We start from the raw sequence: 56642 nt of genomic DNA on the forward strand, positions 1-56642 counted from the left end.
TTTCGACTCGCCTCCGCTAGCGCTCCGGCGGCTCAACCGGCGGGGGCCGGCACGGCGCACGGCGTTGATCGGGCTCGGACCTCACGCCGCTGGTTGAGCCGGGGCGAGGCGCCAGCCGAGACCCGAGTCGAAACCTGGCGAGTCGTCCGCACGAGTCTCCCCCTACGGCACCGGGTTTCGACTCGCCTCCGCTAGCGCTCCGGCGGCTCAACCGGCGGGGATCAGTCCTGGGGATAGGTGACGACGACGTTGCCGGTGGCGTGGCCTGACTCGACCACCTCGACCGCGCTCGCCGCCTCGGCGAACGGGACGACTCGGGCGATCACCGGCGTCAGCGCGCCGTCCTCGACCAGGCGCGCGACCTCGGAGAACACCTCGGTGGTGCGGCGACGTACGACGCCCGCACCACCGGCCACGGCAGCGGCGGTCGCCGGAGCGGCCGGGCTGAGCACCACCGCGTCCTCGCCCAGGACACCGGACACGTCGCGCAGGACGGGTTCGCCGACGAGGTCCAGGACGGCGTCGACACCGTGCGGTGCCGCGGACCGCACGCGATCCGCCCAGCCCGCACCGGACCGGACGGCCTCGGCTCCCCAGGACCGGATCAGGTCGTGCTTCGCCTCGGATGCGACGCCGAGGACGCGGCTGCCGCGGGCGCGGGCGATCTGGCAGGCAGCGCTTCCGACACCACCGCCGGCGCCGAGCACCAGGAGCGTCGCGCCGGGGCGGAGGCCGAGCTGGTCGCAGGCGTCGTACGCGGTCCCGACCGAGACCGGCAGGCTTGCCGCGGCCTCCGGGCTGACCCGCTCCGTACGCCTCGCCGTACTGGCGCCGTCGAGCAGGACGAGCTGGGCCAGCGCGCCACTCCCGCCGGCGGTGGCGCCGAACACCTCGTCGCCGGGCCGGACGTGCGCGACGTCGTCACCCACCTCGACCACCGTGCCGGCCGCCTCCCGGCCCATGGCCATCGGGAAGACCACCTCGACCTTGCCGACGCGATCACCGCTGCGGACCTTCACGTCGGCGGGATTCACGCCCGCGGCCCGGGTCCGGATCAGCACCTGCCCGGGCGCGACGACCGGGTCCGGGACGTCGAGCTCCCGGGCCACCTCGGGACCGCCGTACTCATCGAAGCCGAAGATGCGCATGCGCCGAGTCTGCCGAGCGACCCCTGGCGTCAGCCGGCGAGGTCCGGACCGCCGTACAGCCGACTGCTGAACGACCGGGACGACAGGTAGCCGTCGACGACTGCCGCGCCGAGCCCTTCCAGCTCCGGGGCGACGACGCGTCCACCGCACCGTCGGGCGAGCTGGTCCAGGAACCGGGCCAGACCGGGGTCCTCGCCGAGCCTGAAGATGGTGGTGGACGCGCCGAGCCGGGTCGAGGCGTCCAGCTCCCGCACGCTGTGGGCGATGGTCAGCGGGTGCGGCGGGTAGGAGAAGAAGACCTCGCCGTCCGGCTCCAGGTGGGCGGTCGGCTCGCCGTCGGTGACCACCAGCAGGACCGGCTGGGCGTTCGGGTAGCGCCGGAAGTGGCGGTTGGCGAGCAGCAGGGCGTGGTGCAGGTTGGTGCCCTTGTCCCACTCGGCGTCCAGGGCGGTGAGCTCCTCGATCTCCATGACGTGGGCGTGCCGGCCGAACCCGATGAGCTGCAGGCGGTCCCCACGGAATCGGGTGCTCACCAGGTGGTGCAGGGCGAGCGCGGTCCGCTTCATCGGGACCCACCGCCCGTCCATCGCCATCGAGAACGAGGTGTCCACCAGCAGGGCCACCGCCGCCTGGGTCCGCGCCTCGGTCTCGCGTATCTCGACGTCGTCCAGGTGCAGCAGCGGACCGTCCGGGTCTGCTGCGCGTCGGACGGCGGCGTTGGTCAGGGAGCGGGTGACGTCCCACGGCTCGGTGTCGCCGAACTCCCAGGCGCGCGTGGAGCCGCTGGCTTCCCCCGCCGCGCCGGCCCGGCGTACGTCGCGCTGACCGGTCCGCCCGGACAGCCGGCGGGCGACGTCCTGCATCAGCGTCTTGCCGATCTGGCGCATCGCGCGCGGGGACAGCCGCAGCTGTCCGTCGGTGTCCCGGTCGAGGTAGCCGCGCTGGCGCAGGGCTCGCTCCAGCTCGGCGAGGGTGCGCGCGTCGACGGCGGCGTCGTCGCCCAGCTGGCGGGCCAGCGCCTCCAGGTCGACGTCGTCCATCCGGGCGCCGGCGTACTGCTGGGACAGCTGCTCGGACAGGGCGTCCAGCTCGCCGAGGTCCTGCAGGACGCCGGTGCCGTCACCGAGACCGAGACCCTGCTCGCCCTCCATCCGCTCCGAGCCGGACCAGTCCTCACCCGGTCGCAGCCCTTGCAGGTTCGCGTCGAGGCGGCTCAGCTGCTGCATCAGCTCTGGTGATCCGAAGGCGTTCTGCGCCAACGCGTCCAGCTCGTCGCGCTGCTCCTGGGTGAGCGAGTTACGCATCCGCTGGGCGGCGGCTGCCCGCTGGGCCAGCGCGTCGAGCAGCTCCTCGATGGACTCGGGCCGCTCGGGGAAGAAGTCGCCGTGCTTGTCCATGAACTGCTGGAAGTCGGCGTGGGTGTCATCGCCGCGGGCGTGCTTCTCCAGCAGCTGGTTGAGGTCCTGCAGCATGTCGTTGACGCGGGCGCGGTCTTCGTCGGTGGCGTTCTCCAGGGCTTGCTTCATCCCGGCGAAGCGCTGGTCGAGCGCTTCGCGGCCGAGCAGGTCCTTGATGCGCTCGTAGTCGGCCCGCGCGTCGCTGCTGCGCCAGTCGTAGTCGCTCAGCTCGTTGACGGCCTGGGCGGGAGAGGTCGGCAGCTGCTCGAGCCGCATCTCGGCGAACCGGGCGTCGTCGTCCAGGTCGCGTGCCAGCTGCTTGCGCTCGGACAGGACAGCGCGGTCCAGCAGCTCCTTGACCTCCTGGAACGTGCCGTCGAGGTTGTGCCGCTGGAGCAGATCGCGCCGGCGCTGCGCGATCTGGGCGGCGAGGTCGTCCAGCCCGCGCTGCTGAGACCCACCGCGGCGCAGGAACTCCTGCAGCGCGTGCTCCGGCGAGTAGCCCGCCATGACGTCCTCGCCGATGGCCCCGAGCGCCTCCCCCAGGTCGACCGGAGGGGCGAGCGGGTCGGGGCCACCGACGTACCGGCCGTAGCGGGAACGGTGAAAAGTGTTGTCCGGCATGGTTTCTCGACTCTCAGCCGTACGTCGTCGTACCGGTCTCGTCGGAGTCCTTGCTGACGCGCTGGGCGAGGTAGAGCCCCTCCAGCGCGAGCTCGACCGCGCCGGCCCGCTCCCCCGTCGTCGAGGCGCCGAGGCGTTCGGCGAGCGTGTCGTACAGGTCGGACTCACCGAGCAGGGGCAGCGATTCGAGCACCTCGGCGGCCGTCACGCGGTCGCCGGTCGTCACGAGACCGCCCTCCTCGAGCGCCGAGACGAGGATGGCCAGGTCGATCCCGCGCAGGCGCCTGCGCACGGTCTCGGCCTTGGCGGTCCGCAGCAGGTGGTCGAGGATCTCGCGCTGGCGGTCCTCCTGACCGGACTCCAGCTCGATCTTGCCGCCGAGGACGTCGACGGCGGTCTCCAGGTCGACGACGCGGGCGACCGCCTCGTCCTCGCCGGTCACGCTCGCCCGGTGCAGGGCGGCCGCGGCCACCGTCTCCGCGCCGGCGATCGCGAACCGAGCCGACACGCCGGAGCGCTGGTCGACGTACGGCGACTCCCGCAGCGCGCGGGTGTACCGGGCCAGGATCTCCAGCAGGTAGTCCGGTACGGCCGCGACCAGCTGGGCCTCCTGCTCGATGACGGCGATCTCGGCCTCGACTTCGAGCGGGTAGTGGGTCCTGATCTCGGCGCCGAAGCGGTCCTTGAGCGGGGTGATGATGCGGCCGCGGTTGGTGTAGTCCTCCGGGTTGGCGCTGGCCACCACGAGGACGTCCAGCGGCAGCCGCAGGATGTAGCCGCGGACCTGGATGTCGCGCTCCTCCATCACGTTGAGCATCGCCACCTGGATGCGCTCGGCGAGGTCGGGCAGCTCGTTGATCGCGACGATGCCACGGTGCGAGCGCGGGATGAGCCCGAAGTGGATCGTCTCCGGGTCGCCCAGGTGCCGGCCCTCGGCGACCTTCATCGGGTCGACGTCGCCGACCAGGTCGGCCACCGAGGTGTCCGGGGTCGCGAGCTTCTCGGCGTACCGCTCGTCGCGGTGCCGCCAGGCCACGGGAAGGTCGTCACCGAGCTCGGCCGCGCGGCGGACGGACTCGGGCGCGATGGGTTCGTACGGGTGCTCGCCGAGCTCGGAGCCCTCGATGACGGGGGTCCACTCGTCGAGCAGCCCGGCGAGCGAGCGGAGCAGGCGGGTCTTGCCCTGGCCGCGCTCACCGAGCAGAACGATGTCGTGGCCCGCCAGCAGCGCGCGCTCCAGCTGCGGGATCACGGTGGTGTCGAAGCCCTGGATGCCGGGCCACGGGTCGTGCCCTTCGGCCAGGGCGCTCACGAGGTTGGACCGGATCTCCTCGCGTACGGTGCGCTGCTCGTGGCCGCTGGCACGCAGCTCGCCGAGGGTCCGGCTGGATGGTTTCGGTGTCGGGAAAGCCGTCACTCCCTCACGCTACGCCTCCGACGGGCGTTCCTGTCACGGTCCGTCTCACCAAGCGGAGGCGGTCTCCGGCCGCGGGACGGTCGCCGGTGTGTCGGCCCCGATCCGTAGCCTGGGCGCATGAGCATCGCGATCGGAGCACACGTCGAGCAGGACGACCCGGTCGCCGAGGCGCAGGCCCGAGGGACGACCCTGGTCCAGCACTTCCTCGGCGATCCGCAGGGCTACAAGGGCCCGGAGGTGCGCTACCCCGGCGGCGCGAAGGCGCTCCGAGCAGCGGCCGAAGAGGCCGGCGTCGACCTGTACGTCCATGCGCCGTACGTCATCAACGTCGCGACGACGAACAACCGGATCCGGATCCCCAGCCGCAAGCTCCTGCAGCAGCACATGGACGCCGCCGCGCAGATCGGCGCCAAGGGCCTCATCGTCCACGGCGGCCACGTGAACGCCGGCGACGACCCGGCGAAGGGCTTCGACAACTGGCGTAAGGCGATCGAGGCGACCGACTGCTCGATCCCGCTGCTGATCGAGAACACCGCCGGCGGCGACAACGCCATGGCCCGCCGCCTCGAGCGCATCGCCGGGGTGTGGGAGGCGATCGGTGCGGCCGACGGCCACGAGAACGTCGGGTTCTGCCTCGACACCTGTCACGCGTGGGCCGGCGGCATCCCCCTCACCGAGGCGGTCGAGCGCATCCACGACATCACCGGACGGATCGACCTGGTCCACGCCAACGACAGCCGGGACGACTTCGACTCCGGCGCCGACCGGCACACCAGCTTCGGCACCGGCCACCTCGACCCCGACGAGCTCGCGTCCGTGGTGCGTGACGCCGGCGCGCCGGTCATCTGCGAGACGCCCGGCGGTGCTGCCGAGCACCGGGCCGACTTCGCCTGGCTGCGCGAGCGCGTGGGCTGAGGACCGACAAATGGGTTGCCCTCAAGGTGGCTTGAACTGACAGCATCGACGACCGTGCGAGAACGACTGGGCATCCCCCCGATCAACGGCCACCGAACCTTCGTCACGGCCGTCGCGGTCGACGCGATCGGGTCCGGGGTGTTCCTGCCGGTTGCGGTCCTGTACTTCGTCGCCACCACTTCGCTGAGCCTGTCCGAGGTCGGGCTGGCCATGTCGGTCGCGGCCCTGGTGGGTCTCCCGGTGGTCCTCGCGATCGGCCAGGTCGTCGACCGCGTCGGTCCGCGCCGCGTGCTGCTGGTGGCGAACATCGCCTCCGCTCTCGGTTTCGTGGGCTTCACGGTCGCCGAGTCCTTCCCGGTCGTGACCGCGCTGCTGTGCCTGGTCGGCATCGGCCAGTCGGCGTTCTGGGCGTCCTACAGCCCGCTGGTCGCGGCCATCTCCCGCGAAGGCGAGCGGGAGCTGTGGTTCGGCTTCCTGGGCGCGCTGCGCAACGTCGGGTTCGCTGTGGGCGGCCTGTCCTCCGGCCTGGCGATCTCGATCGGCACGGACGCCGCGTACCGCGCGCTGGTCCTGGCCAACGCCGTGTCGTACGCCGTCGCCTTCGTGCTCTACCTGCGCGTCGAGGGCGGCGGCCCAGCGGAGAGGTCGGACGAGCAGGCCACGGCGAGCTGGTCGGTGGCGCTGCGCGACCGCCCCTTCTCGCTCGTCGTGCTCGCGAACTTCGTGTACGCGATGTGCTGCGTGGCGCTCAACGTCGCCATGCCGGTGTACGCCTCGCAGGTGCTGCACCTGTCCGGCTGGGTCACGGGGGCGATCTTCACCGTCAACACCGCTCTCATCGGCTTCGGCCAGGGTCTGGTCGTCCGCTCGATGACCGGCCGTGTGCGGTACCGGCTGGTCATCGCGGGCTACCTCGTCTTCGCCGCCGGCTTCCTGCTGCTGGGCGGGGTCAGCGCGTTGTCGGCGACCGTGGCGTCGGTGGCGATCCTCGGCGCCGTCGCGGTCTACACGCTGGGCGAGCTGGTCGCCGGGCCGGTGCTCATCACCATCGCGGTCGAGAGCCGCCCCGAGGAGGTGCGTGGTCGGTACCTCGCGCTGCAGCAGCTGACCTGGCTGGTGACCGGGGTCGTCGCGCCGACCACGTACACCTGGCTGCTCTCCCACGGCAAGGCGACCGTGTGGCTGGCGCTCGCGGGGCTGGCGCTGCTGGGCTGCCTCGTCGCCGCCCTGATGCCGCGTGCTCTCCCGGTCGCCGCAGCGCCGGTCACGAACGAGGCCACCTCGGGTGAGGAGGTGGCCGCCGATGCCCGCACCGCCGTCTGACGCTGCCCTCGTCAGCATCCGGCCCAGGCGACCGGAGGACGTCCCGGTACTCGTCGAGGTGCTCGGCGCCCAGCAGCCGGTGTCGCTCTATCCCCTGGTCTGGCCGCTGCCGTACCCGCCCGAGCAGTTCATCGTCAGGCCCACCGAGGAGCGGGCCTGGGCGGCCGAGGTGGACGGACGGGTCGTCGGCCACGCCTCCATCGCCACGGTCGGCGACGACGAGACCGGGCGGCTGTGGTCGGTCGGTGTCGGGCGACCCGTCGCCGAGCTGGCCTGTCTGTCCGTGCTGTTCGTGGACCACCGCCTCACGGGGAAGGGCGTCGGTGGCGCCCTCATGGACGTTGCCGTCGCGTGGGCGCGGTCGAGGCGCCGTACGCCGGTCCTGGACGTGGTCGTCCGCCACGGGCGGGCGGCGCAGGTCTACCGCCACCGCGGCTGGGAGGTCATCGGCGAGGCGCGCCCGGAGTGGCTGCCGGACTCCGAGCCGCCCGTCCTGCTGATGGCCCTGCTGGACCACAGCGACCAACCTGTGCCGCAACGTGCGCTTTGACGCACCTTCTGTCACGGGTTCGACCGGCAGCGCAAAGTCAGAGGTCGAGGACCCGACGGAGACCTGTGTCGATGGGCTCCATGAGGCTGTGAGGAAGGTCGACGCCGGTGTCGTCGAGGTCGAAGCGGTCGACGGTCATCGGCTGCGAGACGCTGACGACCGAGTCCTTGGGCAAGCCGGACGCCGTCGCTGGCACGAACACGTTGCCGGGGTGTCGTGCCAGCGCCGTGTTGGAGGTGAGCGGCAGGACGACGACGGTGGAGATCCGGGAGGCGTTGTAGCGGTCGGACTGCACGATGACGGCCGGTCGGCGCTTGGCGGGAGCGCTGCCCTTCGGTTCGCCGAAGTCGACCCAGCACACCTGTCCGCGCCGGATCACCAGTCGTCCGACCGCTCGACCAGACGGGCGTTGGCGGTGCGACGCAGCTCGGCATGCTCCTCGCCGGGCTGCCCGACGGCATCGATCGCGTCGTCGATCTGCTCGGTGAGCGCCGCATCGGACAGCTCGTCGGCGTACTGCTCGGCAGCACGCCGGTAGAACTCCGACCGCGTCATCCCATGCCTCTGCGCGATGCGGTCGAAGCGCTCCGCAGCATGGTCCGGCAGGCTGATCGCTGTCTTCATCGCCCGACGGTATAACTTTTCTTACCTTCGGTCCAGGGCGGGCCGCCCGCCGTACGGGCTCATCTCGCGCCCGTCCTGCCGATGGCCAACGACGAGGGCCCCGGCTCGCACCCGGCCGGGGCCTGTCCGCCACTCGATCAGCGGCGTGCTGTCACCAGCCGCGCTCGGCCAGGCGGTGCGGCTGCGGGATCTCATCCACGTTGATGCCGACCATGGCCTCGCCCAGGCCGCGGGAGACCTTGGCGATCGCGTCCGGGTCGTCGAAGAAGGTCGTGGCCTTCACGATCGCCTCGGCGCGCTCGGCCGGGTTGCCGGACTTGAAGATGCCCGAGCCGACGAACACGCCCTCGGCGCCCAGCTGCATCATCATCGCCGCGTCGGCAGGGGTCGCGATGCCGCCGGCGGTGAACAGCACGACCGGCAGCTTGCCCGCCCGGGCGACCTCCTTGACCAGCTCGTACGGCGCCTGCAGCTCCTTGGCGGCGACGTACAGCTCGTCCTCGGGGAGGTTCTGCAGGCGGCGGATCTCCTGGCGGATGGACCGCATGTGCGTGGTGGCGTTGGAGACGTCGCCGGTGCCCGCCTCGCCCTTGGAGCGGATCATCGCCGCGCCCTCGGTGATGCGGCGCAGCGCCTCGCCCAGGTTGGTCGCGCCGCACACGAAGGGAACGGTGAACTCCCACTTGTCGATGTGGTTGGCGTAGTCGGCCGGGGTCAGCACCTCGGACTCGTCGATGTAGTCCACGCCCAGGCTCTGCAGCACCTGTGCCTCGACGAAGTGGCCGATGCGCGCCTTCGCCATGACCGGGATCGAGACGGCCTCGATGATGCCGTCGATCATGTCCGGGTCGCTCATCCGAGAGACGCCGCCCTGGGCGCGGATGTCGGCCGGGACCCGCTCGAGGGCCATGACCGCGACGGCGCCGGCGTCCTCGGCGATCTTGGCCTGATCGGGCGTGACCACGTCCATGATCACGCCACCCTTGAGCATCTCGGCCATGCCGCGCTTCACGCGCGCGGTGCCGGTGGAGGCCGCCGGGCTGGTCTGGGTGGTGCTGTCGGACATCAGGGCTCGCTCTCGTCGACGTTCGGTTCGAGACCAGGGTACGTCGACCGAACGGCAGCAAACGGCCACCAAAGGCGCTATGGCATCAACGGGACATGGCAGCCTCGTGACCGACCCCTCAGCGAGGCACCGCCGGGACGTCGTCGTTGAACTCGATCGACTCCGGCATCGCGGTGTGGCCCGCCAGGCGGAACCATCGGACGAACGTCTTGCTGCGCACCTTGCGCACGTCGCGCGCGGCGTCGTTGTAGAAGCGGCGCGACAGCTGCACCCGCTGCCCGGCCCGGTGCACCATCTCCAGGCAGTCGGCACCCAGTGCACTGTGCGCGCGGATGTCCTCGACCGTCTCCGGCGTGAGCAGCTGCTCCAGCGCCTCGGACAGACCGCTCTCGACGGCGCCGCGGTCCGGGCTGAGGCCGTGGACGCGGACCTCGGAGGTGATCTCCTCGTCGTCCGCGAGCTCCAGGGAGGAGGTGGCGGCTCCCCCGAGGATCAGCGAGCTCGTCGGGTCCAGCGCGCCGCACCGAGCCAGCTCCAGGGCGGCCTCGGCGCGTCGGACGAGCTGGGCGTCCAGGGCCGACATCGTCCCTTCGACGCGGCCGTGCAGGCGGTCCAGCCGGGCAGCGGTGTAGGTCAGCCGCCACGCCACCAGCGACACGACCGCCACGACGAGCCCGACCCAGCCGATGACCTGCACTACCGCGCTCCTCGTCGCCAGCGGGTGCTCTGCTGCGGCGGCGCCCACGCCTCGATGGCCGTCTCGTAGACCATCAGGATGTCCTGGGTGACCACGGACCAGTCGAAGCGCCGCGCGTGCTCGCTGCCGAGCCGGGAGAGCTCCTTGCGGCGGTCCGGGTCGTCCAGCAGGGCCAACGCCTGGTCGGCCAGGTCCGCGGGGTCCTCGTTGCGGAAGGTCTGGCCCACCCGGCCACCGTCGAGCACCCGGGTGAACGCTCCGAGATCGCTCGACAGCACCGGCGCACCGGCGCTCATCGCCTCGATCAGGATGATCCCGAAGCTCTCGCCGCCGGTGTTGGGCGCGACGTAGAGGTCGGCGGAGGCGAAGAGCCGTGCCTTGTCCTCGTCACTGATCGCGCCGAGCATCTCGCACGCCTGGACGACCTCGCGTGGCTGGCCCGCGAGCACCTGCTTGGGGTCGCCCGGGCCGGCGATCAGCACCCGCAGCCCGGGCTTCTCCCGGAGCATCGCAGGGATCGCCTTGAGCAGGACGGGCAGACCCTTGCGGGTCTCCTGCATCCGGCCGAGGAAGCAGATGGTCGGCCGCTCGGACGTGCCCTGCCACTCCGGTCGCGGTGGCGCACCGGCGAACCGGTCGACGAACACGCCGTTGGGGATGATCACGGCGTCTCCGCCCAGGTGCGTCGTCACCGTACGGCGGGCGTCCTCCGAGACCGCGATGCGCGCGGTGAGCTTCTCCAGGCTGGGCTGGAGGAACGAGCCCAGCGTCACCAGCAGGCGCGAGCGGACGTTGGAGGTGTGGAAGGTCGCGACGACCGGGCCCTCCACGGAGAACAGCGCCAGCATCGAGACGCTGGTGGTGATGGGCTCGTGCACGTGGACGACGTCGAACTGCTCGCGCTCGATCCAGCGGCTCACCCGCGCGGCGGTCACCGGACCGAAGGTCAGCCGGGACACCGACCCGTTGTAGGGCACGGGGACGGCCTTGCCGGCCGCGACGACGTACGGCGGCAGCACGGTGTCCTCGTCCGCGGGCGCGAGGACGCTCACCTGGTGGCCGAGGTCGATCAGGTGCTCCGCGAGGTCCTTGACGTGCAGGTTGACCCCGCCGGGGACGTCGAAGGAGTACGGGCTGACGATGCCGATGCGCATCAGGCGCCCCGCTCGTCCAGGTCGTCGGTGAAGACGCGCTGCATCATGTGCCAGTCCTGCGTGTGCTCGCGGATGGTCACGCTCAGCCCGTCGATGCACTGCTGGGTCATCGCGCGGATCTTCTCGGCGCTGCTGCCCACGTCCGGCGCCTCGACGCGGTCGCTGAACGTCGCGACGACGTCGTACCCGCTGCCGTCCGACCGGCGCTCGTAGTGGACCCCGAGCGCGTACAGCGCCGCTCCGGTGGTCAGCGCGATGGCGGCCGGTCCGGCGGCGACCTTCGCCTCATGCCCGCACAGCGTGACGGCCACTCCCCGCTGGGTCAGATCACGGTCACCGAGCAGCGGGATGAACGCACCGTTCTTCGCGGCCCGGACCAGCTCCCGGAACGGGTCGTCCCCGCCGGTCAGCGGGATGATGCGCATGCCGAGGCTCTCCCGGAACTCCAGGAACTCATCGAACAGCTCCTCGGGCTTGAGCCGCTCGGCCACCGTGGTGACGGGTGCGAAGTGGGTCGTGGCCCAGGCGCCGCAGGTGTCCCAGTTGCCCAGATGGCCGAGGAACAGCACCAGCGAGCGGCCCTGCGCCAGCACGGCCCGGGCGTCCTCGTCACCGACCAGCCGGACCCGCGGCGCGAGCTGCTCGGGCGTCAGCGTGCTGAGCCGGAAGGAGTCGCACCAGTAGCGCAGGTAGGAGCGCATCCCCGCCCGGACGAGGTCCTCCAGGTCGTTCTCGCTCAGCTCCGGCCGGACCTTGGCGTAGTTGCTGCGCATCCGGGTCACGTGCTTGCCGCCCCGCATGTACATCGCGTCGGCGATCCGGTCGAACGCCGCGTACGCCAGCCGCTCGGGCAGCCGTCGCACGAGCGCCCAGCCGGTGCGGTAGCCGGCGAGCGTGAGGTTGCCGGCGAGGTCCAGCATCTACTCGGCCGAAGCCGTCAGGGCCTGGCGCCGGACGGTGAAGATCCGCTGGAGGACCGTGACGAGGCTGGCGACCGCCAGCAGGGCGAGCACGACGGTCAGGACGACCTCGGGGAGGCCGAGGCCGACCAGGCCCGTGGTCACCAGCACGGCGACCAGCCGGTCGGCCCGCTCGGCGATGCCGACGTTGGCGGTCATGCCCAGTCCCTCGGCGCGCGCCTTGGAGTAGCTGACGACGCTGCCGAGGATGAGGCACGCCAGGGCCAGCGCGGCCATCAGGGTGTCCTCGCCCTCGCCGGCGTAGTACAGGACCAGGCCGCCGAAGATGGCGCTGTCGCCAACGCGGTCCAGGGTGGAGTCCAGGTAGGCGCCCCACCGGCTGGAGCGGTTCATCATCCGGGCCATGACGCCGTCGATGGTGTCGGAGAAGACGAACGCGGTGATCACGACCGTGCCCCAGAAGAACTCGCCGCGCGGGTAGAAGGCGAGCGCGCCGACGCTGACGCCGAGGGTCCCGACGAGGGTGATCACGTCAGGGCTGATGCCGAGCCGGACGAAGACGGTGGCCAAAGGGGTGAAGAGCCGCGTGAAGAGCGCCCGGGCGAATCGGTTCAGCATGGTGGCGCCAGCGTACTGGTGTGCCGGTCCGCCGCACGCGCGGACCGGCACAGATCAGGCCGTGGGCCAGTGCCGGACCAGCTGCTGGCGGGTGTCCTCCAGCAGCGCGGGCAGCGCCTTGGTCTGCGCGACGATCGGCAGGAAGTTGGAGTCGCCACCCCAGCGCGGCACGACGTGCTGGTGCAGGTGGGCCGCGACGCCGGCGCCGGCGACCTCGCCCTGGTTCATCCCGATGTTGAACCCCATGGGCTGCGAGGCTGCCTGGAGCGCGGCGATCGCCTGCTTGGTGAGGAGCGTGAACTCGGCGGTCTCCTCGTCGGTGAGGTCGACGTACAGGGGCACGTGCCGGTACGGGCAGATCAGCAGGTGGCCCGGGTTGTAGGGGAAGAGGTTCATGACGACGTAGCCGGTGCGGCCGCGGTGCACGATGAGGCCGTCCGCGTCCGAGCGGCCCGGCGCGGTGCAGAACGGGCAGCCGTCCTGCGACTCGTGGCTGGGCTTGTCGCTCTGGATGTAGGCCATGCGGTGCGGGGTCCAGAGCCGCTCGAAGCCGTCGTCGACGCGGGCGAACGTCTCGGGCGACTCGGGGCCGGTGGGCTCGGCCGGCTCACTGCCCCGCTCGTCACGCATGCGCCCGATCCTAGGTGCCGGTCCGGATCGGTCGGATGGCAGAGTGAGGTCATGCCACTTTCAGGTGAGTACGCCGAGGAGAAGACGAGCTGGGTCGCCAAGCAGCTCGCGACCATCGACCAGACCGGGACGACCGAGTCCGTCGACGTCATGGGCCGGCCCGTCACCGTGTTCACGATGCGCGGCGCGAAGTCCGGCAAGCTGCGCCGGGTGCCGTTGATGCGGGTGGAGCACGACGGGGTGTACGCCGTGGTCGCCTCCAAGGGCGGCGCGCCGGAGCACCCGGCCTGGTACCACAACATCAAGGCTCACCCCGAGGTCGAGGTGTTCGACGGCACCGAGCGCCACGACGGGGTCGCCCGCGAGATCAGCGGCGCCGAGCGCGATGAGTGGTGGGAGCGGGCCGTCGCGGCGTACCCGCCGTACGCGGAGTACCAGACCAAGACCGACCGGCTCATCCCGGTGTTCCTGGTCGAGCCCGTCCGCTAACGCGGTCGACGCAGCTCCATCATCCGTGGGTCAGGGGCGCCGAACCCGACGCGTTCGTACAACGTGCGGGCCTCGGGCACGGCGCCGAGATCGACCCGTTCGACGCCCTGCTCGCTCCCCCACTCCAGCACCTGGCGCAGCATCCGCTCGGCGAGGCCGTGGCCGCGCTCCTCGGGGACGACGTAGACGAGGCTGATGTGCATCCAGGCGGTCGTCGGCCGGCGCAGGCTCGGCAGCTTGCGGACGAACACCGTCGACACAATCCCGATCGGCGCGCCGTCGGGCCGGGTGGCGATCCAGGTAGGTCGGTGGGCGCGGTCGGCGAGCCAGGCGTCCGCGTACTCGTCGAGGAACCCGGCGCGACCCTCCGTCCCGTCCTCACGGTCCGCGCGCAGGACGAGCGCAGCGAGCGCAATCGCCTCGTCGGGACGCGCCTGCTCGATCCTGATCGGGCTCACGTCGGGCAGTGAAGCACATCACGCTCCCCACGCCCCGCCTCTCCCCGCGGCAAAAGGTGGCGACCCGCACACGCATGGCTGTGCCGGCGACCACCTTTCGCCGGTGACGCGGCAAAAGGTGGGGCTCAGCACACGCATGGCTGTGCCGGCGACCACCTTTCGCCGGTGAGTGCGGGAGGCTGTCGACGTGGACCGCGCCGCGCCTCGCCCTCAGGGGCCGTTCCGGCCGACCGCCGTCGCCGCAGCGGTCGCCGTCGCGTCGCTGACGCTGCTCGTGGGCGCCGTGCAGCAGCACTGGCTCGGTCCTGACGTCGGCGACGGCAGCAGGTTCTGCGAGGCGGCACGCTCCGGGCTCGTCCGTCAGCCGGCGAACGCCGCGAGCAACCTCGGCTTCGTCCTGGCCGGCCTGCTGATCGCTCGGCACGTCGAGCGCCATTGGTCGTCGCTGGCGCGACCGGTCCTGATGTCCGGGTACGCCTGCCTGGTCGTGCTCCTCGGCCCCGGCAGCATGGCGATGCACGCCACGCAGGCGAGCCTCGGCGGACTGCTCGACCTGACCAGCATGTACCTCGTCGCCGGGTTCGCCTCCGCGTACGCGCTCACCCGGCTGGCCCGCGCAGGCACCGGCGCGTTCGTGGCGCTGTTCGTCGCGGCGGTCGCCGTGGCCGAGGCGGTCGGTCAGGTCCATCTGTCCGTCCCCGTCCTCGGCCACCCGGGCAACGTGATCTTCGCGCTCCTGCTCCTGCTCGCCCTGGGCGTCGAGCTGGCTCTGCGCCGCCGCACCCCGGAGCCGCCCGACCTGTACCGCGGGCTGCTGGCGATCGGCGCGCTGGCGGTGGCCTTCGTGATCTGGAACATGGGCATGACCGGCACTCGCTGGTGCCGGCCGCACTCGTGGTTGCAGGGCCACGCCGTCTGGCACCTGCTGTGCGCGGTCGCCGCGTACCAGCTGTACCGGTACTACGCGTCCGAGCGGCCGACCACAGCGCCCGCCCGGGACCCGAAGGCGGCGACCATCGCTGCGTACGAAGCGGATGCGGAGGCCTACCGTGACGCGACGGCACGGGTGTCCGCGCCCGTACGCGACCGCATCGAGACGTTCGCCGCCGCCGTGGGCGTGGGCGGACACGTGCTGGAGATCGGCAGCGGACCGGGCCACGACGCACTGCTGCTGGAGTCGGCCGGCGTCCGGGTTGACCGCACCGACATCACTCCGGCCTTCGTGCGGATGCTGCGGGACGCCGGGCACGAGGCGCGCACGCTGGACCCGCTCACCGGTGAGCTCGGTGGCCCTTACGACGGGGTGTGGGCCTCCGCCGTGCTGCTGCACGTGGCGCGAGCGGACGTCGGCACGGTGCTGCGACGACTCCGCACGGCCACCCGTGAAGGCGGTCTGCTGCACGCGTCGGTGAAGGAGGGTGAGGGCGAAGGGTGGTCGGCCGGTGGCAACGTCGCCGCGCCGCGCCACTTCACGTACTGGAGCGAGCACGAGTGGCGTACGGCGCTCACCGAGGCCGGGTGGCAGGTCGACGCGCTCGAGGTGATGCCGTCGGTGCGCGGTCGCGGGCGATGGCTGGCCTCGACCGCCACGAACCCGAGAAGCCGGTGAGCATGGTGCAGCCCGCGTGTCACGGACCCGCGGGCTGCACTGCACTCAACGACCGGGCTCCGGCGGAGGTTCCCGACGCTCAGACCTGCTGGCGCGCCCCGATCGCCGCGACGATCTCCTGGATGGCCGCCTCGACCGGCACGTTGTTCTTCTGCGAGCCGTCGCGGTAGCGGAACGACACGGCGCCGGCCGTGCGGTCCTCCTCGCCCGCGATCAGCACGAACGGCACCTTGGACTTCGAGGCGTTGCGGATCTTCTTCGGGAAGCGGTCGTCGCTCGCATCGAGCTCGACGCGAACTCCCTTGACCTTCAGCTGGTTCAGCACGTCCTGCAGGTAGTCGGCGAACTCCTCCGCGACCGGCACGCCGAGCACCTGCACCGGCGACAGCCAGGGCGGGAACGCGCCCGCGTAGTGCTCGACGAGCACCCCGAGGAAACGCTCGATCGAGCCGAACTTCGCCGAGTGGATCATCACCGGCTGCTGACGGGTGCCGTCGGCAGCCTGGAACTCCAGGCCGAACCGCTCCGGCTGGTTGAAGTCGTACTGGATGGTCGACATCTGCCAGGAGCGGCCGATCGCGTCGCGCGCCTGGACCGAGATCTTCGGGCCGTAGTACGCCGCGCCGCCCGGGTCCGGGACGAGCTCGAGGCCGGTCTCGCGGCCGACCTCCTCCAGCACCTGGGTCGCGTGCGCCCACTGCTCGTCGGAGCCGATGAACTTGTCCTTCTTGTCGCCCTCCTCATCCCGGGTGGACAGCTCCAGGTAGAACTCGTCGAGCCCGAAGTCGCGCAGCAGCGACAGGACGAACTTCAGCAGGTGGCGGATCTCGTCCGGCGCCTGCTCGGGCGTGACGTAGGAGTGCGAGTCGTCCTGGGCGAAGCCGCGCACGCGGGTCAGGCCGTGGACGACACCGGACTTCTCGTTGCGGTAGACCGAGCCGAACTCGAACAGCCGCAGCGGCAGCTCACGGTAGGACCGGCCGCGTGAGCGGAAGATCAGGTTGTGCATCGGGCAGTTCATCGCCTTGAGGCGGTAGTCCGTCCCGTCCACGTCGAACGGCGCGAACATGCCGTCGGCGTAGTACGGCAGGTGCCCGGAGGTGTGGAACAGCGCCTCCTTGGAGATGTGCGGCGTACCGACGTACTCGAAGCCCTCCTCGATGTGCCGCCGGCGGACGTAGTCCTCCATCTCCCGCTTGATCACCCCGCCCTTGGGGTGGAAGACCGGCAGGCCCGAGCCGAGCTCGTCCGGGAAGGAGAACAGGTCCAGCTCGGCCCCGAGCTTGCGGTGATCGCGCTTCTCGGCCTCGGCGAGGCGGTCGGTGTAGGCCTTGAGCTCGTCCTTGGTCGGCCAGGCGGTGCCGTAGATGCGCTGCAGCTGCGGGTTCTTCTCCGAGCCGCGCCAGTACGCACCGCCGGAGCGCAGCAGCTTGAACGCGTTGCCGAGGACCTTGGTCGAGGGCACGTGCGGCCCGCGGCACAGGTCGCCCCAGGCACGAGAGCCGTCGCGACGGACGTTGTCGTAGATCGTCAGCTCGCCGCCGCCGACCTCCGCGTCCGCGCCTTCGGCAGCATCAGCAGCGTTGCCCTTCAGCCCGATGAGCTCGATCTTGTACGGCTCGCCGGCCAGCTCCGTACGGGCGTCCTCGTCGGTGACCACCCGGCGGGAGAAGGTCTGCCCCTCGTTGACGATCTTCTGCATGGCCTTCTCGAGGGCCTTGAGGTCGTCCGGCTGGAACGGGTGCTCGACGTCGAAGTCGTAGTAGAAGCCGTCCTTGACGGGCGGTCCGATGCCGAGGCGCGCCTTGGGGTTGATCTGCTGCACGGCCTGAGCCAGGACGTGCGCCGCCGAGTGCCGCAGGATGTTCAGCCCGTCCTCGGACTCGATGGTCACGGGCTCGACCGTCGCGCCGTCCGGGATCTCGCGGAACAGGTCCTGCAGCCGGCCGTCGACCCGCATCGCGATGACCTTCTTGTCCGAGCCGAACCGCTCGGTGCCCGTCGTGCCCTCGGTGACCGATCGCTCGTCTCCGGCGACGGACTGGGGTGGCTGGGCAGACACGGCGGGCTCCTCGGTGCGATCGGGGCGCCTCGACGAGGCGCTGCCACGGCTGACGGCGCGGCAGCGATCAGGCTACCCGCCGGGGTGGGCGGTCGCGGCGGGCACCGTCCGCGGGCGATCGGCGGGTACGACGCCCGCTGAGTCCCAGAGCGAGGCCGGTGGCGACCACGACGGTGCCTGCCCACACTCCCGCCGCCGGGAGACCCGCCCCGAGCGCGGTTCCGACTGCCGCCGCGGCGACCGGCGCGACGCCGGTGAGCAGACCCGCGTGACCGGCGCCAAGGGTGCTGACGCAGGAGTACCAGAGGACGAACGCCAGCGCGGTCACCACGAGCGCGAGGTAGGCGATGGCCGCCAGGTCGGCACGGTCGAGCCGCATGACGGCGCCGGGTCCTTCGGCGACCACGCTCCAGCCGCCGAAGCCGAGCGCGGCCATCCAGGTGGTGTGCACGGGGATGCCCCAGGCGCCGTGGTGCTGCAGCACGGGGACGGCCAGCAGGGTGAAGCCCGCCTCGCAGAGCAGGACGAGTCCTGCCCACGCGACGCCGGTCGCGTCTGTCCGCCCGACGCCCTGGATCAGCACCGCTCCGACCGTGACGACCACAGCCGCCGCCAGGACGCGTGGGCCCGGGCGCTCGCCACCGGTCAACGGCCCGCCCAGCGCCAGCAGCACGGGTACGCAGGCCATCGCGACCGCGAGGGCCGCGGGCTCGGCGTGGGCGGAACCGCGGACCAGAGCGATGTTGAACAGGACGAGGCCCGCGAGGGACGTCCCCACCAGCCACGGCCAGTCACGCGGCCGCGGCGCTCGGACCCGGTGGCCGGACGCCCGGGCCAGCGTGAGAAGGATCAGCGCGCTGACGGCGTACCGCAGCGACTGGGCGACTGCCAGCGGAGCGTCGTGCAGGACATGGGACACCGCGAAGCTCCCGCCCACCGCGGCCATGGCCAGACCTCCCCCGAGGACGGCGAGGGGGGTGCGCGGTGGAGCGTCGGTCGGCGTCATCAGCGAAGTGGTCACCCGTGTCATCCTGGGCGGGTAGTGGTACCAGTCCCAGGACCAATCCGGAGCCCGCGAGGAGGACCAATGTCGGACGATCTCGGCTCCGACTTCCTGCAGCTCGCGTCGTCCGACCTACCGGTCCGAGGACGCGCGGAGCACCTCACCGCGCTGATGCGCGCGGCGGTCGCGGACGGCCGGCTGCGCACCGGCGTGGCGCTGCCGTCCTCGCGGCGGCTGGCGGCCGAGCTCGGCCTGTCGCGCGGCGTCGTGGTCGAGGTGTACCGCCGGCTCGCCGACGAGGGCCTGGTGGAGGGCCGGACCGGGGTGGGAACGGTGATCACGGCTCGGCCGGGTCGCCGCGGTCCCGCCGCACCGCGGGAGACGGCCACACCCGCCGACGGAGGGGCATCCCCGGTGCTCCCGCCGACCGGGGACGCGTCGGTGCTCGACCTCTCCCCCGGTGTGCCGGACCTCGCGGCCTTCCCCCGCGAGGCCTGGTTGCGGGCCGAGCGCACCGTCCTGGCCGAGGCGGGTCCGCTCGACCTCGGGTACGGGGACCCCCGTGGTCACGAGCGGCTCCGGGTCGAGCTGGCCTCCTACCTCGGCCGGATGCGAGGCGTCCGGATCGGCCCCGAGGACGTGATGGTCGTCGCCGGTGTCGCGCAGGCGCTGGCGTTGCTGAGCCAGGTCCTGCGAGCCGGCGGTCTGCGGTCGGTGGCGGTCGAGGACCCCGGCTCGCGGGGTGTCCGCGACGAGGTGGCGCACTGGGGGCTACGACCGGTCGGGGTGCCGGTCGACGCCGACGGCCTCGATGTCGGGGCGCTGGCCGCGGCCGAGGAGAGCGTCGTGGTCACGACGCCGGCGCATCAGTTCCCGACCGGCGTCGTGCTGTCCCCGGCGCGACGACGCGAGCTGCTCGCGTGGGCCGATGAGCGCCAGGGTCTGGTGGTCGAGGACGACTACGACGCGGAGCACCGGTACGACCGTCCGCCGGTGCCGGCGCTGCACGCGTCGGCACCGGACCGGGTGGCCCACACCGGCAGCACCTCCAAGTCGCTCGCTCCCGGCCTTCGCCTCGGCTGGCTGCTGGCGCCGACCCGGCTACGTCCCGCTCTGCTCGCCGCCCGGCATGCCAGTGACATCGCGGCGCCAGCACTCCCCCAGCTCGTCCTCGCCGACCTGCTCGCGTCCGGTGCGTACGAGCGGCACCTGCGCGCGGTGCGCGTCCGTCAGCGTCGCCGCCGCGATGCCGTCGTCGAGACCGTCCGGGACCGACGACCGGACCTGACCGTGGAGGGCGTGGCGGCCGGTCTGCATCTGCTCGTCCGTCTGCCTGCTCACCTCGACGACATCGCCGTCGCCGAGGCCGCGCGCGAGGCCGGCCTTCGGGTACAGCCGCTGAGCTGGCACCGCCAGGCGGACGGACCGCCCGGGCTGATCATCGGGTACGCCGCCCATCCGCCCGACGGGCTGCGCGAGGCCATCACCCGGCTCCTCGCGAACATCCCTCGCCGGCCCTGACCGGCTGCCGCCCCGCCCCAGCCGCGGAATGGCGGCGCCCTGAGGGTCGTTGCACCGCAGACCATGCCCACACCCAGCTCACGTCCCGTCCCGACCGCCGCAGCGGAGCGCCTCGAGGACGAGCGTGCCCGCCTGCGGACGCGGCTGGAGCAGATGGACGCCGACATGTCCGGTCTCTTCGCCGCGTCCCGTGACTCCAACGCCGACGACGAGCACGACCCCGAGGGCCAGACGATCGCTTACGAGCGGGCGCAGCTGGCCGCGCTCATCGAGCAGGCCCGCGCACACCTGGCCGAGCTGGACGCCGCCGCCGTACGGCTGCGCGAGGGGACGTACGGAATCTGCGAGGTATGCCACGAGCCGATCGCGCCTGGACGGCTCGAGGCGCGACCGACGGCCACGACGTGCGTCGCGCACGCTGCTCGCTGACGGCTCGTCAGGCGTCGTCGACCGTCTCCAGGTCGTCTCCCACCGAGACGTGGCCCGGCTCGGTGACGTCGGCGTACACGCCCGGGCAGTTGTTCGGTCGCTGCGTGACGACCAGGCGCGCGGATCCGACGAGCAGCGTGCTGCCGACCAGTGACTCCAGGTCATGGCCTCCGGGGTCGACGACGATGTTGGCCCGGGGCGGGTCATCGACATCGGTGTCGGCGATCGCGACCAGGTGGATCGCCGCCTTCTTGCGCCGGTCGCCCGTCAGGCCGTCGGCCTCGACGGTGGCCGTGGACAGGTCCACGCCGGGCTGTCCCTTCTCGGGGTAGATCGCGAGGTGCGCCACACGCATCGACATGTCCCGACCCTCGCACATCCGGCATCGAGTGACATCAGGACAGGGTGCTGACGAAGAAGGCGATCACGAAGCCGAGCACCGTGAAGAGGCCGACCACGCGGCCGGCATGCTCGGTGGCCTCCGGCATCATCGTGTCCGCCAGCATGGTCAGGATGGCGCCGGCGGCGAAGGTCTGGATGACCGCCACCGTCTCCGGGGACGCGCCGCCGAGCAGCGTGTGGCCGGCGACCGCCGCCAGCACGGAGGCCACCACCACCGCGCTCCACAGCCCGAGGATCCACCGGGTGGAGCGACCGGCGGCCTTGAGACCGGTCGTCGCCGACAACGACTCGGGGATGTTGGACAGGAAGACCGCCGCGACCATCGCGACGCCCACGCCCTGCCCGCCGAGCAGGCTGATGCCGATGGCCGCCGACTCGGGGATGCCGTCCAGCAGTGCGCCCAACACCAGGGCGAGGCCGCCGGCCGACGCCGCGCTGCCTCCGGAACCCGAGCCCGAGCCCAAGCCGCTGGAGTGTGCAGCCGGCTGCGACGGGCGATCTTCGGCAGAGCCGGTGTGCGACGCGGATCGCGCGTCGGCGCGGATGCCACCGTGGACGGGGCTCTTACGGCGGTGGCCGCCGTGCCGGTCGACGGCCCAGTCGCCGACGAAGTAGACGACCGAGCCCGCGAGCAGCCCGATGACGGCAGGTGTCCCGCCGCCGTCCCGGTAGGCCTCCTCGGTCAGCTCGAACGCCACGGCGCTGACGAGGACGCCGGCTCCGAAGGCCATGACCGCGCCGATGACCTTGCGCGGTACTCGCACCATCACGGCGAGCACGGCTCCGAGCAGGAGCGACGCACCACCGACAAATCCCCACCAAGCGGCTGCAAGCATGGCAGGGCTCTACCCCGCCGGGCCGGAAACCGAATCGCCCGAGGCGTTCTCGTCACGCGTGGCCAGTGAGCGGTTCAGGGCGGGCGTCGGTCGGGCGAGGCAGCCACATCGGCGCCCAGGCTGAACGGCTCGCGAACCGAGAAGGCCCCCGACCTGCGTTTCGCAGCTCAGGGGCCTTCTCGATGTGGTGGACGTGAAGGGACTCGAACCCCTGACCTCTCGCGTGTGAAGCGAACGCTCTAACCAACTGAGCTACACGTCCAGGTGTGCGCCTCCATGCGGGTGAAACCGCGTTGGTGGCGCGTCGGAGAGGATAGCCCGCGGACGGACCGGACCGCCAATCGAGCGGGTCAGCCGATGCCGGGCAGACCGTTCAGCCAGTCCTTGACGCCGTCCGGGAAGAACCCGGGGACACCGCTGACCGCGAACAGCGCCCAGAAGATCGCGAGCACCAGCGCGATCGTCGCCAGCGTCACCAGGGCCTGCACCCACCACGCCTGGCGACCGACCCAGCGCGTCCACGAGGTGACCTTGTCCTTCACCCACTCCAGCAGGTTGGCGGCCCAGTCGAACTCCGAGGCCCACACGCCCAGGCCCAGGAAGACGATCAGCCAGCCGGGGCCGGGCAGCGGGATCGCGGCGATGCCGAGCGCCACGATCACCAGACCGACGACCGCGACGGCGACCCGGTACGCGACCCGGGTCGTCGGGTTGGACTTGATCTTGCGGCGCCAGGCGAAGCGGTCCTCCTCGGCGCTGACGAGCGCGTCGGGTCCGTCGCCGGACCGGCGGTCTGTGCTCTTCTCGCTCATGGTGCCGGGTCCTCGTCGGCGGCAGCGGCTCGTTCGAAGACCTCGGCGATCTCCGAGGTGATCGGCCCGGGCGCGCCGAGCTCGCGGTCGTCCACGGCCGACACGGGCTGCACGTCCCGGGTCGAGGAGGTGATGAACACCTCGTCGCACGTCTTCAGCAGCGACATGGGCAGCATGGTCTCGACCACGGACAGCCCGGCGGCTCGACCCCACTGGATGACCAGGCTGCGCGTCACGCCGGCCAGCGCACCGGAGTCCAGCGGCGGGGTGAGGATCTGGCCGCCGTACACGACGAAGACGTTGCTGCCGGTGCCTTCGCACAGCTCGCCGCGGGTGTTCGGCATCAGCGCCTCGGTCGCCCCGGCCTCACGGGCTCGGGCGAGAGCGACGACGTTCTCGGCGTACGAGGTCGTCTTCAGGCCGGCGACGGCACTGCGCTCGTTGCGTGGCCACGGCACGGTCACGACGCGCGTGGTCGGGGCCGGGCGCTCGATCTCCGTCGCCATCACCACGTACGTCAGGCCGGACGTGCCGCGCTCGGACCCCAGCGGACCGACGCCGCCGGTGACGGTGTAGCGCAGCCGGGCCAGCCCGGTCGACTCGGCGAGCACCGCCTTGATCCCCTCGTCGAGGAACGCGCGGTCCGCGGCGGGGAGCCCCAGGCCCGCGAGGGAGCGGTCGAGACGGTCGTGGTGGCGCGTACGGGCGAACACGCGCCCGTCCTGCACCTTGCACGTCTCGAACACCCCGTCGCCCACGGTCACGCCGTGGTCGAGGGCGCTGATGGCGGGCTTGTCGTCGACGCGCTCGCCGTCGACCCACACCCTGATCGTCACGGTCTCACCCCTGCATCGGTCCTCGTGGTGATGGAAGCCGCCAGGGATACCAGGCGGCGTGCCTTCAGGACAGTCTCCCACCACTCCCCCGCCGGGTCGGATCCCCACGTGATTCCGGCGCCCGTCCCGAACCGCAGCACCCGGCGTCCGGACTCCCGCTCGGACCAGAACGTACGGATCCCGACCGCGAGCGCGGCCTCGTTGCGGTCGGCGTCGATCCAGCCGACCGCACCGCAGTACGGACCGCGTGGGACGGGTTCGAGGTCCCGGATCGCTTGCAGCGCAGTGGATTTCGGTGCACCCGAGACCGACCCCGGCGGGAACGTCGCCGCCAGGATGTCCGCCCACGACACGTCCGGGCGCAGCCGCCCCGTCACCGTCGAGACCAGATGGGTGAGCCCGGGATGCACCTCCGGGACGCACAGGCCGTCGACCGCGACCGTGCCGGGACGGACGACCGGTGACAGGTCGTTGCGGACGAGGTCGGTGATCATGACGTTCTCGGCGTAGTCCTTGTCGAGCATCTCCTCGACGGTGGGCGCGGTGCCCTTGATGGGCGCCGAGACGATCCGGTCGCCGGTACGGCTCAGGAACAGCTCCGGTGAGGCGCACACCAGGTCGAGCCCGGCCGTCGGCACGTGGATACGGGCGGCGTACGGCGCCGGGTTGCCCTGCCGCAGCACCGCGGCCAGCAGGTCGAGGTCGGCGTGCTCGGGCAGCTCCTGGGAGAGCACCCGGCACAGGTTGACCTGGTACACCTCCCCCGCGGCGATGCGGGCGCGGATCTCCCGGACGCCGGCCTCGTACGCGTGCCGGTCCAACGAGGTCGACCACGCCTCCAGCGCCTCGTTCGACACCTCGACCGCGGGAGGCGGCGTCTTCGTCCGGGCTGCCGACGTCGCGAGCCGCATCCGGATGGCGGTGAGCTCGCCCTCGAAGGTCAGGACGACCACCCAGAAGCCGCCGGCGTCGAGGCTGCGTGGGTCGTGGCTGACCTCCAGGACGCCCTCGGCGTGCCGGTCGCCGAACGTGGCCACCGCGTCGTTGCGGTCGGACATCGAACCCTCACTTCGCGAAACTGTGTGCGAGGTGAGCCAACCACGAGGCCGCCTAGCATCGGAAACAACCCGATCGGGCCGTCCCCGGACGGCGAACCATGAGGAGGAGCAGTTGATCTTCATCACCGCCCGTTTCCGCATCCGCCCCGAGGACGCCGACCGCTGGCCCGAGATCTCCCGCGCGTTCACCGAGGCCACCCGTGCTGAGCCCGGCAACCTGTGGTTCGACTGGTCCCGCAGCCTGGACGACCCGAACGAGTACGTCCTCGTCGAGGCCTTCCGCGACGACGAGGCCGGCGCTGCGCACGTGCAGTCCGATCTTTTCAAGCAGGCGCAGCAGGATCTGCCAGCGCACCTGGTCCAGACGCCGCGGATCGTCAGCACCACCGTCGAGGGCGAGGACTGGTCCGAGCTGGGCGAGATGGCCGTCGGCCCCTGAGCGCGCACGGCTTCGCGCTAGTGGTCGACCGAGTCCGCGTCCCAGCTGGTCGATGGGGCGAACTGGCTAGCAGTGAAGACGGCGCCGCCCGGGTCGCTCACGACCGCCCGGCGGGTCCAGTCGTCCTCCTCGGTCCGCAGCACCTCGCCGCCGAGTCGCCGGACCGCGTCGGCCGTCGCGTCACGGTCGGCGACCGTGAACGTCACGTGCCAGTGCGGTGCCTCACCGGCTGCGAGCGGACCAATACCGCCGATGACATTCTCGAAACCCTCGGGCGCGCTCGCCTGACGCGTCCGGATGTCCGGGTCGGTCGTGGACTCCAGGTGGTCGCCGTAACCCGGCACCTGGATCGCGTGGCCCCAGCCCTGGTCGACGACGCGCCAGCCGAACGCGGCCTCGTAGAACCGGCCGGCGGCGGGGAGGTCGGGGGTGTGCAGGTCGCTGAAGTTCCAGGCGCCGGGAGCGTTCGTCAGCTGCGCTCCGAGGCGTCGCCGGGCCTGCCACAGGTGGAACCGGGCGCCCTGCGGGTCGGTGAACGTCGCGGCCCGACCACCGGGTCCGGCGTCCGCGACCGGGGCGACCTCGGCCGCTCCGAGCTCGGTGAGGCGCGGGGCGGTGGACTCCGCGTCCGCCACCGCGACGTACGTCTCCCACGAGCCGGCGTCCTCGGTCGTGCTGCTCAGCGCGACGACGTCCAACCCGTCCAGCGTGGCGATGACGTAGCGTCCGGGCGCTCCGGGCGGCAGCACGTCCTCCGTCTCCCAGCCGAAGAGCTCGCGGTAGAACGCGGCCGCCGCGTCGACGTCCGGCTGACGGCACTCGACCCAGCAGGTCACGCCCGCGGGGTACGTCCGTGCGATCGGTGTGAGATTGCCCATCCTGACCTCCAGCGCGAGTAGGGCCGAGGCCGACCCTAGCGACGGCCGGCGGCCACGCCTGGCGACGTGAGCGCCAGGCGTGGCCGCGGCTCTCGCTACCTGATCACGCGGTCCAGGAAGTCCAGCATCAGAGCGGCGACCTCCTCCCCCGCGCTCTCGAGGAGGAAGTGTCCGCCGTCCAGCAGGTGGATCTCCGCCTCGGGTACGTCGTCGCCGAACGCACGAGCCCCGTCCGGACCGAAGATGGGGTCGTTCTCGCCCCACACGGCCAGGACCGGTGGCTGGTGGGAGCGCAGGTACTCGTGCAGCGTCGGGTACATCGGCGAGTTGTTGGCGTAGTCGCGCACGAGCGCGAGCTGGATCTCGTCGTTGCCCGGGCGCGAGACCAGGGCGACGTCGTGGTGCCAGGTGTCCGGGCTGACCACGCTCTCGTCGGGTACGCCGGTGACGTACTGCCACCGGATGCCCTCCAGGGTCAGAGCGGCGCGCACATTCGCCTCGGTCTCCGGGGTCTGCTCACGCTGGTACTCCCGGATCGGCTCCCAGAACTCCTTCACGAACCCGGCGTCGTAGCCGTTGCCGCTCTGGGTCACGACGGCGCTCACGGCCTGCGGGTCGGCCAGGGCCAGCCGCCAGCCGATCGGGGCGCCGTAGTCCTGGACGTAGATCGAGTACCGGCTGACGCCCAGCTGGGCCAGCAGTCCCGAGGTGAGCTCGGTCAGCGCGTCGAAGGTGTACTCGAAGGCGTCCACGGGTGGCGCGTCCGACAGGCCGAAACCGAGGTGATCCGGTGCGATGACGCGGTAGCGCTGCGCGAGCCTCGGGATCAGCTCGCGGAACATGAACGAGCTCGTGGGGAAACCGTGCAGGAGGACGAGGACAGGTGCGTCGGCGGGACCGGCTTCCCGGTAGAAGAGCCGGTGGCCCTGCACGGTGGCGTACCGGTGGTGGACGACATTCATGTCTAACTCCCTTGAACGTTTTGGATGGTTACATCCTGCTCAGATTGCCTAACTTGTCAAGGGCGAGATTGAGGGTTAGATTTTCCCCGTGATGCAGCCTCAGCCGGACGAGCGACTCCTGCTCGACCTGCTCAACTCGACCCCTGTCGTCGCCGGCGAACCAACCGACGGGCTGTCCGACGCCGCCGCAGGACGGGCATGGCTGACCGCCCACGACCAGCCGGCCGGCGAAGCCGCCTGGCGGCGGGTACGCGATGCGCGAGATGTGCTGCAAGGCGTCGTCCGCGGCGAACGTCCGGCGGACGACCTGGCGCCCTTCCTTCGGGAGACGGCCTACCGAGCGGGATTTGCCGGGGGTCGCGTCACGTGGACCCTCGAGGCGCCGACCGCCGACCTGGCGGTCGCGACCGCCGTCCTGGCATGGGATGCGCTGCAGTCCACGAGTCCGGGCCGCCTGAGGCCGTGCGCCAACCCCGAGTGCCGTCTGTTCCTGTTGGACCGCAGCAAGCCCAACAGCGCCCGCTGGTGCTCGATGGCGTCCTGCGGCAACCGGATGAAGGCTCGGCGTCACTACGAGCGCGCTCGCACACGCCAGGACGAGAGCTGAGCCGGCCGCGCGCTCCGGGTGGCGCCCTCGCGATGGTGCGCTCGCGCCGCTGGACATGACAACGGCCCCCGTCCTGCAGGTCCGCAGGCCGGGGGCCGTTTCCGTACTGGTGGGCGATACTGGGTTTGAACCAGTGACCTCTTCCGTGTCAAGGAAGCGCGCTACCACTGCGCCAATCGCCCTGGCCCGGCCCCACGAAGGGACCGAGAGAGCGGACAACCGGGCTCGAACCGGCGACCTCAACCTTGGCAAGGTTGCGCTCTACCAACTGAGCTATGTCCGCCTGCTGCTACCGGCCGAAGTGGCCTGCGCAACGGAGAGAACTGTATCCGACGATGGGCCCGACTCCCAAAACGGGGCCGACACCCGCCGTTCAGCCGCCCGTCGCCGACCTCCACGGCCTCTCGCGAGGCTCGCCGCGGCCGCCCTCACGCCCGGGAACGACGAAGAGCCGTGCCTCACCGGCACGGCTCTTTCCTGGAGGTGGAGACGGGATTTGAACCCGTGTAGACGGCTTTGCAGGCCGTTGCCTCGCCTCTCGGCCACTCCACCACGCCCGGACGAACCGGGCAAAACCCCCCGAAGGAGATCAGAGCGGACAACCGGGCTCGAACCGGCGACCTCAACCTTGGCAAGGTTGCGCTCTACCAACTGAGCTATGTCCGCGAAGGTCGCACCTACGGCGTGGCCGCAGGGTGCCCGCCGAGGTTATCCGATGGCTCGGGAGGAGTCCAAGCCGGAGTCCTCGTCCTCGTTCTCGTCGGGTCGACCGCGGCGCCCGCGTTCCTCGTCCGGGCGGATCCGGGCGACACCGTCCCCGAGCCACTCGCGCGCCTTCTCGTGCAGCGGCGCCATCTCCGGGGGCGGCCACAGGCGCGCGGCGGCGGCGTTGAGGGCCGCGCCGATGAGCACACCGATGGACAGGAAGTACAGCCAGATCAGGATGACGATCGTCGCCGACAGCGGCCCGTACACGGTGAAGCCGTCGACCGAGTTGCCGAGGAACCAGCGCAGCCCGTACGACGAGAGCACCCAGATCACCAGGGTGAGCGCCGCTCCGGGGAGGTCGCGCACCCAGGGCGCCCGCTTCGGCGTGGCGATGAAGAACAGCGTGGCGAACCCGATGATCGTCAGGCCTCCGACCAGCGGCCAGTAGAAGATCATCAGGAAGCGCAGCCGCTCCGGCATGATCCGGGTCAGCAGGTCCGGCCCGATGACCATCAGCGGCACCAGCACGGCCGCGAACAGCAGCGACACGAAGTACAGCGACAGGCTCATCACCCGGGTCCGGATGATGCCGCGGACCCCGCCCTGGCCGTACATGATCGAGATGGTGTCCAGCAGCACGTTCAGGCATCGCGACCCGGACCACAGGCTGAGCAGGAAGCCGATCGAGACCACGTCGGCACGACCACCACTCAGCGCCTGGTTCAGGGTGGGCGTGATCACGTTGCTGATCACGTCCGGCGTGAGGAACTGGTCGGCGTAGTTCACGACGTTGTTGGTGACCTGCTGGCGGATGTCCTCGCCCAGCCAGCCGGCCAGGTAGCCGACGGCACCGAGCAGCCCGAAGATCAGCGGCGGCAGCGAGAGCAGCGCGAAGAAGCCTGCCTCGGCGGCGAGACCCGTCACCCGCCACCGCATGCACACGCGGACGGTCTCGGCCGTGAGCCGGGCCAGCCCGAGCATGCCCGGCACGGGCGACAGGAGCTCCCGGAGCCGGGACTTCACCCCTTCTACCACGGGGCGCCTCCGACCGGGTGTGCGTTCACACTGACCACGGTAGCCGCGCGACCTGCATGCTTCGTGCACCACAATGTCGGTCGGGTCGGTGTCCCCGCTCGGGTCGACTAACGTCGGCGCGTCGCGGACGGGCACCGATCGTCGCGAAACGACACGAGGAACGAGGGCACGTGGACATCTGGCCAGGCCGGGCCTACCCCCTGGGAGCGACCTTCGACGGGACGGGCGTCAACTTCGCGCTCTTCACCGAGGTCGCCGAGCGCGTCGAGCTGTGCCTCATCGACGACGACGGCAGTGAGCGCCGTATCGAGGTCGAGGAGGTGGACGGGCACGTCTGGCACGTCTACGTCCCCGCGGTCCAGCCGGGGCAGCGCTACGGCTACCGGGTGCACGGCCCGTACGACCCCGCGGCGGGCCACCGGTGCGACCCGAGCAAGCTGCTGCTCGACCCGTACGCCAAGGCCATCGACGGGCAGATCGACGGCGACGAGTCGCTGTTCTCCTACACGTTCGCCAACCCGCGCCGGCGCAACCAGGCCGACTCGCTCGGCCACACGATGCTCTCGGTCGTCATCAACCCGTTCTTCGACTGGGGCCACGACCGGCCGCCGGGCCACGAGTACCACGACACCGTGGTCTACGAGGCGCACGTACGCGGGCTCACCATGACCCACCCGGAGGTCCCGGAGGAGATCCGCGGCACGTACGCCGGGATGGCCCATCCGGCGGTGATCGAGCACCTGCAGCAGCTCGGCGTCACCGCCATCGAGCTGCTGCCCGTGCACCAGTTCGTCCAGGACACCACCCTGCAGGAGAAGGGGCTGTCCAACTACTGGGGCTACAACACCATCGGCTTCCTCGCGCCGCACAACGAGTACAGCGCGACCGGCACTCGCGGCCAGCAGGTCACCGAGTTCAAGGCGATGGTGAAGGCGCTGCACGAGGCGGACATCGAGGTCATCCTCGACGTCGTCTACAACCACACCGCCGAGGGCAACGAGCTCGGACCGACGCTGGCCTTCCGCGGCATCGACAACGCCGCGTACTACCGCCTCGTCGACGACGACAAGTCCCACTACTACGACACCACCGGCACCGGGAACAGCCTGCTGATGCGGCACCCGCACGTGCTCCAGCTGATCATGGACTCGCTGCGCTACTGGGTGACCGAGATGCACGTCGACGGCTTCCGCTTCGACCTGGCGGCCACCCTCGCCCGCCAGTTCCACGAGGTGGACCGGCTGTCGGCGTTCTTCGACATCATCCAGCAGGACCCGGTCATCTCCCAGGTCAAGCTGATCGCCGAGCCGTGGGACCTCGGCGCCGGCGGCTACCAGGTCGGCAACTTCCCGCCGCTGTGGACCGAGTGGAACGGCCGCTACCGCGACACCGTGCGCGACTTCTGGCGCGGTGAGGCCGCCGCTCTCGGCGAGTTCGCCTCGCGCATCACCGGGTCGAGCGACCTGTACGAGCACTCCGGGCGACGGCCGATCGCGTCCATCAACTTCGTCACGGCCCACGACGGGTTCACGATGCGCGACCTGGTCTCTTACAACGAGAAGCACAACGAGGCCAACGGCGAGGGCAACCGGGACGGCGAGAGCCACAACCGGTCCTGGAACTGCGGCGTCGAGGGCCCGACGGACGACGAGGGGGTCAACCGGCTGCGCGGGCAGCAGCAGCGCAACTTCCTCGCCACCCTGCTGCTGAGCCAGGGCGTGCCGATGCTGTCCCACGGCGACGAGCTGGGTCGTAGCCAGGGCGGCAACAACAACGTCTACTGCCAGGACAACGAGATCGCCTGGGTCGACTGGGACCTGGACGACGACCGGCGCGACCTGCTCGACTTCACCCGGGCCGCGATCGCCCTGCGCCAGCAGCACCCGACGTTCCGGCGCCGGCGGTTCTTCGCCGGCGACGCCGACCACGGCGGGGCGAGCGAGCTCGGCGACATCGCCTGGTTCGCCTCCTCGGGAGCGCCGATGAACGAGCTGGACTGGCGCAACGGGTACGCGCGCACGCTGATGGTCTTCCTCAACGGCCAGGCGATCAGCGCCCCGGACTCGGCCGGCCGCCCGGTCGTCGACGACCACGTGCTGATGATGTTCAACGCGCACAGTGACGAGGTGGCCTTCACCGTCCCGAAGGTGCAGGACGGCGGCTGGCAGGTCGCGCTGGCGACCGACGCGTCGTACGACCCGGACGACCTGGACGCGCGCGAGGTGGAGGCCGGCGCGCAGGTGGCCGTCCCTGGTCGCTCGCTGCTGGTCCTGCGCTCGGCCGAGAGCTGAGCACGGTCAGCTCTCGGCGAGGCGGGCCTTCTCCGCGTCGACGTCGAAGGTCGCTGCCGGCCACTGCAGGTCCAGGTCGCGCAGGTGGTCCAGCAGCAGCTGGTGGACCGCGAGCCGTGCGTACCACTTGCGGTCGGCCGGCACGACGTACCACGGTGCGTCGGCCGTCGACGTCCGGTCCAGCGCGGCCTGGTACGACTCCTGGTAGGCGTCCCAGTAGCCGCGCTCGTCCACGTCGCCGGGGTTGTACTTCCAGTGCTTGTCCGGCCGGTCGAGCCTCTCCTGCAGGCGCGACTTCTGCTCGTCGGCCGAGATGTGCAGCATCACCTTGATGACCGCCGTGCCCCGCTCGACGACACCGGCCTCGAAGGCGTTGATCTGCCCGTAGCGCCGCGTCCACGTCGAGGGCGGCACCAGGTCGTGGACCCGCACGATCAGCACGTCCTCGTACTGCGAACGGTCGAAGACGCCGATGTAGCCGGGCTGGGGCAGCGCGCGCCGGATGCGCCACAGGAAGGGGTGGGCCAGCTCCTCCTTGGTCGGCGCCTTGAACGCCGTCAGCTCGACGCCCTGCGGGTCCACCGAACCGATGACGTGCCGCATGATGCCGCCCTTGCCGGCGGTGTCCATGCCCTGCACGATCAGCAGCACCGACGGGCCGACCCCGTCGCGACCGTTGGCGTAGAGGCGCTCCTGAAGGTCGTCGAGCTCGTCGGCCGTGTCCGTCATGAGCTGGGCGGCCAGCTGCTTGTCTCCGGAGAAGCCAGGCGTGGAACGGGTGTCGACGGCCGCGAGGTCGAAGCCCTCGCCCACCCGCAGCTCCTCCCGCAGCGAGGACAGGTCGGACTTCTTCGCGTCCTTGTTCTTCTTGAACTTCTTCGCGTCTTTTTTCTTACCCATGCGCCATCGTGGCACGCAGTGCGGCTTTGATGAAGGAATGCGTCAGCTGCTGCCCGTGCCAACGCGTTCCGGCGACGTCAGGGACGACGACCTCGTCGCGCTGTACGACGCGACGCCCGACGACGCGCCGTTCGTGCGGCTCAACATGGTCAGCACGCTCGACGGCGCCGGCGTCGGTCCGGACGGCCGGTCCGGCTCCATCAACACCCCGGCCGACCACGAGATCTTCGCGCTGCTGCGCGCGTGGGCCGACGTGATCCTCGTCGGCGCCGGCACGGCGCGCGCGGAGGAGTACGGACCGGCGCGCACCGCCCCGCGGTGGACTTCCCGGCGGAACGGCCGAGCGGCCGATCCGGCCATTGCCGTCGTGACGCGGTCGGGGCGTCTGCCCGAGCCGCTCGCCGACGCCGAGACCGGCGAGGTGCTCCTGGTCACCGCGGGCCAGGCCGACGCGACGGAGCTCGACCGCGGCACCAGCGCCCTCGGCGCGGACCACGTCCTGCAGCACGACTCCGACGAGGTCGATCTCGCGGCCACCGTCCGGTGGCTCCAGCAGCGCGGTCTGCGGCGCGTGCTGTGCGAGGGCGGTCCGTCGCTCGCCGCGGACCTCGTGGGCGGCGACCTCGTCGACGAGCTGTGCCTCACCTGGTCCCCTCGCCTCGTCGGTGGTTCGGCCGGCCGGATCCTGCACGGCGACCAGCTCGCGGGCCACGGCACGCTGCTGAGCCTGCTGCACGAGGACGGCACCCTGATCGGCCGATGGGACCTGCGCGCCGGAATGACGAGCTGACCCTCGACGTTCGCCACGGACGTGACGCTTCCCCTCTCGGTCCTGGACCTCTCCCCCGTCTCCTCCGGCCGCACCTCCTCCGACGCCGTCCGCGAGTCGGTCGAGCTCGCGCGGTCGACGGAGGCCGACGGGTACCGGCGCTTCTGGGCCGCCGAGCACCACAACATCGCCAGCGTCGCCAGCTCCGCACCGGCGGTCATGATCGCCACGGTCGCCGCAGCCACGTCGCGCATCCGGGTCGGCTCCGGCGGCATCATGCTGCCGAACCACGCACCGCTGCAGGTCGCCGAGACCTTCCGGGTGCTCGAGGCCCTGCACCCGGGGCGCATCGACCTCGGGCTCGGACGCGCACCCGGCACCGACCAGCTGACCGCGCTCGCGCTGCGCCGCAGCCGTGAGGCGCTGGGCGCCGACGACTTCCCGCAGCAGTACGCCGAGCTGCTCGCCTACGTCGACGGCTTCCCGGACGGCCACCCGTTCGAGCCCATCTCGGCCCAGCCCACCGACGTCCCCCTGCCGCCGGTGTGGATCCTCGGGTCGAGCCTGTACGGCGCGCAGGCGGCCGGTGCGTTCGGCACGCCGTTCGCGTTCGCCGGGCACTTCGGCACCGCCGACCCGGTCGAGGCGATGGACGCCTACCGGTCCTCGTTCCGCCCGCAGGAGCGCCCGGGCGCGCTCACCGAGCCCTACGCGATGCTCGCGGTGTCGGCGATCGTCGCGCGCGATGAGGAGCGGGCCGGCCGTCTCGCCCGGGCCGCGACGCTGTCCATGGTCCGTCTGCGGCAGAACCGCCCGGGACCGATGCCCAGCCCCGAGGAGGCCCAGGCGCACGAGTGGACCGAGCTGGAGGAGTCGATGGGCGCGGCGTTCGGCCGGTTCGCGACCGTGGGCACGCCGGAGCAGGTCGTCGCCGGTCTGCGCGAGCGCGCCGAGGCCAGCGGCGCCGACGAGCTGATGGTCGCCACCAACGTCCACGGCGCCCAGGAGCGTCGGGACTCCTACACCCTGCTCGCCGACGCCTGGGGCCTATCGTCGGGCGCATGAACCTGGACCGTCCCGAGCACCCCGACCCCTACTCCCTGCTCCCCTCCGTCCCGCCGCTGCAGGTGAGCAGTGACTCGTTCTCCGACGGCGACACCCTGCCGGAGGCCCAGGTGTTCGACGACTGGGGCATGAGCGGCGCGAACACCTCCCCGCAGCTGTCCTGGTCGGGCGCTCCGGAGGGCACGACCTCGTACGCGATCACCTGCTTCGACCCCGACGCGCCCACGCCGTCGGGGTTCTGGCACTGGCTGCTGATCGGCATCCCCGCCGGCACGACCTCGCTGCCCGCCGGCGCCGGGGACGGCTCGGACCTGCCGCCCGGCGCCTTCCAGATCCGCAACGACTTCGGCGCCCAGGCGTACGGCGGCGCCGCGCCGCCGGCGGGTGACCGGCCGCACCGGTACATGTTCGCCGTGCACGCGATCGGCGGCGACGCCCTCCCGATCGATGACACCGCGAGCGCTGCTGCAGCCGCCTTCAACATCGGCGGGCAGCAGCTGGCCCGCGGCGTCATCACGGCCACCTACGCCGTCTCCTGACCGCGTCGCGCCGTCGGCCGACGACCGGCGGACGGCGCGCCCGGCTCAGCCCTGCCCGACGTGCGCCGCGATCGGGTTCACCAGCTCGCCGGCGAAGATCAGCGACTCGGCCTGGTCGGCGAGGTCGACCATCTGCACGGTGTTGCGCAGCTGCAACCGGTTCAGGCAGCTGTGCCGGAACGTCGGGCGGAACAGGTCGTACCGGCGCGCGGTCTCGGCCAGCTCAGGATGGTCGTGCTCGTGCTCGCGGATGCACGCGGCGACCTGCGCCCAGAAGTCGTCCTCGGCAATGACCCCGTCACCGTCCAGGATCGCGGCGAGGAACCGCAGGAACCCGTCGAAGACGTCGGTGTGCAACGACAGCGCGCGCACGTCCTGCGGCACGTCCGCCCGGACGCGGGCGATCTCGTCCGGCACCGGGAGGTCGCCCATCACCGCGATCTCCTCGCCGACGTCCTTCATCAGCATCCGGACGGGGACGTGGTCCCGGACGACCATGACGAGGTTCTCGCCGTGCGGCATGTACGCGAGCTCGTAGCGCAGCAGGCAGTGGACGACCGGGCGGACGTACGCCCGCAGGTACGACCGCAGCCACTCGGACGCTGGTAAGCCAGAGGCACGAATCATGGCTGACACCAGTGCGTTTCCGTCACCGTCGCGGTGCAGCAGCGAGGCCATGGTGGCGAGCCGCTCGTCCGGTGCGATCCGGTCCACGGGGCTCTCCCGCCACAGCGCGGCAACCATCTTCTGGTGGGGCGAGACCCGGTCGAGCCGGTGGTACGCGTCCCCGGTGTAGCCGACGGACGCCCGCTCCCGCAGGATGCCGAAACCGCACTCCCGCAGCGTCGGGTCGGCGTCGACCAGCTGCCCGACCCAGTCGTTGATCGCCGGGGTGGCGCGCATGTACCGCGGCGAGAGCCCGCGCACGAACCCCATGTTCTGGATGGAGAGCGACATCTTGACGTAGTGCCGCTCCGGCTGCGCGCTGTTGAAGAACGTGCGGATCGACTGCTGCGGCTGGTAGGAGTCCTCGCCCACGCCGAGGTGGACCAGGTCCTGCCGGCCGAGGTCCGGCGCGAAGGTGATGGCGATCTTGTTGACCCACTGCCACGGGTGCACCGGCACGAGCACGTAGTCGGCCGGGTCGAGGCCGAGCGCCCGCAGTCGGTCATGGAAGGCCTCCAGGGCCGGCTCGCCCAGCTCGCCCGCGTACAGGCGCTGCTCGTCCAGACCCCGTCCGCAGGCCAGGTGCGTCACGGCCCGCCGCGCGGCGAGCCAGACGAGCCGGACGGGTGCGCCCGTCTCGGGGGCGTAGGCCGCGTAGTCGTCGGCGCCGTACCCGATGCGGCCGTTGTTGGCGACGAAGGCCGGGTGTCCCTCGGTCATCGCGGACTCGATCTGCTGGTAGTCCGCATCCAGGAGCGTGGCGACGTCGCGGGCGCCGTGCTCGGACTTCCAGGCGGCGGCGCTCAGGGTGCTGGCGATCTCCTCCAGGTAGGTCGGCAGGAGTGCGTCGGAGATCCCGAGCGCCGGCGCCAGCTCGGTGATCAGCTCCTGCGCGTCCAGCCGGGTCGGCACGCCGTCGACCGTGCGCTCGATGCTCCGACCGTCGATCGCCCAGTGCTCCAGGTGGTGCCGGCGTGCCCGGAACCGGTAGACCACCCGGCCGGAGTCGACGGCCAGGCGGTGGCCGTCCTCGTCCGCGACGGGCGCGACGAGTCGTTCGTGCGCGAGCTCGGCGATGATCTTGCCGACCAGTGCCCGTTGCGCCCCCTCCATCGTGCGGGTCGTCAGATGTGTTGCGTACGAGTCCTGCTCGGTCGTGACGGTCATCGTGCTCCTCCGATGGTCGAGGCGGTGAAGGCGTCGCGCGTAACCACCGACAGGGCGGCGACCTTGTCCGCGAGCCGGACGTGCCGGAGGACCTCGAACCCGGCGGCGGCGTTCAGTGCGGCGATACGGCTGTTGCGGACGTCCGGCTCGACGACCACGCGCCGTACGCCGGGTGGTCGGAAGCACTCCTGCAGCACGGCTCGCATCACCGTGGCGGTGAACCCGTGGACCGGGCGGTCGGTCGGCGCGACCAGCAGATGCATCCCGACGTCCCCGGTCCGCAGCTCGGGCAGCCCCACGAGCTCGCGCCGGCTCGGGTCGTACCGCTCGGCGAGGAACGCCGGCTCGCCGTCGACCCGACCGAGGTACGCGTGGTGGTACGGGTCGGCGGCGATGACCCGGTACGCCTCCCGCACCTGCGCGACCGTGTGGTCCTGCATCCCCCAGAAGACCGAGCGCGGGTGCGTGACCCAGGCGTGCAGCAGACCAGCGTCCGCGTCCGGCTCGACCGGCGCCATCCCGATCGTGCCGACGGTGGCCGCGGTCATCGGACCGGCTCCGTCACCCGCAGCCGCTCGGGGACGCCGAACTCCTGGAAGGCGATCCGGTGCTCGATCGGGTACACCTCGCGGCCGAGGATGCTCGCGAGGATGACCGAGCTGCGGTACGCGCCCATCCCGAGGTCGGGTGCGACGAACCCGTGGGTGTGCTCCTCGGCGTTCTGCACGAAGACCTCCCCGCCGGCGAGGCTGACGTCGTAGGTGTCGGACGCCAGGAACCGGCCGTGCTCGTCCCACCGGATGCGGTCGCGGACCGGGTCCAGGAAGGTCGGCACCGTGGGGGCGTATCCCGTTGCCAGTACGAGGGACTCGGTGGTGAGGCAGGCGTCCTCGTGCGACTCGAGGTGGTGCAGGTCCAGGGTGTACCGGCTGCCGTCCCATCCGGCGGCGGTCACCTCCATGCCGGTGAGCAGCGTGGTGGGCACGCCGCCGGCGACCTGCTTGGCGTACAGCGTGTCGAAGATCGCGTCGACCGTGCTCGCGCTGATGCCCTTGTACAGGCTGCGCTGCTCCCGCAGCAGGCTGCGGCGCCGGTCGGCGGGCAGTGACCGGAAGTGGCGGGAGTACTCCGGTGACGTCAGCTCGAGCGTGAGCTTGGTGTACTCCATCGGGAAGAACCGGGGCGAGCGCGTGACCCAGCGCAGGGCGTAGTCGTGGTCCTCGATGTCGGTCAGCAGGTCGGCGTAGATCTCGGCGGCGCTCTGACCGCTACCGACGACGGTGATCGATCCGGTGCGCTGCAGGTCCTGCTTGCGGCGCAGGTAGTCCGCCGAGTGCAGGACGGGTCCGTCCAGCCCGATGCACGGCTCGGGCACGCACGGCTGGGTTCCGGTGCCGAGCACCAGCCGCCGGGTGCGGTACCGCTCCCCCGTCGCCGTCCCGACGACGTACGCCTGCCCGTCGTGCTCCACCGTCTGCACGCCCTGGCCGAACCGCACGGACGTCAGGCGTTCGCTCGCCCACCGGCAGTACTGGTCGTACTCGGCACGCAACGGGTAGAAGCTCTCCCGGATGTAGAAGGGGTAGAGCCGGCCGGTCTGCTTGAGGTAGGCCAGGAAGGAGTACGGCGAGGTGGGGTCGGCCATCGTCACCAGGTCGGCGAGGAAGGGCACCTGCAGGGTCGCCTCGGGCAGGAGCATGCCCGGGTGCCAGCCGAACTGGTCACGGGCCTCCAGGAACAGCGCGTCCAGGTCCTCCAGCGGCTCGGCCAGGCACGCGAGGCCGAGGTTGAACGGGCCGAGCCCGATGCCGATGAGGTCGTACGTGCGCATCAGCCCTCCACCGTCCGGGCGCGGGCGCCGTCGTCGCCATGAGCGGGGTGGAGCGGGTGGTGGAGGGGTGCAGTCACCGCGGTCCTCTCGTCGAAGATAGGTAAGGCTTACCTACTTAACCGCATCGCACGGTGCTACCGGCCCGTCGGGGGCATCCGTTGATGTGATCTACGTCTCGTCGGAGACCGCGACGAGCCCCGGCATAGTGCCGGGGCTCGTCGCGAGCCCTCCTCTCGTCGTGGGGCCACCCGGGTCAGGGCAGCGTGAGCTTGAAGGAGTAGAGGGTTCCGGTGTCGCCGGTGTAGTAGTCGGTCACCTTCAGCGTCCAGGTGCCCTGCGCGGAGACCGACGTGACCGGCACGGTCTTCGTGGTGAAGCCGTCACGGGTTCCGCAGCTGCCGTACGACGCCGTCTCGAGCGTGTAGCTGCGGCCGTCGGGCGCGACCAGCACGACACCGAAGTCCTCCTCGCACGAGTGGTAGATGTCGTACGCCGCCGTCACCGAGGTGACGGTGTCCGCACAGGTCGAGGTGACCGGGCTGGACGCCGTGGCGTTGTCACGGATCGGGTAGTCGGTGCCGTTGGTGAACGACTTGGTGGTGCAACCGCCCGGCGTCGACCCGTTCACGGTCAGCGAGTACGTCGCCGAGTGGCTGACCGCACCGCCGGCGGTGACCGTCACCTGGTAGGTGCCCGACGGCGTGGTCGCCGACGTCGCGACCGTCATCGTCGAGCTGCCGCCCGTGGTGACCGAGGCGGGGTTGAAAGTGGCGGTCGCACCGGACGGCAGCCCGGACGCCGACAGGGTCACCGTCTGCGCGCTCCCCGACGTGGTCGCCGTGGAGACGGTGGCCGTCGCGGACGAGCCGGCGTTGACCGTGCCCGAGGACGGCGACAGGCTCATCGAGAAGTCGTTGGTCGGGGTGCTGGTGCCGACCGCCTGCTTCCAGATGGTGTACGCGATGCCATCCGCCGAGCGGTCCAGACCCGTGGTGTTGATGTTGGACGGGTAGGAGTCGCAGGCCGAGTGGTAGCAGGAGTCGTACGCCGCGTTGGCCGTACCGCCCCACTTGGACGCCTGCGCGCTGGTCTTGCGCGCGCTGGCCCCCATCGCGTAGCCGCTGGTCGCGATGCCCGCCTGCTCGAACGAGTAGTCGTCCGACCGTCCGGCACCCTCGGTGTTCTCCTCCGGCTGCAGGTTGAGGGAGTCCCAGTACGCCTTCATGGGCGCCGCCGCCGCGGAGGTGACGTGGTTGATGAAGTAACCACCGTTCTTCGAGGCGATCATGTCGAAGTTGTAGTACGCCTTGAGCTGCGACTTCTGCGTGGAGGTCAGCTGGTTGACGTAGTACTTCGAGCCGTTCAGACCCTGCTCCTCGTCGGTCCACCACGCGAACCGGACGTGGCCGTCCATGGTCGGCTTCGCGGCGGCGAGGGCCAGGGCGTTCTCCAGCAGCGCGACCGAGCCGGAGCCGTTGTCGTTGATGCCCGGGCCGGCCGAGACGCTGTCGAGGTGGGCGCCGAACATGTACGTCTTGGCGGCGTCACCACCCGGGTAGTCGGCGATCAGGTTGTCCGAGGGGTAGGTGCAGGTCGTGCACCGCTGCCGGGTGACCGTGTAGCCGGCCGCCTTGAGCTTGTTCTCGACGTAGGTCGTCGAGGCGGTGTAGCCGGCCGAGCCCGCGCGGCGGTTGCCGCCGTTGCTGGTCGCCGTGTCCTGCAGCGACTGCAGGTGGGCCTGCATGTTGGTCAGCGAGATGTCCGGAGGCGTCGAGCCGCCGGGACCGCCACTGCCGACGGTGAGGGTGTACGTCGCCGTCTTGGTGACGCTGCCCGCGGCCGACACGGTGACCTGGTACGTCCCCGCCGGGGTGGTGCTCCCCGTCGTGACCGTCATCGTCGAGCTGCTGCCGGTGGTCACCGACGCGGGGCTGAACGACGCCGACGCGCCGCTCGGGAGGCCGGACGCCGAGAGCGACACCGTCTGGGCCGTCCCGGACGTCGTCTGGGTGGCCACCGTGGCGCTGGTCGACGCACCCGGCGTCACGCTGCCGGACGTGGGCGCCAGGCTGACCGAGAAGTCGCTGGTCGGCGAGGCGGTGCAGGTCGGCTCGCCGGTCTGCGTCCCGACGCCGACGCCCAGCCAGGCGTTCTTGACCGCGTCGAACTCGGTGCACGAGCCCGGGTAGAGATCCTTGGCGGCGGTCAGGGTCGCGACGCGCTCCTTCGCGTGCGTCCAGGAGGAGGTCTTGCGCTGCAGGCCGTTGGTGAAGATGTTGGTGGCCTTCTGGACGCCGATCCCGGTGATCGAGCTCGGGCCGCCGGAGCAGATCGGGCTGGTGGGCTTGCCGCCGCCGGGGTTGTTGCCCTCGGCCAGCAGGTAGAACCAGTGGTTCTGAGGCCCGGCACCGGCGTGCACCTCGGTGGAGGAGGTCAGCTGCGGCACACAGTTCGGGTCGCCGACCTTGGACGGGTCGTACATGTACCGGATCGGTCCCTGGCCGACCAGGTCGATCATCTCGCCGACCTCGTAGTCGGGGGTGTCCTTGGCATTGTTGGCGTACGCCTCGGTCGCCGCGCCGTAGATGTCGCCGGTCGACTCGTTCATGCCGCCGGCCTCGTTCCTGGAGGCGGAGCCACCGGAGAACTGGAAGATGCCGTGGCCGAACTCGTGGCCCACGACGTCCATCGACGTCGCCTGCTTGGAGTTCGCCTGGTTGTGGCCGAAGCTGCCGTACGAGCCGTTCCAGACGGCGTTCACCTGGTTCAGGCCGACGCGGGCGGGGTAGGCCTTGCCGGTGCCGTCGATGCCGTTGCGGCCCGCCCAGGCCTTGAGCATCGCGTACTCCTGCTCACCGGCGTACATCGCGTCGACACAGGCGGTCGGCAGGTCGGTGCCGCTGCCGTTGCCCCAGACGTCGTCGCTGTCGGTGTAGACGGTGCCGGTCTGGCCACCGCACTGCAGGCCCGGCGCCGCCGTGCTCTTCATCGAGTACGAGCCGGAGCTGCCGGTGGTGGTGAAGCCGACCTGACCGACGTGGTTGCCGGTGCCGGTGGCGTCCACGACCAGGTCGTGGGTCCGGATGACGCCGCCTTGCCGGGCGTCGACGAACACGTGCTGCCGGGACTCCTTGCCCTTCTTCGTGCCCTCGACGAAGACCTCCCAGGCCAGCCTGGGCGTCGCGCCGGTGGCGTCGACCACGAGGCGCGGACGCTTCGCGGAGGTCACGGTGTCGAGCTGCTGGCGGGCCGCGGTGGTGGCCTTGGCGGCGGTCACGGACGGCCGGGTCGAGGCGACCGCGGCGGCGCCGGGACGGGCCTCGGTCGTGTCGCGGATGGTGCCCGTCTCGTCGGTGGTGACGATCGCCTCGCCGCCGACCACGGGCACGCCGCGGAAGCTGCGCTCGAGCAGGACGAAGTGACGTCCGCCTGATCCGAGCCGCTCCGAGGCGCGCACGTAGGACTCGTTCGGATGCTTCTTGCTCAGCGACGCGCCGCGGGCGTCCGCGGCGACGAGCGCGCGGGCGGGCGAGGGCGGGGTGGGCGTACTGCTCGCAGTCGCGAGTGCGGGGGTGGCCGCGGCGCCGTGGGGTGCGGCGTCGCTCACCGACGGCAGAGCGGGTGCGGCCAGGCCCACGAGGGAGCCTGCCATCACCACCCTCGCCAGTCGGCGGGTAGCTGGACTGGACATGATGTGTGGTCCGCCTTCCAGGGGGAGTTGGTGGCCATAACCTCCCGGGACGGAACGCTGCGCGGTAATCCCAGTTCGCCATAACCTCGGGCCTATGCACCTCGACATCCGCCACCTGCGGGTGCTGCTGGAGGTCGCGCGGGCCGGCAGCGTGAGCGGCGCGGCGCAGGCGATGGGCGTCTCGCAGCCCTCCCTCAGCAGCCAGCTCGCCCGGATCGAGCGGGCCTTCGGTTATCTGCTCTTCGAGCGGGGCCCGTCCGGTGTGCGTCCCACACCCGCCGGGGAGCAGGTGCTGCAGCGGGCCGCGCGGATCGTCCACGACCTGGAGTCGCTGGTCGAGGACGCGCGCCCGCCCAGCCCCGACACGACCCTGCGCATCGGCGCGAACGCCGCGCCCTTCTTCGCCGACTTCCTGCTCGGCGTCGAGGAGGCGCTGCCGGACTACGAGATCGTCCCCGTCATCGACATCTCGAGCGTGGTGCTGACCGAGTACCTGCTCGCCGGCGACGTCGACGCGGCACTGATGGGTGTGCACCGCGGCTTCGACGACGCCTGCCCCACCGAGCTGCGCGAGCTGGTCGTGGTGGACTCCGAGCCGATGCTGGTCGCGATGTCGGCGAGCCACCGGCTCGCCGGCGCGGACGAGGTCGGCCTCGGCGACCTCGGCGAGGAGGACTGGCTGCTGCCGCCCGGCAAGCCGGACGGGACGATGGCCGCCGTGCTGGACGCGTTCGCGCAGGCCGGCATCGCGCCGTCCTCGCGGCTGGGCAGCCGCGCGGTGCCGGACTACTGGCCCTACATCGCCGCCGGGCACGCGGTCTCGATCGTGCTGCCGACCGCCCTGCCCGCGGACGACGCGACGGTCAAGCCGTTGCGCGGCTCACCGGTGGTCGGGCGACGGGTGCTGCGCTGGGACCCGCGCCGGCTGGACGTCGAGACCGCGGTGATCTGTGCCAACACCGCGCGGGCCGCCTACCTGTCCCAGCTGGCCGCCACGGCCGTCACTCAGCCGTGGTGGGACGCCCAGCCGCAGCATCGACCGATCGTGGCGCCCGCACGACCACGGGAGACCCGAACCTCTCCGCCCTGAGGCGCACGACGCGCCTGAGCTCACCGACGGTCGGGTCTCAGGGGCGTTCGGCGGTCGCCCACATGGCGACGGCGCTCGCGGCCGCGACGTTCAGCGAGTCCACTCCCCCGGCCATCGGGATCCGGACCACCAGGTCGCACGCGGCGACGGTGCGCTGCGACAGTCCGTCACCCTCGGCGCCGAGGACCAGCGCGAGACGCTCCGGAGCCCGAGTCTCCAGCTCCCTCAACGAGATCGAGCGGTCGTCGAGCGCGAGTGCGGCCACGGTCCAGCCGTGCTCGCGCAGCTCCGCGACGGACCCGGGCCAGGGGTCCACCCGCGTCCACGGCACCTGGAAGACCGTGCCCATCGACACGCGTACGGCCCGTCGGTACAGCGGGTCGGCGCACCGTGGCGTGACCAGCACCGCGTCGTACCCCAGCGCCGCCGCGGAGCGGAACACCGCACCCACGTTGGTGTGGTCGACGATGTCCTCCAGCACCACCACGCGCCGCGCGTCCCGGAGCAGGTCGGCGGGCGGAACGAGCGTCGGTCGGTGCATCGACGCCAGCGCTCCGCGGTGCAGGTGGAACCCGGTCATCGCCTCGATGACCGACGCCTCGGCGACGTACACCGGCACGCCGTCGGCCTCGACCTGCTCGACGACGTCGGAGAGGTCGCTCAGCCAGCGCTGGCCCATCAGCAGCGACCGCGGCCGGTGCCCGGCGGCGAGCGCGCGGCGGATGACCTTCTCGCTCTCGGCGAGGTACAGGCCCTCCCGCGGCTCGAGCACCCGGCGCAGCGCCACGTCGGTCAGGGCGAAGTAGTCGCGGACGCGCTCGTCGGTGGGGTCGTCGATCGTGATGGGCACCGGCTCAGCGTAGGGAGCCGGGCACCCGACCGACGGGTGAGGGCGTCAGCCCAGCACTAAGTTCACGATCGCCGCGACGCCGACCACGACGATGAAGCAGCGCAGCACCCACGGCGGCAGCCGGCGCCCGAGGCGAGCGCCGATGACCCCGCCGACCAGCGCACCCAGGGCGATGAGCCCGGCCACGGCCCAGTCGATCTTGTCCGTCGCGACCACGACGAACGTGAGAGCCGCGACGGCGTTGACGACGGTGCCGAGCACGTTCTTGATGCCGTTGATCCGCTGGAGCGGGTCGGTGAGCAGGACGCTCATGATGCCCATCAGCAGCACGCCCTGGGCCGCCCCGAAGTAGCCGCCGTAGACCCCCGCCAGCAGGATCCCCACCGGGAGGGCGACACGACGCCACAGCGGGACCTGGTCCCCAGCGTCGTGGTGGGCGGCCGCCGCACGTCGCTGGAGCCACGGCCCGAGAACGACCAGCAGGATGCCGATCCCGATCAGCACCGGCACGATCGCGTCGAACGCCGACGCCGGCAGCACGATGAGCAGCAGCGCGCCGATCACCGCGCCCACGAACGACATCGGCGCGAGCCGCCGCAGCAGGTCGCCCGAGCCGCGCAGCTCCTTGCGGTACCCCCAGGTGCCCGTCACGCCGCCGGCCACCAGACCGAGCGTGTTGGAGACGTTTGCCACCACCGCGGGGTAGCCGAAGGCCAGCAGCATCGGGAACGTCACCAGGGTCCCGGAGCCGACGATCGTGTTGATGGTGCCCGCAGCCGTACCGGCCAGCAGGATCAGGACTACCTCGGGCCAGGACACCGCGTCACCGTACCCACCACGGCTGCGACGTCACGCGGTCGTCTCAGCGGGCGCGGGCGCTCCAGCGCTCGCCGTGGCGGTCCAGCGTCAGCGGCATGCCGAACGTCGCCGAGAGGTTCGCCTCGGTGAGAGCCAGCTCCAGCGGGCCGGCCGCGACGACCTTGCCCTCGCGCAGCATCAGCACGTCGGTGAAGCCGGGCGGGATCTCCTCGACGTGGTGGGTGACCAGCACCATCGCCGGCGCGGCGACGTCCTGCGCGAGCATCCCGAGCCGGGCGACGAGGTCCTCGCGGCCGCCCAGGTCGAGACCGGCAGCCGGCTCGTCGAGCAGCATCAGCTCCGGGTCGGTCATCAGCGCCCGGGCGATCTGCACCCGCTTGCGCTCACCCTCGCTCAGCGTTCCGAACCGACGCTGCGCCAGGTGGCCCGCCCCGAGGGCGCCGAGCAGCTCGCCGGCCCGGTCGTGGTCCAAGGAGTCGTACGCCTCACGCCATCGGCCGACGACGCCGTACGACGCGGTGACCACGACGTCACCGACGCGCTCGTCGGACGGGATGCGCTCGGCGATCGCCGCGGACGCCAGACCGATCCGGGGGCGCAGCTCGAACACGTCGACGGCGCCGAGCACCTCCGAGAGCACCCCGGCGACGCCCGTGGTGGGGTGCATGCGACCCGAGGCGACCTGCAGGAGCGTGGTCTTACCGGCGCCGTTGGGGCCCAGCACGACCCAGCGCTCGCCCTCCTCGACCTCCCAGGTGACGTCGTCCAGCAGACGCTGCCCGCCCCGGACGACACTGACACCGGCGAGGGCGAGGACGTCACTCATGCCCCAGACCCTAGGGCACCTACGATGGCGGGTTGTCGCCGATCCCGGCACCCGCGCGGGGTTCGGCGAGACCGCCACGAGAGGAGGCCCAGGACGATGTCGACCCTGCCCGCGAGTGTGCGGCTGTCGCTGTGGGTGACGGCGGCGTACGCCGGTCACCTCGACCTCGACGACGCGCTCACGCACGCGCTGCCGGACGTCGACCACGTCACCGGGGCGGCCGACCGGCTCCGGCTGTGGCAGGACCTCGGCGAGCGCGTCCTGTGCGTCGCGCTCCCCCGGCCGGGTCAGCTCGCGACCCTCCCGCGCGGCAATCCGGAGCTGATCGGCGCCGCGACCGACGCGGGCGAGTGCGTGTTCGTCCCGGCCATCGGCGGCGCCCTCGTACCCGTCATCGAGGAGTTCGGTCCCGAGGGTGACACCGGTACGCAGGTGACGTGGTCCGCGTACGACGCCGACCCCGTCCCGGCGCACCTGCTGGAAGCGATGGACGAGTCGGAGATCGAGCGCACGCTGCGCGAGCACCTGGTCGATGCGACCCAGGAGCTGGACGCGCTGGACGCCAAGCCGTGGGCGGGATCACCGCTGCGGGCGATGGCGGACGAGCGCACCGCGATGCGCGAGTGGGGTCTGCCGCCAGGGCTGCCGGGACGGGCGCTGCGGATCATCCAGCTGGCGGGGACGGTCGCGGCCGCGTGCGACTTCGCGCTCGAGCACTCCCAGATCCACGACGCCACGACCGACGCCCGCCGGCACCGGCTGCTGCTGGACCTCCTCGGGGGTGCCGAGACCGCCCTGGCGCACGCCACCACCGCCGCGGCGCAGAGCCTCGCCGGCCTGCGCCGGACGAGGTCCTGACGCCGGTCAGCCGGTGAGCACCTGGTCGTAGACGGCTCTGGTCCGGTCCGCGACGGCGTCCCAGCCGAACGCCTCGACCGCACGTCGGCGGCCGGCGCGCCCGCGGCGACGCGCCTCCTGCGGGTCCGACACCGCCTCGGTCAGCGCCGCCGCCATGTCGTCGACGAACCGGTCCGGGTCCACGGGGGTGCCCGTGCCGTCGCTCACCTGCTCGATGGGGACCAGCCAGCCCGTCGGCTCGTCGCCATCGGCCGCGGAGTCGACGACGACCTCGGGGATGCCGCCGGTGGCCGTCGCGACGACCGCCGCCTCGCACGCCATCGCCTCCAGGTTGACGATGCCGAGCGGCTCGTACACCGACGGGCACACGAAGACCGTTGCGGCGGAGAGGAGTGCGACGACGTCGGTACGCGGCAGCATCTCGGCGATCCAGGTGACGCCCTCGCGGGTCCGGGACAGCTCGGCGATGAGCGACTCCACCTCGGCCTGGATCTCGGCGGTGTCCGGGGCGCCGGCGCACAGCACGACCTGCACCTCCGGCGGCAGCCTGCGCGCTGCCCGCAGCAGGTACGGCAGGCCCTTCTGCCGGGTGATCCGGCCGACGAACAGCACGCTCGGGCGGTCGGGGTCCAGCCCGTGCCGGCGGGCGGTGTCGCGGCCGGCCGGTGTATCGTCGCGGGCCCAGGCTGCCGCGTCGATGCCGTTGTGGACGACGTGGACCCGCGCCGGGTCGATCGAGGGATAGCTGCGGAGGACGTCCGCACGCATGCCCGCCGACACCGCGATGACCGCGGCCGCCGCCTCGTACGCGGTCCGCTCGACGAACGAGGACACCTGGTAGCCGCCGCCCAGCTGCTCGGCCTTCCACGGCCGCAGCGGCTCCAGGCTGTGCGCGGTCACCACGTGCGGGACGCCGTGCAGCAGCGCGGCGAGGTGGCCGGCCGTGTTGGCGTACCAGGTGTGGGAGTGGACCAGGTCGGCCCCGCCGCAGTCCTGGGCGATGCGCAGGTCGACGCCGAGCGTGCGCAGGGCCGGGTTCGCCCCGGCGAGCTCCGGGAGGTCGTCGTACCCGTGCGTGCCGGGCTCCTGCTGCGGGGTCCCGAACGCCCTGACCTGGGCGTCCACGTCCGCGGCGCGCAGGGCCCGGACGAGCTCGGTGACGTGCACACCAGCGCCGCCGTAGACGTTCGGGGGGTACTCCTTGGTCAGCACGTCCACTCTCACGCGATCGACCGTACCCGCGCGCCGTCACGCGTGGACGCGAGCGCCTAAGGTCGGGGCATGGTGGCAGGCGGCGGTCCACGGGTTCTCGCGATCGTGCTGGCCGGAGGTGAGGGCAAGCGGCTGATGCCGCTGACCGCCGACCGAGCCAAACCGGCGGTGCCGTTCGGCGGCATCTACCGCCTGATCGACTTCGCCCTGTCCAACCTCGCCAACAGCGGCTACCTGCGCATGGTCGTGCTGACCCAGTACAAGTCGCACAGCCTGGACCGGCACATCAGCACCACCTGGCGGATGTCGACCATGCTCGGCAACTACGTCACTCCCGTGCCGGCCCAGCAGCGGGTCGGCAAGCAGTGGTTCGCGGGCTCGGCAGACGCGATCTTCCAGAGCCTCAACCTGATCCACGACGACAAGCCGGACATCGTGGTGGTCGTCGGCGCCGACCACGTCTACCGGATGGACTTCGAGTGCATGGTCCGCCAGCACCAGGAGAGCGGCGCCGCGGTGACGGTCGCCGCGATCCGGCAACCGATCGACCAGTCCGACCAGTTCGGCGTCATCGAGGTGGACCCGACGACGAAGGGCCGCATCGCCGCCTTCCGGGAGAAGCCCTCCGATCCCGAGGGGCTGCCGGACAGCCCGCAGGAGATCCTCGCCTCGATGGGCAACTACGTGTTCTCCGTCGACGCGCTCGTGGACGCCGTCACCCAGGACGCCGCCCGCGAGGAGTCCGCGCACGACATGGGTGGCGACATCGTGCCGTGGTTCGTGGACCGGGGGCAGGCGTACGTCTACGACTTCAAGGACAACGTCACCCCGGGAGCCACCGACCGCGACCGCGGGTACTGGCGTGACGTCGGCACCATCGACTCCTTCTACGAGTCGCACATGGACCTGGTGTCCATCCACCCCGTCTTCAACCTCTACAACTACGACTGGCCGCTGATGACCAGCTACGGGCCCTACCCGCCGGCCAAGTTCGTCACCGGAGCCTCCCAGCGTCGCGGCGTGGCGCTGAACTCCATCGTCTCGCCGGGCTGCATCGTCAGCGGCGCCGTGGTCGAGGACTCCGTCCTCAGCCCTGCGGTGAAGGTCCACAGCTTCGCCCGGGTCAGCGGCTCGGTGCTGATGGGCGGCGTCGAGGTCGGGCGCAGCGCGATCATCCGGCGGGCGATCCTGGACAAGGACGTCCGGGTGCCGCCGGGCGTCAGCATCGGGGTGGACCCCGAGCACGACCGGGCGCGGGGGTTCACCGTGACCGACTCGGGCATCACCGTGATCGGCAAGGGCACCGTCGTCACCGAGTAGGCGGCGCGACATCATCGGTGCCATGACGTCGACCCGCGCCACCCTCCTGGTCACCCTCACGGGATCCGACCGAGCCGGGGTCACGAGCACCGTCTTCGCCGCCCTCGCGCCGTACGACACCGAGGTCCTGGACGTCGAGCAGACCGTGGTCCGCGGCCGCCTCACGCTGGCGCTGCTCCTGGCCCCCGGCGACGCCGCGGCCGAGGTCGAACGGCTGCTGTGCCGTACGGCGCAGGACCTCGGCCTGGACGCCTCCGTCGTCCCCGGCGAGGGTGACAACCGGTCGCGTCGCCGCGGGCGCGCCTCCGTGGTGGTGCTCGCCGCGCCGCTGCGAGCCACCGCCGTCGCCGCCGTCACCCGGGCCGTCGCCGCCCACGGCGCGAACATCGACCGGGTCCGCCGCCTGTCGCGCGACCCCGTGACGACCCTGGAGATCGACCTCTCCGGCGCGGACGTGCCGGCGCTGCGACGAGACCTCGCCCTGGTCGCCACCGCTCAGGGCGTCGACATCGCGGTCGCACCCGGCGGCCTCGCCCGCCGGGGACGGCGCCTGGTCGTGATGGACGTGGACAGCACGCTCATCCAGGACGAGGTCATCGAGCTGCTCGCCTCGCACGCCGGACGAGAGGCGGAGGTCGCCGACGTCACCGCGGCCGCCATGCGCGGCGAGCTCGACTTCGCCCAGAGCCTGCACCAGCGGGTGGCCGCGCTGGCGGGCCTGCCCGTGGAGGTGCTGGAGTCCGTGCGCGACGCCGTACGCCTCACCCCCGGCGCCCGGACCCTGGTACGCACCTTCAAGCGGCTCGGCTACACCGTGGCGGTCGTCTCCGGCGGGTTCATCGAGATCGTGGCGCCGCTGGCGCAGGAGCTGGGCATCGACCACGCGCACGCCAACCGGCTGGAGATCGTGGACGGGCGGCTCACCGGACGGGTGACCGGCACCGTGGTGGACCGCGCGGAGAAGGCGGCCGCGCTGCGCCGGTTCGCCGCGCAGGAGGGGCTGCCGATGTCCCGCACGGTCGCGATCGGCGACGGGGCGAACGACCTGGACATGCTCTCGGTAGCGGGCCTCGGCGTCGCGTTCAACGCCAAGCCCGTGGTGCAGCAGCAGGCGGACGCGACCGTCAACGTCCCGTACCTCGACACCGTCCTCTTCATGCTCGGGATCTCCCGCGAGGAGGTCGAGGAGGCCGACCGGCTGGACCACGCCGACGGATGAGCGGCCGCGGCGGCTGCCGGTGGTCGGTCCTACTATCGCTGCATGCCCGACAACCCGGTACGCCCCCGTTCGCTGCTGATCATCGGCGGCGCCGAGGACAAGGTCGGCCGCGTCACGGTGCTGCGCCGCTTCGTCCGCCGTGCCGGCGGCCGCAAGTCGAGGATCGTCATCGTCCCGACGGCGTCGTCGGTCCCGGACGAGGTCGTCGACGTCTACCGCACGGTCTTCACCCGGCTCGGCTCGCCGCACGTCTCGGCGATCAACCCCGAGACCCGCCAGGCCAGCTCCGACCCCGACCTCGCGGCCGAGGTGGACCAGGCCACCGGGGTGTTCATCTCCGGCGGCAACCAGCTGAAGCTCTCCCAGCTCATCGTCGGCACCCCTCTCGGCGCCGCTCTGCTGGCCGCGTACCAGCGCGGCGCGGTCATTGCGGGCACCTCGGCGGGCGCCTCGGTGATGAGCCAGTTCATGATCTCCATGGGCGACGAGGGCGTCACCCCGCGGCAGCGCTCCAGCCAGCTGACGGCCGGTCTCGGGCTGCTCCCCGGCGTCATCGTCGACCAGCACTTCGACCAGCGGGCCCGGTACGGCCGGCTGCTCTCCCTGGTCGCCGGCTCCCCCTCGCTGCTCGGCATGGGCATCGACGAGGACACCGCGGCCGAGGTCACCGACGAGAAGGAGCTCACCGTGGTCGGCTCCGGTGCCGTGTTCGTCGTGGACGCCCGGCAGGCCACCACCGACGCGCACATCGCCCGCCGCGACGCGCCGCTGCTGGTGAGCGGCGCCGTCGTGCACACCCTCCCGTACGGCGCGGTGTTCGACCTGGACAAGGCCGAGCTGACCGAGTTCGTCGAGCGCTACCCCGACTCGGCCGTGACCTCCGCCAAGGACCGGCACGACACCGCCACGGCCGCAGCCGCGCTGCACCACTGATCGTCCGGCGCTGGTGCCGACCCGACCCCTCGTAGGAGCCCCCGTGAGTGCAGACCGTCCGACGCCGACGGGTCCGCCGACCGCTGCTCTGCGGCTCCTGGAGCAGCGCGTCTACCGCGGCCCGAACGTGTGGTCGTACGAGCCCGCGGTGCACCTGGTCGTCGACCTGGGCGTCCTCGAGAGCTACCCGAGCGACACGCTGCCGGGCTTCACCGACGCCCTGCTGGAGTACCTGCCGGGCATCCACGAGCACACCTGCTCGCGCGGCCATCGGGGCGGGTTCGTCGAGCGGCTGCGCGAGGGCACCTGGCTCGGCCACGTCACCGAGCACGTCGCCCTGCAGCTCCAGCAGGAGATCGGCCACGACCTGCGCCGCGGCAAGACCCGCATGGTCCGGGACCGCCCCGGCGTCTACAACGTCATCTACTCCTTCGTCGACGAGCGCGTCGGGCTGGCCGCCGGCGAGCTCGCCGTCCGGCTGGTGAACCACCTGGTCGAGCCCGAGGAGGGCTTCGACGTGGCCACCGCCCTCGAGCGCTTCCAGCTGCGCGCCCAGCGGCTGTCGTTCGGGCCCTCGACCGCCGCGATCATCGAGGAGGCGGCGAGCCGCGACATCCCGTGGACCCGGCTGAACGAGCACTCCCTGGTCCAGCTCGGTCAGGGCGTCCACGCCCAGCGCATCCGCGCGACCATGACCTCGCGCACCTCGGCACTCGCGGTCGACATCGCCGGCGACAAGAACCTCACCGGCCGCCTCCTCGGCTCGGCCGGCCTCCCCGTACCCCGGTCGGAGACGGTCCGTACGGCCGAGGCCGCGGCGTCTGCTGCGCGGCGCATCGGGTACCCCGTGGTGGTCAAGCCGCTGGACGGCAACCACGGGCGCGGCGTCTGCCTGGACTTGCGCGAGGAGCAGCAGGTCCGGGAGGCGTTCGTGGTCGCGGAGGCGCAGTCCAAGCGGGGCGTCGTCCAGGTCGAGACCTTCGTGCACGGCAAGGACTACCGCTGCCTGATCATCGGCGGGCGGATGGCCGCGATCGCCGAGCGCGTCCCCGCGCACGTCGTGGGCGACGGCGAGCACACGGTGCTGGAGCTGGTCGACATCACCAACAGCGACCCGCGGCGCGGCGTCGGTCACGAGAAGGTGCTGACCCGGATCACCGTCGACGCCGCGGCGACCGCGCTGGTCCGCGAGCAAGGCCTGGCCCTGGACGACGTCCCGGCGCGCGAGCAGGTGGTGCGGCTGGCGCAGACCGGCAACATGTCCACCGGCGGCATCTCCGTGGACCGCACCTTCGACGCCCACCCCGAGAACGTCGAGATCGCCGAGGAGGCGGCCCGGCTGATCGGCCTCGACGTCGCCGGCATCGACTTCATCTGTCCCGACATCACGGCACCCGTCCGCGAGACCGGCGGCGCGATCTGCGAGGTCAACGCGGCTCCCGGCTTCCGGATGCACACCCACCCCACCGTCGGCGAACCGCAGTTCATCGCCAAGCCTGTGGTGGACCTGCTCTTCCCGCCGGGTACGCCGTCACGGGTGCCGATCGTCGCGGTCACCGGCACCAACGGCAAGACCACGACCTCGCGGATGCTCGCGCACATCATGAAGGGCCTCGGCCGCAAGGTCGGGATGACCTCGACCGACGGCATCGTGATCGACGAGCGGCTGGTCATCAAGGCCGACGCGTCCGGCCCGCGGTCGGCGCGGATGGTGCTGCAGAACCCTCGTGTCGACCTCGCGGTCATGGAGGTGGCCCGCGGCGGCATCCTGCGCGAGGGCCTCGGGTACGACCGCAACGACGTCGCCGTCGTCACCAACATCCAGCCCGACCACCTCGGCATGCGTGGCATCAACACCCTGGAGCAGCTCGCCGCGGTGAAGGCGGTCGTCGTGGAGGCCGTGCCGCGCAACGGCTTCGCGGTCCTGAACGCCGACGACGCGCTCGTGCGGGCGATGCGCCGGCGCTGCAGCGGGACGGTGATCTGGTTCAGCCTCGAGCCGCCGGACTCCCCCGTACGCCAGTTCATCGACGAGCAGTGCCGCCGCGGGCGCCGCGCCGTCGTCCTGGAGCCGTCCGACCGGGGCGAGATGATCGTGCTGCGCCAGGGGCGACGGTCGATGCCGCTGGCTTGGACCCATCTGCTGCCCTCGACGTTCGGCGGCGCCGCGCGGATGAACGTCGCCAACGCACTCGCCGCCACCGGTGCCGCGTTCGCGCTGGACGCTCCCCTGCACGACATCCGGCAGGGCCTGCGCACCTTCAGCACCAGCTACTACCAGTCGCCCGGCCGGCTCAACCGCATCGACGTCGACCACGTCGAGGTGTTCGTCGACTACTGCCACAACCCGCCCGGCATGCGGATGCTCGGCGACTTCGTCGAGTCCTACGTCACTCGTCGGCAGGGCTCGGCCGAGCACCGCATCTCGCGGATCGGCATGATCGGCGCGGCGGGTGACCGGCGCGACGACGACATCCGCGAGCTCGGCGCGATCGCGGCCGAGCACTTCGACGCCCTGATCATCCGCGAGGACGACAACCTGCGCCGCCGACCGGCGGGTGAGTCGGCCCGGCTGGTACGCGAGGGCGCCGAGGAGGCGATGCGCGGCGGCGCGCGCTGCCGTCAGGTCGACACCGTCCTGGACGAGATCGCCGCCGTCCGCCACGCGCTGGTGCTGGCCAACCCCGGCGACGTCACCGTGCTGTGCGTCGACCAGCACGCGAAGGTGCTGGCCGAGCTGGAGGCCCTCACCCACCGGGCCACGGCCGGGTCGCGCACCGACGAGGAGCAGCCGGGCGACCCGGACCTGGACGCCCGGGCCCTGCGCCACCAGGCCACCGCGGCGGCGTCCGCGGACGACACCCGCCTGCGCGCGGCCGTCGGCAGCCCGGCCGAGCCCGGCGACGAGTAGGGTCACGCCCGTGCTCGACCCCGACCCGATGTCCTTCCGCCCGGCGCCGTCGTTCACCGCGCGGGAGATCCAGGCGATCACGGCTCAGCAGTGGGTCGCCGGCGTCCTGGTCATCGAGGACGTCGACGTCCACGAGCCCGCCGCGCTGCAGGTCGAGGTCGACGTCACCCACCCGCATGCCGGCGGGCTCGCGCTGTGGCTGCAGGCCCCGGGCGGCAGCTACTACCGGCTGCACACCTCCGACGGCCGCGACCTGGACGCGCCGCTGCCCCCGTCGTACGAGGTCGACGTCTCCCACGAGTACGTCGACGGCACCTGGCGGCTGTGGCTGTACGACGCGTACAGCCACGACGAGGGCCGCCTCACCCGGTGGCAGGTGACGTTCTGAGCGGGACGTCCCACTCCTGGACGAACCGCGTGAGCGCGCCGCGGTAGTTCTCCACGTCGGCGTCGGTCGAGTGGCGCACCACGGTCTCCAGCAGCTCGCGGGAGGCCTCTGGGTCCCGACCCAGGTCGTGCAGCACGAGCGCTCGGAAGCACGCCACGGCGGGACTGTCGGGCCGGTCCGCAGCGGCGACTTCCAGCACCTCCAGGGCCTCCTCGCCGCGTCCGAGGTGCCGCAGGCTGGAGGCCTTCTGCAGCAGGGCGCGGTGGCGGTGCGGCTCGCGCAGCCCGGCCCGCAGAGCCTCGTCGTACAGCCCGACGGCATGTGCCTCCTCACCGGCGCTGTCGTACGTCCCCGCGGCCTCGAACAGCAGCCGTGCGTCGCCGGGACGGCCGGCGAGCATCCGACCCGCGGCCTCGATCCGTGACCCGGCGTCGGGGTCCTGCCAGAGCCGGTCGATGGCCGCCTCCAGCTCGTGCTCCCCCCGTGCGGCGACGACCTTGCGCCGGACGTCCGTGACCGTGTCGACGCGGCTGCCCCGGCTCACCAGCCAGTCGTGCAGCTGCGCGCGGTGGGAGTGGCACATCATCGTCACGACGTCGCCGTCGCGGGCGGTCGCCAGGATCGTGCGCAGCCCCGCCAGCTCGGTCTCGGAGGAGCTCAGCGGCACGACGCCGACGCGGGTCAGCCCCTCACGCAGGAACGACTCCAGCTCGGCCATCGTGCGCCCCCGCAGGTAGTGCTCCTTGTGCACCACGTGGACCCGGTCCGCCCGCAGACCGGCCATCTCGCCCATCGACACCAGGATCTCGTCCGTGCGGTCCCCACCGGTGCCGAGCCCGAGCAGCACCAGCGAGCCGGGCGGTCGCAGCCCGTCCGCGACGGTGAGCAGCGCGTCCAGGCCGGCCTCGTTGTGCGCCATGTCGAGGACGACCGACGCCTCACCGCCCGAGAGCAGCGGGACGGTGTAGGTGTTCATCCGGCCCGGGTTGTGGCCGGGGTCCGGGACGAACGTCCGCAGCCCCTCGACCACGGCCTCCGTCGACAGACCCAGCCCGAGTGCGCCGGCCGTGGCGGCGAGCGCGTTCGCCGTGTTGTGGCCGGACAGACCACCCATGGTGATCGGGACGTCCAGGACGCTGACGAGCCGCTCGACGCCGGCGCCGGGACGCAGCACCACCAGGTCGCCGTCCATGACGGTGATGCCGCGACCGTGCTCCTGCAGCGCCTCGCGCAGCGCGGGCGAGTCGGGGTTCAGGGAGAAGCACCACGGACGGCCGCCGGCCGCCGACCGCATCGCCCACACCCGGGGGTCGTCGCCGTTCAGCACGACCCAGCCCTGCGGGGTCGTCACCCGGGTGATGATCGCCTTGACCTCGGCGAGCTCGTCGAGGGTCCCGATGCCCTGCACGCCGAGGTGGTCCGCGCTGACGTTCGTGACGATGCTGACGTCGTTCAGCGGCACGCCGAGACCCTTGAAGAGCATGCCGCCGCGCGCCGTCTCCAGCACGGCCAGCTGCACGCCGTCGGCGTCCAGCACGGCCCGCGCGCCGGCAGGCCCGGAGTAGTCGCCGGACTCGACCAGCTCGCCCTGGACGAGGACGCCGTCGGTGGAGCTCCACCCGGTCCGCAGCCCGGCGGTCATGCCGATGTGGGCGACCAGCCGCGTCGTCGTGGTCTTGCCGTTGGTGCCGGTGATCGCGACGACCGGGACGCCGGGCCTGGGGAGAGCGAACCGCTCGCTCGCCGGTACGGCCCGGACCGCCTCCCCTGCTCGGCGGAAGTCCTCCTCCGACAGGTCGGCTCCCAGGCAGCACGCCAGCAGGTCCTCCAGGGCGCGGGCCAGGGCCGCCGCGCGGCCACGGTCGTTCCACGGGTAGGCGACCACGACCTCGTCCGCACTGCCACCGGGTCGGGCGCGGACCCCGAGCCGGGTCACCCCACCGGCACGCGCCAGGCGACGGAGCACCCGTTCCACCAGGCGGAGCAGGAACCGCTGCCGCGCCTCGCTGCCCGCGGTGCCGCACGCGGCGGCCGACAGGTTGAGCGCGCGTGCGCGTCCGGCGAGGGCCG

General features: G+C 71.8%; 52 protein-coding genes and 5 tRNA genes (1 of these 57 running past the window's edge). 20 read left to right on the forward strand and 37 right to left on the reverse strand.

What is annotated here, in order from left to right:
* Positions 1–221 precede the first annotated feature (221 nt).
* From P4R38_RS06905 to P4R38_RS06915, 3 genes are read right to left on the reverse strand one after another with little or no spacing between them, the layout of a single operon-like run.
* On the reverse strand, positions 222–1148 hold the full coding sequence (locus P4R38_RS06905; RefSeq protein ID WP_277191589.1) for an NADP-dependent oxidoreductase: 927 nt from the start codon (positions 1146–1148) through the stop codon (positions 222–224).
* A gap of 29 nt (positions 1149–1177) precedes the next feature.
* A complete protein-coding gene (locus tag P4R38_RS06910; protein WP_277191591.1) occupies positions 1178–3169 on the reverse strand; it encodes a vWA domain-containing protein in 1992 nt (663 codons plus the stop codon).
* A 13-nt stretch (positions 3170–3182) separates the two neighbouring features.
* Positions 3183–4586 carry a sigma 54-interacting transcriptional regulator gene (locus P4R38_RS06915; protein ID WP_275236870.1) on the reverse strand — a complete coding sequence of 468 codons (1404 nt, stop codon included), beginning with the start codon at positions 4584–4586 and terminating at the stop codon, positions 3183–3185.
* Between the two features lie 117 nt (positions 4587–4703).
* Between P4R38_RS06915 and P4R38_RS06920 the strand changes: the two genes are divergently transcribed.
* The 3 genes from P4R38_RS06920 to P4R38_RS06930 are packed head-to-tail and all read left to right on the forward strand — an operon-like array spanning position 4704 to position 7374.
* Positions 4704–5501, forward strand: a complete 798-nt coding sequence (locus tag P4R38_RS06920; RefSeq protein WP_277191592.1) for a deoxyribonuclease IV — start codon at positions 4704–4706, stop codon at positions 5499–5501.
* 54 nt (positions 5502–5555) lie between these two features.
* A complete protein-coding gene (locus P4R38_RS06925; RefSeq protein WP_275236872.1) occupies positions 5556–6824 on the forward strand; it encodes an MFS transporter in 1269 nt (422 codons plus the stop codon).
* Positions 6805–7374, forward strand: a complete 570-nt coding sequence (locus P4R38_RS06930; protein WP_275236873.1) for a GNAT family N-acetyltransferase — start codon at positions 6805–6807, stop codon at positions 7372–7374. The genes P4R38_RS06925 and P4R38_RS06930 overlap by 20 nt, the downstream gene beginning before the upstream one ends.
* 37 nt (positions 7375–7411) lie before the next feature.
* On the opposite strand, the gene P4R38_RS06935 is transcribed toward P4R38_RS06930, so the two are convergent.
* The 8 genes from P4R38_RS06935 to P4R38_RS06970 all read right to left on the reverse strand — a co-directional run bounded on the left by P4R38_RS06935 (position 7412) and on the right by P4R38_RS06970 (position 13083).
* Complete coding sequence (locus P4R38_RS06935) at positions 7412–7753, reverse strand: type II toxin-antitoxin system PemK/MazF family toxin (protein ID WP_275236874.1); 342 nt, start codon at positions 7751–7753, stop codon at positions 7412–7414.
* Positions 7750–7998, reverse strand: a complete 249-nt coding sequence (locus P4R38_RS06940) for a ribbon-helix-helix protein, CopG family (RefSeq protein WP_275236875.1) — start codon at positions 7996–7998, stop codon at positions 7750–7752. The genes P4R38_RS06935 and P4R38_RS06940 overlap by 4 nt, the downstream gene beginning before the upstream one ends.
* 151 nt (positions 7999–8149) lie before the next feature.
* Positions 8150–9064 carry a pyridoxal 5'-phosphate synthase lyase subunit PdxS gene (gene pdxS, locus P4R38_RS06945; RefSeq protein WP_275236876.1) on the reverse strand — a complete coding sequence of 305 codons (915 nt, stop codon included), beginning with the start codon at positions 9062–9064 and terminating at the stop codon, positions 8150–8152.
* A gap of 118 nt (positions 9065–9182) precedes the next feature.
* Complete coding sequence (locus tag P4R38_RS06950; protein WP_277191593.1) at positions 9183–9761, reverse strand: hypothetical protein; 579 nt, start codon at positions 9759–9761, stop codon at positions 9183–9185.
* The gene (locus tag P4R38_RS06955; protein ID WP_277191594.1) at positions 9761–10915 is read right to left on the reverse strand and encodes a glycosyltransferase family 4 protein; all 1155 of its coding nucleotides are present in this window, start codon (positions 10913–10915) and stop codon (positions 9761–9763) included. The genes P4R38_RS06950 and P4R38_RS06955 overlap by 1 nt, the downstream gene beginning before the upstream one ends.
* Entirely contained in the window at positions 10915–11835 is a 921-nt protein-coding gene (locus tag P4R38_RS06960; protein ID WP_277191595.1) for a phosphatidylinositol mannoside acyltransferase, read from the reverse strand. Before P4R38_RS06960 ends, P4R38_RS06955 begins: the two co-directional genes overlap by 1 nt.
* Positions 11836–12453: a phosphatidylinositol phosphate synthase gene (gene pgsA / locus P4R38_RS06965; RefSeq protein WP_275236880.1), complete on the reverse strand. Its 618-nt coding sequence runs from the start codon at positions 12451–12453 to the stop codon at positions 11836–11838. It abuts the gene before it with no gap.
* A 54-nt stretch (positions 12454–12507) separates the two neighbouring features.
* Positions 12508–13083 (reverse strand): HIT family protein, encoded by a 576-nt coding sequence (locus tag P4R38_RS06970; protein ID WP_277191596.1) that lies wholly within the window; start codon positions 13081–13083, stop codon positions 12508–12510.
* Between the two features lie 51 nt (positions 13084–13134).
* Between P4R38_RS06970 and P4R38_RS06975 the strand changes: the two genes are divergently transcribed.
* Positions 13135–13572 (forward strand): nitroreductase family deazaflavin-dependent oxidoreductase, encoded by a 438-nt coding sequence (locus P4R38_RS06975; protein WP_277191597.1) that lies wholly within the window; start codon positions 13135–13137, stop codon positions 13570–13572.
* On the opposite strand, the gene P4R38_RS06980 is transcribed toward P4R38_RS06975, so the two are convergent.
* Positions 13569–14030, reverse strand: a complete 462-nt coding sequence (locus P4R38_RS06980; RefSeq protein ID WP_277191598.1) for a GNAT family N-acetyltransferase — start codon at positions 14028–14030, stop codon at positions 13569–13571. The genes P4R38_RS06975 and P4R38_RS06980 overlap by 4 nt on opposite strands.
* A gap of 187 nt (positions 14031–14217) precedes the next feature.
* Between P4R38_RS06980 and P4R38_RS06985 the strand changes: the two genes are divergently transcribed.
* Complete coding sequence (locus P4R38_RS06985) at positions 14218–15639, forward strand: ceramidase domain-containing protein (protein ID WP_277191599.1); 1422 nt, start codon at positions 14218–14220, stop codon at positions 15637–15639.
* 79 nt (positions 15640–15718) lie between these two features.
* Here the strand turns inward: P4R38_RS06985 and thrS are convergent, their stop codons facing one another.
* Positions 15719–17701, reverse strand: a complete 1983-nt coding sequence (thrS, locus tag P4R38_RS06990; RefSeq protein ID WP_277191600.1) for a threonine--tRNA ligase — start codon at positions 17699–17701, stop codon at positions 15719–15721.
* Between the two features lie 67 nt (positions 17702–17768).
* Positions 17769–18722: a DMT family transporter gene (locus P4R38_RS06995; protein WP_277191601.1), complete on the reverse strand. Its 954-nt coding sequence runs from the start codon at positions 18720–18722 to the stop codon at positions 17769–17771.
* A 66-nt stretch (positions 18723–18788) separates the two neighbouring features.
* Here P4R38_RS06995 and pdxR point away from each other — a divergent pair, with 66 nt between their 5' ends.
* Together pdxR and P4R38_RS07005 are read left to right on the forward strand one after the other, a co-directional pair.
* Positions 18789–20225 (forward strand): MocR-like pyridoxine biosynthesis transcription factor PdxR, encoded by a 1437-nt coding sequence (pdxR, locus tag P4R38_RS07000; protein ID WP_277191602.1) that lies wholly within the window; start codon positions 18789–18791, stop codon positions 20223–20225.
* Between the two features lie 63 nt (positions 20226–20288).
* A complete protein-coding gene (locus tag P4R38_RS07005) occupies positions 20289–20654 on the forward strand; it encodes a TraR/DksA family transcriptional regulator (RefSeq protein WP_277191603.1) in 366 nt (121 codons plus the stop codon).
* A 7-nt stretch (positions 20655–20661) separates the two neighbouring features.
* Here the strand turns inward: P4R38_RS07005 and P4R38_RS07010 are convergent, their stop codons facing one another.
* From P4R38_RS07010 to P4R38_RS07035, 6 genes are all read right to left on the reverse strand, one after another.
* Positions 20662–21015 (reverse strand): MOSC domain-containing protein, encoded by a 354-nt coding sequence (locus P4R38_RS07010; protein WP_277191604.1) that lies wholly within the window; start codon positions 21013–21015, stop codon positions 20662–20664.
* A gap of 34 nt (positions 21016–21049) precedes the next feature.
* A complete protein-coding gene (locus P4R38_RS07015; RefSeq protein WP_277191605.1) occupies positions 21050–21892 on the reverse strand; it encodes a ZIP family metal transporter in 843 nt (280 codons plus the stop codon).
* Between the two features lie 185 nt (positions 21893–22077).
* Positions 22078–22154 (reverse strand) — tRNA-Val (locus tag P4R38_RS07020).
* A gap of 88 nt (positions 22155–22242) precedes the next feature.
* Positions 22243–22704: a TIGR02611 family protein gene (locus P4R38_RS07025; protein WP_275236900.1), complete on the reverse strand. Its 462-nt coding sequence runs from the start codon at positions 22702–22704 to the stop codon at positions 22243–22245.
* Entirely contained in the window at positions 22701–23540 is an 840-nt protein-coding gene (locus tag P4R38_RS07030) for an aminotransferase class IV (RefSeq protein WP_277191606.1), read from the reverse strand. Before P4R38_RS07030 ends, P4R38_RS07025 begins: the two co-directional genes overlap by 4 nt.
* The gene (locus P4R38_RS07035; RefSeq protein WP_277191607.1) at positions 23537–24598 is read right to left on the reverse strand and encodes a chorismate-binding protein; all 1062 of its coding nucleotides are present in this window, start codon (positions 24596–24598) and stop codon (positions 23537–23539) included. The genes P4R38_RS07030 and P4R38_RS07035 overlap by 4 nt, the downstream gene beginning before the upstream one ends.
* Before the next feature lie 112 nt (positions 24599–24710).
* Here P4R38_RS07035 and P4R38_RS07040 point away from each other — a divergent pair, with 112 nt between their 5' ends.
* Positions 24711–25037 (forward strand): putative quinol monooxygenase, encoded by a 327-nt coding sequence (locus tag P4R38_RS07040; protein ID WP_277191608.1) that lies wholly within the window; start codon positions 24711–24713, stop codon positions 25035–25037.
* Positions 25038–25054: 17 nt separating this feature from the next.
* Here P4R38_RS07040 and P4R38_RS07045 read toward each other — a convergent pair whose 3' ends face one another.
* Complete coding sequence (locus P4R38_RS07045) at positions 25055–25915, reverse strand: VOC family protein (protein WP_277191609.1); 861 nt, start codon at positions 25913–25915, stop codon at positions 25055–25057.
* A 95-nt stretch (positions 25916–26010) separates the two neighbouring features.
* Positions 26011–26877: an alpha/beta fold hydrolase gene (locus P4R38_RS07050; protein ID WP_277191610.1), complete on the reverse strand. Its 867-nt coding sequence runs from the start codon at positions 26875–26877 to the stop codon at positions 26011–26013.
* A gap of 91 nt (positions 26878–26968) precedes the next feature.
* On the opposite strand from P4R38_RS07050, the gene P4R38_RS07055 reads away from it, so the two are divergent.
* Positions 26969–27484: a CGNR zinc finger domain-containing protein gene (locus P4R38_RS07055; RefSeq protein WP_277191818.1), complete on the forward strand. Its 516-nt coding sequence runs from the start codon at positions 26969–26971 to the stop codon at positions 27482–27484.
* Between the two features lie 107 nt (positions 27485–27591).
* On the opposite strand, the gene P4R38_RS07060 is transcribed toward P4R38_RS07055, so the two are convergent.
* From P4R38_RS07060 to P4R38_RS07080, 5 genes are all read right to left on the reverse strand, one after another.
* A tRNA-Val gene (locus P4R38_RS07060) sits at positions 27592–27666 on the reverse strand.
* A 28-nt stretch (positions 27667–27694) separates the two neighbouring features.
* Positions 27695–27767, reverse strand: a tRNA-Gly gene (locus P4R38_RS07065).
* A 195-nt stretch (positions 27768–27962) separates the two neighbouring features.
* A tRNA-Cys gene (locus P4R38_RS07070) sits at positions 27963–28036 on the reverse strand.
* Between the two features lie 41 nt (positions 28037–28077).
* A tRNA-Gly gene (locus P4R38_RS07075) sits at positions 28078–28150 on the reverse strand.
* A gap of 42 nt (positions 28151–28192) precedes the next feature.
* A complete protein-coding gene (locus P4R38_RS07080) occupies positions 28193–29215 on the reverse strand; it encodes a YihY/virulence factor BrkB family protein (protein WP_275236907.1) in 1023 nt (340 codons plus the stop codon).
* 182 nt (positions 29216–29397) lie between these two features.
* Here P4R38_RS07080 and glgX point away from each other — a divergent pair, with 182 nt between their 5' ends.
* Entirely contained in the window at positions 29398–31518 is a 2121-nt protein-coding gene (glgX, locus tag P4R38_RS07085) for a glycogen debranching protein GlgX (RefSeq protein WP_277191611.1), read from the forward strand.
* Between the two features lie 6 nt (positions 31519–31524).
* Here the strand turns inward: glgX and P4R38_RS07090 are convergent, their stop codons facing one another.
* On the reverse strand, positions 31525–32418 hold the full coding sequence (locus P4R38_RS07090; protein WP_277191612.1) for a PPK2 family polyphosphate kinase: 894 nt from the start codon (positions 32416–32418) through the stop codon (positions 31525–31527).
* A 55-nt stretch (positions 32419–32473) separates the two neighbouring features.
* Here P4R38_RS07090 and P4R38_RS07095 point away from each other — a divergent pair, with 55 nt between their 5' ends.
* From P4R38_RS07095 to P4R38_RS07105, 3 genes are read left to right on the forward strand one after another with little or no spacing between them, the layout of a single operon-like run.
* The gene (locus P4R38_RS07095) at positions 32474–33208 is read left to right on the forward strand and encodes a dihydrofolate reductase family protein (protein WP_277191613.1); all 735 of its coding nucleotides are present in this window, start codon (positions 32474–32476) and stop codon (positions 33206–33208) included.
* Between the two features lie 21 nt (positions 33209–33229).
* The gene (locus tag P4R38_RS07100) at positions 33230–34252 is read left to right on the forward strand and encodes an LLM class flavin-dependent oxidoreductase (protein ID WP_277191614.1); all 1023 of its coding nucleotides are present in this window, start codon (positions 33230–33232) and stop codon (positions 34250–34252) included.
* A complete protein-coding gene (locus tag P4R38_RS07105) occupies positions 34249–34791 on the forward strand; it encodes a YbhB/YbcL family Raf kinase inhibitor-like protein (RefSeq protein ID WP_277191615.1) in 543 nt (180 codons plus the stop codon). The genes P4R38_RS07100 and P4R38_RS07105 overlap by 4 nt, the downstream gene beginning before the upstream one ends.
* 45 nt (positions 34792–34836) lie before the next feature.
* Here the strand turns inward: P4R38_RS07105 and P4R38_RS07110 are convergent, their stop codons facing one another.
* The 4 genes from P4R38_RS07110 to P4R38_RS07125 form a co-directional block, all read right to left on the reverse strand.
* Entirely contained in the window at positions 34837–36624 is a 1788-nt protein-coding gene (locus tag P4R38_RS07110) for an IucA/IucC family protein (protein WP_277191616.1), read from the reverse strand.
* Positions 36621–37172 (reverse strand): GNAT family N-acetyltransferase, encoded by a 552-nt coding sequence (locus tag P4R38_RS07115; protein ID WP_277191617.1) that lies wholly within the window; start codon positions 37170–37172, stop codon positions 36621–36623. Before P4R38_RS07115 ends, P4R38_RS07110 begins: the two co-directional genes overlap by 4 nt.
* A complete protein-coding gene (locus P4R38_RS07120; protein ID WP_277191618.1) occupies positions 37169–38455 on the reverse strand; it encodes a lysine N(6)-hydroxylase/L-ornithine N(5)-oxygenase family protein in 1287 nt (428 codons plus the stop codon). The genes P4R38_RS07115 and P4R38_RS07120 overlap by 4 nt, the downstream gene beginning before the upstream one ends.
* 253 nt (positions 38456–38708) lie before the next feature.
* Positions 38709–42107, reverse strand: a complete 3399-nt coding sequence (locus P4R38_RS07125) for a M28 family peptidase (RefSeq protein ID WP_277191619.1) — start codon at positions 42105–42107, stop codon at positions 38709–38711.
* A 133-nt stretch (positions 42108–42240) separates the two neighbouring features.
* Here P4R38_RS07125 and P4R38_RS07130 point away from each other — a divergent pair, with 133 nt between their 5' ends.
* Entirely contained in the window at positions 42241–43236 is a 996-nt protein-coding gene (locus tag P4R38_RS07130) for a LysR family transcriptional regulator (RefSeq protein ID WP_277191620.1), read from the forward strand.
* Between the two features lie 37 nt (positions 43237–43273).
* On the opposite strand, the gene P4R38_RS07135 is transcribed toward P4R38_RS07130, so the two are convergent.
* The 3 genes from P4R38_RS07135 to P4R38_RS07145 are packed head-to-tail and all read right to left on the reverse strand — an operon-like array spanning position 43274 to position 45731.
* Positions 43274–44086 (reverse strand): TrmH family RNA methyltransferase, encoded by an 813-nt coding sequence (locus P4R38_RS07135; RefSeq protein WP_277191621.1) that lies wholly within the window; start codon positions 44084–44086, stop codon positions 43274–43276.
* Positions 44087–44131: 45 nt separating this feature from the next.
* Positions 44132–44905 carry a sulfite exporter TauE/SafE family protein gene (locus P4R38_RS07140; protein ID WP_277191622.1) on the reverse strand — a complete coding sequence of 258 codons (774 nt, stop codon included), beginning with the start codon at positions 44903–44905 and terminating at the stop codon, positions 44132–44134.
* Positions 44906–44948: 43 nt separating this feature from the next.
* Complete coding sequence (locus tag P4R38_RS07145) at positions 44949–45731, reverse strand: ABC transporter ATP-binding protein (RefSeq protein WP_275236920.1); 783 nt, start codon at positions 45729–45731, stop codon at positions 44949–44951.
* Positions 45732–45827: 96 nt separating this feature from the next.
* Between P4R38_RS07145 and P4R38_RS07150 the strand changes: the two genes are divergently transcribed.
* The gene (locus tag P4R38_RS07150; RefSeq protein ID WP_277191623.1) at positions 45828–46589 is read left to right on the forward strand and encodes a hypothetical protein; all 762 of its coding nucleotides are present in this window, start codon (positions 45828–45830) and stop codon (positions 46587–46589) included.
* A 6-nt stretch (positions 46590–46595) separates the two neighbouring features.
* Here P4R38_RS07150 and glgA read toward each other — a convergent pair whose 3' ends face one another.
* Positions 46596–47813 carry a glycogen synthase gene (gene glgA, locus P4R38_RS07155; RefSeq protein ID WP_277191624.1) on the reverse strand — a complete coding sequence of 406 codons (1218 nt, stop codon included), beginning with the start codon at positions 47811–47813 and terminating at the stop codon, positions 46596–46598.
* Positions 47814–47870: 57 nt separating this feature from the next.
* Between glgA and glgC the strand changes: the two genes are divergently transcribed.
* Genes glgC through P4R38_RS07180 form a run of 5 tightly spaced genes read left to right on the forward strand, consistent with a single transcriptional unit; the run spans position 47871 to position 54572 of the window.
* Positions 47871–49121, forward strand: a complete 1251-nt coding sequence (glgC, locus tag P4R38_RS07160) for a glucose-1-phosphate adenylyltransferase (RefSeq protein ID WP_277191625.1) — start codon at positions 47871–47873, stop codon at positions 49119–49121.
* A gap of 22 nt (positions 49122–49143) precedes the next feature.
* Positions 49144–50340 carry a phosphoserine phosphatase SerB gene (gene serB, locus P4R38_RS07165; protein WP_277191626.1) on the forward strand — a complete coding sequence of 399 codons (1197 nt, stop codon included), beginning with the start codon at positions 49144–49146 and terminating at the stop codon, positions 50338–50340.
* A 42-nt stretch (positions 50341–50382) separates the two neighbouring features.
* Positions 50383–51273 (forward strand): cyanophycinase, encoded by an 891-nt coding sequence (locus P4R38_RS07170; RefSeq protein ID WP_275236926.1) that lies wholly within the window; start codon positions 50383–50385, stop codon positions 51271–51273.
* A 43-nt stretch (positions 51274–51316) separates the two neighbouring features.
* Entirely contained in the window at positions 51317–54184 is a 2868-nt protein-coding gene (gene cphA, locus P4R38_RS07175; protein WP_277191627.1) for a cyanophycin synthetase, read from the forward strand.
* A 10-nt stretch (positions 54185–54194) separates the two neighbouring features.
* Positions 54195–54572 (forward strand): proprotein convertase P-domain-containing protein, encoded by a 378-nt coding sequence (locus P4R38_RS07180; RefSeq protein WP_275236928.1) that lies wholly within the window; start codon positions 54195–54197, stop codon positions 54570–54572.
* On the opposite strand, the gene P4R38_RS07185 is transcribed toward P4R38_RS07180, so the two are convergent.
* Positions 54547–56642 carry the 3' portion of a tetratricopeptide repeat protein gene (locus tag P4R38_RS07185; protein WP_277191628.1) on the reverse strand. The gene runs 142 nt beyond the window's last position, so 2096 of the gene's 2238 nt are visible here — the last part of the coding sequence; its start codon lies beyond the right edge, outside the window — the gene reads right to left on this strand; it ends in the stop codon at positions 54547–54549. The two genes, P4R38_RS07180 and P4R38_RS07185, sit on opposite strands and share 26 nt — an antisense overlap.

The organism is Luteipulveratus flavus (assembly GCF_029439465.1).
Taxonomy (GTDB): Bacteria; Actinomycetota; Actinomycetes; order Actinomycetales; family Dermatophilaceae; genus Luteipulveratus; species Luteipulveratus flavus.

Coding starts and splice junctions, on each gene's coding strand:
- P4R38_RS06905 (WP_277191589.1), bottom strand. CDS start 1,148: ATGCGCATCTTCGGCTTCGATGAGTACGGCGGTCCCGAGGTGGCCCGG.
- P4R38_RS06910 (WP_277191591.1), bottom strand. CDS start 3,169: ATGCCGGACAACACTTTTCACCGTTCCCGCTACGGCCGGTACGTCGGT.
- P4R38_RS06920 (WP_277191592.1), top strand. CDS start 4,704: ATGAGCATCGCGATCGGAGCACACGTCGAGCAGGACGACCCGGTCGCC.
- P4R38_RS06930 (WP_275236873.1), top strand. CDS start 6,805: ATGCCCGCACCGCCGTCTGACGCTGCCCTCGTCAGCATCCGGCCCAGG.
- P4R38_RS06940 (WP_275236875.1), bottom strand. CDS start 7,998: ATGAAGACAGCGATCAGCCTGCCGGACCATGCTGCGGAGCGCTTCGAC.
- pdxS (WP_275236876.1), bottom strand. CDS start 9,064: ATGTCCGACAGCACCACCCAGACCAGCCCGGCGGCCTCCACCGGCACC.
- P4R38_RS06955 (WP_277191594.1), bottom strand. CDS start 10,915: ATGCGCATCGGCATCGTCAGCCCGTACTCCTTCGACGTCCCCGGCGGG.
- P4R38_RS06960 (WP_277191595.1), bottom strand. CDS start 11,835: ATGCTGGACCTCGCCGGCAACCTCACGCTCGCCGGCTACCGCACCGGC.
- pgsA (WP_275236880.1), bottom strand. CDS start 12,453: ATGCTGAACCGATTCGCCCGGGCGCTCTTCACGCGGCTCTTCACCCCT.
- P4R38_RS06970 (WP_277191596.1), bottom strand. CDS start 13,083: ATGCGTGACGAGCGGGGCAGTGAGCCGGCCGAGCCCACCGGCCCCGAG.
- P4R38_RS06975 (WP_277191597.1), top strand. CDS start 13,135: ATGCCACTTTCAGGTGAGTACGCCGAGGAGAAGACGAGCTGGGTCGCC.
- pdxR (WP_277191602.1), top strand. CDS start 18,789: ATGTCGGACGATCTCGGCTCCGACTTCCTGCAGCTCGCGTCGTCCGAC.
- P4R38_RS07005 (WP_277191603.1), top strand. CDS start 20,289: ATGCCCACACCCAGCTCACGTCCCGTCCCGACCGCCGCAGCGGAGCGC.
- P4R38_RS07010 (WP_277191604.1), bottom strand. CDS start 21,015: ATGTCGATGCGTGTGGCGCACCTCGCGATCTACCCCGAGAAGGGACAG.
- P4R38_RS07015 (WP_277191605.1), bottom strand. CDS start 21,892: ATGCTTGCAGCCGCTTGGTGGGGATTTGTCGGTGGTGCGTCGCTCCTG.
- P4R38_RS07025 (WP_275236900.1), bottom strand. CDS start 22,704: ATGAGCGAGAAGAGCACAGACCGCCGGTCCGGCGACGGACCCGACGCG.
- P4R38_RS07035 (WP_277191607.1), bottom strand. CDS start 24,598: ATGTCCGACCGCAACGACGCGGTGGCCACGTTCGGCGACCGGCACGCC.
- P4R38_RS07045 (WP_277191609.1), bottom strand. CDS start 25,915: ATGGGCAATCTCACACCGATCGCACGGACGTACCCCGCGGGCGTGACC.
- P4R38_RS07050 (WP_277191610.1), bottom strand. CDS start 26,877: ATGAATGTCGTCCACCACCGGTACGCCACCGTGCAGGGCCACCGGCTC.
- P4R38_RS07055 (WP_277191818.1), top strand. CDS start 26,969: ATGCAGCCTCAGCCGGACGAGCGACTCCTGCTCGACCTGCTCAACTCG.
- P4R38_RS07090 (WP_277191612.1), bottom strand. CDS start 32,418: ATGGGTAAGAAAAAAGACGCGAAGAAGTTCAAGAAGAACAAGGACGCG.
- P4R38_RS07105 (WP_277191615.1), top strand. CDS start 34,249: ATGAACCTGGACCGTCCCGAGCACCCCGACCCCTACTCCCTGCTCCCC.
- P4R38_RS07110 (WP_277191616.1), bottom strand. CDS start 36,624: ATGACCGTCACGACCGAGCAGGACTCGTACGCAACACATCTGACGACC.
- P4R38_RS07115 (WP_277191617.1), bottom strand. CDS start 37,172: ATGACCGCGGCCACCGTCGGCACGATCGGGATGGCGCCGGTCGAGCCG.
- P4R38_RS07120 (WP_277191618.1), bottom strand. CDS start 38,455: ATGCGCACGTACGACCTCATCGGCATCGGGCTCGGCCCGTTCAACCTC.
- P4R38_RS07125 (WP_277191619.1), bottom strand. CDS start 42,107: ATGGCAGGCTCCCTCGTGGGCCTGGCCGCACCCGCTCTGCCGTCGGTG.
- P4R38_RS07130 (WP_277191620.1), top strand. CDS start 42,241: ATGCACCTCGACATCCGCCACCTGCGGGTGCTGCTGGAGGTCGCGCGG.
- P4R38_RS07145 (WP_275236920.1), bottom strand. CDS start 45,731: ATGAGTGACGTCCTCGCCCTCGCCGGTGTCAGTGTCGTCCGGGGCGGG.
- P4R38_RS07150 (WP_277191623.1), top strand. CDS start 45,828: ATGTCGACCCTGCCCGCGAGTGTGCGGCTGTCGCTGTGGGTGACGGCG.
- glgC (WP_277191625.1), top strand. CDS start 47,871: ATGGTGGCAGGCGGCGGTCCACGGGTTCTCGCGATCGTGCTGGCCGGA.
- serB (WP_277191626.1), top strand. CDS start 49,144: ATGACGTCGACCCGCGCCACCCTCCTGGTCACCCTCACGGGATCCGAC.
- P4R38_RS07170 (WP_275236926.1), top strand. CDS start 50,383: ATGCCCGACAACCCGGTACGCCCCCGTTCGCTGCTGATCATCGGCGGC.